The 54,233-nt window shown below is 62.7% G+C and carries 62 protein-coding genes and 1 tRNA gene (1 of these 63 running past the window's edge); 22 read left to right on the forward strand and 41 right to left on the reverse strand.

From position 1 onward, the window contains the following. The 4 genes from B7G53_RS15185 to B7G53_RS15200 form a co-directional block, all read right to left on the reverse strand. The coding region (locus tag B7G53_RS15185; RefSeq protein WP_141396350.1) for a retention module-containing protein at nucleotides 1-1,463 on the reverse strand (1,463 nt) is incomplete at its 3' end. Nucleotides 1,464-1,540: 77 nt separating this feature from the next. Beyond that, entirely contained in the window at nucleotides 1,541-2,080 is a 540-nt protein-coding gene (locus tag B7G53_RS15190; protein WP_176491375.1) for a response regulator transcription factor, read from the reverse strand. A gap of 144 nt (nucleotides 2,081-2,224) precedes the next feature. After that, the gene (locus B7G53_RS15195) at nucleotides 2,225-3,640 is read right to left on the reverse strand and encodes an HlyD family type I secretion periplasmic adaptor subunit (RefSeq protein ID WP_096669176.1); all 1,416 of its coding nucleotides are present in this window, start codon (nucleotides 3,638-3,640) and stop codon (nucleotides 2,225-2,227) included. Continuing rightward, the gene (locus B7G53_RS15200) at nucleotides 3,637-5,826 is read right to left on the reverse strand and encodes a type I secretion system permease/ATPase (protein WP_096669178.1); all 2,190 of its coding nucleotides are present in this window, start codon (nucleotides 5,824-5,826) and stop codon (nucleotides 3,637-3,639) included. Before B7G53_RS15200 ends, B7G53_RS15195 begins: the two co-directional genes overlap by 4 nt. A 168-nt stretch (nucleotides 5,827-5,994) precedes the next feature. Between B7G53_RS15200 and B7G53_RS22535 the strand changes: the two genes are divergently transcribed. Continuing rightward, a complete protein-coding gene (locus tag B7G53_RS22535) occupies nucleotides 5,995-6,351 on the forward strand; it encodes a hypothetical protein (RefSeq protein WP_141396351.1) in 357 nt (118 codons plus the stop codon). Here the strand turns inward: B7G53_RS22535 and B7G53_RS15205 are convergent. From B7G53_RS15205 to B7G53_RS15300, 20 genes are all read right to left on the reverse strand, one after another. Then, a tRNA-Met gene (locus tag B7G53_RS15205) sits at nucleotides 6,330-6,406 on the reverse strand. The genes B7G53_RS22535 and B7G53_RS15205 overlap by 22 nt on opposite strands. A gap of 18 nt (nucleotides 6,407-6,424) precedes the next feature. Next, the gene (gene rplQ / locus B7G53_RS15210; protein ID WP_096669180.1) at nucleotides 6,425-6,826 is read right to left on the reverse strand and encodes a 50S ribosomal protein L17; all 402 of its coding nucleotides are present in this window, start codon (nucleotides 6,824-6,826) and stop codon (nucleotides 6,425-6,427) included. A gap of 83 nt (nucleotides 6,827-6,909) precedes the next feature. After that, complete coding sequence (locus B7G53_RS15215; protein ID WP_096669182.1) at nucleotides 6,910-7,899, reverse strand: DNA-directed RNA polymerase subunit alpha; 990 nt, start codon at nucleotides 7,897-7,899, stop codon at nucleotides 6,910-6,912. A gap of 95 nt (nucleotides 7,900-7,994) precedes the next feature. Beyond that, nucleotides 7,995-8,618, reverse strand: a complete 624-nt coding sequence (gene rpsD / locus B7G53_RS15220) for a 30S ribosomal protein S4 (protein WP_096669184.1) — start codon at nucleotides 8,616-8,618, stop codon at nucleotides 7,995-7,997. Between the two features lie 135 nt (nucleotides 8,619-8,753). Next, a complete protein-coding gene (gene rpsK / locus B7G53_RS15225; protein ID WP_077592475.1) occupies nucleotides 8,754-9,158 on the reverse strand; it encodes a 30S ribosomal protein S11 in 405 nt (134 codons plus the stop codon). A gap of 17 nt (nucleotides 9,159-9,175) precedes the next feature. After that, nucleotides 9,176-9,541, reverse strand: a complete 366-nt coding sequence (gene rpsM, locus B7G53_RS15230; RefSeq protein WP_096669186.1) for a 30S ribosomal protein S13 — start codon at nucleotides 9,539-9,541, stop codon at nucleotides 9,176-9,178. Nucleotides 9,542-9,565: 24 nt separating this feature from the next. Further along, a complete protein-coding gene (gene rpmJ / locus B7G53_RS15235) occupies nucleotides 9,566-9,679 on the reverse strand; it encodes a 50S ribosomal protein L36 (RefSeq protein WP_011481465.1) in 114 nt (37 codons plus the stop codon). Between the two features lie 28 nt (nucleotides 9,680-9,707). Next, a complete protein-coding gene (infA, locus tag B7G53_RS15240; protein ID WP_010804116.1) occupies nucleotides 9,708-9,926 on the reverse strand; it encodes a translation initiation factor IF-1 in 219 nt (72 codons plus the stop codon). Nucleotides 9,927-9,931: 5 nt separating this feature from the next. Then, nucleotides 9,932-11,251: a preprotein translocase subunit SecY gene (secY, locus tag B7G53_RS15245; RefSeq protein WP_096669188.1), complete on the reverse strand. Its 1,320-nt coding sequence runs from the start codon at nucleotides 11,249-11,251 to the stop codon at nucleotides 9,932-9,934. 23 nt (nucleotides 11,252-11,274) lie between these two features. Continuing rightward, complete coding sequence (rplO, locus tag B7G53_RS15250) at nucleotides 11,275-11,706, reverse strand: 50S ribosomal protein L15 (protein ID WP_096669321.1); 432 nt, start codon at nucleotides 11,704-11,706, stop codon at nucleotides 11,275-11,277. A 12-nt stretch (nucleotides 11,707-11,718) separates the two neighbouring features. Then, nucleotides 11,719-11,901: a 50S ribosomal protein L30 gene (gene rpmD, locus B7G53_RS15255; protein WP_077592479.1), complete on the reverse strand. Its 183-nt coding sequence runs from the start codon at nucleotides 11,899-11,901 to the stop codon at nucleotides 11,719-11,721. Between the two features lie 11 nt (nucleotides 11,902-11,912). After that, nucleotides 11,913-12,431, reverse strand: coding sequence for a 30S ribosomal protein S5 (rpsE, locus tag B7G53_RS15260; RefSeq protein WP_096669190.1), 519 nt, complete (start codon nucleotides 12,429-12,431; stop codon nucleotides 11,913-11,915). 17 nt (nucleotides 12,432-12,448) lie between these two features. After that, on the reverse strand, nucleotides 12,449-12,814 hold the full coding sequence (gene rplR, locus B7G53_RS15265; RefSeq protein ID WP_077592481.1) for a 50S ribosomal protein L18: 366 nt from the start codon (nucleotides 12,812-12,814) through the stop codon (nucleotides 12,449-12,451). Nucleotides 12,815-12,825: 11 nt separating this feature from the next. Continuing rightward, the gene (rplF, locus tag B7G53_RS15270) at nucleotides 12,826-13,359 is read right to left on the reverse strand and encodes a 50S ribosomal protein L6 (protein WP_096669192.1); all 534 of its coding nucleotides are present in this window, start codon (nucleotides 13,357-13,359) and stop codon (nucleotides 12,826-12,828) included. Nucleotides 13,360-13,381: 22 nt separating this feature from the next. After that, complete coding sequence (rpsH, locus tag B7G53_RS15275) at nucleotides 13,382-13,777, reverse strand: 30S ribosomal protein S8 (protein WP_096669194.1); 396 nt, start codon at nucleotides 13,775-13,777, stop codon at nucleotides 13,382-13,384. Nucleotides 13,778-13,795: 18 nt separating this feature from the next. Beyond that, nucleotides 13,796-14,101 carry a 30S ribosomal protein S14 gene (rpsN, locus tag B7G53_RS15280; RefSeq protein WP_077592484.1) on the reverse strand — a complete coding sequence of 102 codons (306 nt, stop codon included), beginning with the start codon at nucleotides 14,099-14,101 and terminating at the stop codon, nucleotides 13,796-13,798. Between the two features lie 7 nt (nucleotides 14,102-14,108). Then, on the reverse strand, nucleotides 14,109-14,684 hold the full coding sequence (rplE, locus tag B7G53_RS15285) for a 50S ribosomal protein L5 (protein WP_096669196.1): 576 nt from the start codon (nucleotides 14,682-14,684) through the stop codon (nucleotides 14,109-14,111). Between the two features lie 2 nt (nucleotides 14,685-14,686). Then, nucleotides 14,687-15,007: a 50S ribosomal protein L24 gene (rplX, locus tag B7G53_RS15290; protein ID WP_096669198.1), complete on the reverse strand. Its 321-nt coding sequence runs from the start codon at nucleotides 15,005-15,007 to the stop codon at nucleotides 14,687-14,689. 9 nt (nucleotides 15,008-15,016) lie between these two features. After that, nucleotides 15,017-15,385 (reverse strand): 50S ribosomal protein L14, encoded by a 369-nt coding sequence (gene rplN / locus B7G53_RS15295; RefSeq protein ID WP_007869247.1) that lies wholly within the window; start codon nucleotides 15,383-15,385, stop codon nucleotides 15,017-15,019. A gap of 322 nt (nucleotides 15,386-15,707) precedes the next feature. Then, nucleotides 15,708-17,294, reverse strand: coding sequence for an FAD-dependent oxidoreductase (locus B7G53_RS15300; RefSeq protein ID WP_441338987.1), 1,587 nt, complete (start codon nucleotides 17,292-17,294; stop codon nucleotides 15,708-15,710). Nucleotides 17,295-17,573: 279 nt separating this feature from the next. Here B7G53_RS15300 and glpK point away from each other — a divergent pair, with 279 nt between their 5' ends. The 3 genes from glpK to proC all read left to right on the forward strand — a co-directional run bounded on the left by glpK (nucleotide 17,574) and on the right by proC (nucleotide 21,169). Then, nucleotides 17,574-19,067, forward strand: a complete 1,494-nt coding sequence (gene glpK / locus B7G53_RS15305; protein WP_096669202.1) for a glycerol kinase GlpK — start codon at nucleotides 17,574-17,576, stop codon at nucleotides 19,065-19,067. 65 nt (nucleotides 19,068-19,132) lie between these two features. Beyond that, entirely contained in the window at nucleotides 19,133-20,326 is a 1,194-nt protein-coding gene (locus B7G53_RS15310; RefSeq protein WP_096669204.1) for an esterase-like activity of phytase family protein, read from the forward strand. A 6-nt stretch (nucleotides 20,327-20,332) separates the two neighbouring features. Beyond that, entirely contained in the window at nucleotides 20,333-21,169 is an 837-nt protein-coding gene (proC, locus tag B7G53_RS15315) for a pyrroline-5-carboxylate reductase (protein ID WP_096669206.1), read from the forward strand. Nucleotides 21,170-21,253: 84 nt separating this feature from the next. Here the strand turns inward: proC and ubiA are convergent, their stop codons facing one another. The 5 genes from ubiA to B7G53_RS15340 all read right to left on the reverse strand — a co-directional run bounded on the left by ubiA (nucleotide 21,254) and on the right by B7G53_RS15340 (nucleotide 24,681). Further along, nucleotides 21,254-22,117, reverse strand: coding sequence for a 4-hydroxybenzoate octaprenyltransferase (ubiA, locus tag B7G53_RS15320; protein WP_096669208.1), 864 nt, complete (start codon nucleotides 22,115-22,117; stop codon nucleotides 21,254-21,256). A gap of 25 nt (nucleotides 22,118-22,142) precedes the next feature. Continuing rightward, nucleotides 22,143-22,661 carry a Dps family protein gene (locus tag B7G53_RS15325; RefSeq protein ID WP_096669210.1) on the reverse strand — a complete coding sequence of 173 codons (519 nt, stop codon included), beginning with the start codon at nucleotides 22,659-22,661 and terminating at the stop codon, nucleotides 22,143-22,145. Between the two features lie 122 nt (nucleotides 22,662-22,783). After that, complete coding sequence (locus B7G53_RS15330) at nucleotides 22,784-23,770, reverse strand: LysR substrate-binding domain-containing protein (RefSeq protein WP_096669212.1); 987 nt, start codon at nucleotides 23,768-23,770, stop codon at nucleotides 22,784-22,786. A gap of 208 nt (nucleotides 23,771-23,978) precedes the next feature. After that, nucleotides 23,979-24,314, reverse strand: coding sequence for a helix-turn-helix domain-containing protein (locus tag B7G53_RS15335; RefSeq protein WP_096669214.1), 336 nt, complete (start codon nucleotides 24,312-24,314; stop codon nucleotides 23,979-23,981). Further along, complete coding sequence (locus tag B7G53_RS15340) at nucleotides 24,304-24,681, reverse strand: type II toxin-antitoxin system RelE/ParE family toxin (RefSeq protein ID WP_096669216.1); 378 nt, start codon at nucleotides 24,679-24,681, stop codon at nucleotides 24,304-24,306. The genes B7G53_RS15335 and B7G53_RS15340 overlap by 11 nt, the downstream gene beginning before the upstream one ends. A gap of 254 nt (nucleotides 24,682-24,935) precedes the next feature. On the opposite strand from B7G53_RS15340, the gene B7G53_RS22540 reads away from it, so the two are divergent. Continuing rightward, nucleotides 24,936-25,517, forward strand: coding sequence for a hypothetical protein (locus B7G53_RS22540; protein WP_141396352.1), 582 nt, complete (start codon nucleotides 24,936-24,938; stop codon nucleotides 25,515-25,517). 20 nt (nucleotides 25,518-25,537) lie between these two features. Then, nucleotides 25,538-25,735, forward strand: coding sequence for a hypothetical protein (locus B7G53_RS22545; protein ID WP_217992623.1), 198 nt, complete (start codon nucleotides 25,538-25,540; stop codon nucleotides 25,733-25,735). A gap of 60 nt (nucleotides 25,736-25,795) precedes the next feature. On the opposite strand, the gene recG is transcribed toward B7G53_RS22545, so the two are convergent. Next, nucleotides 25,796-27,925 carry an ATP-dependent DNA helicase RecG gene (recG, locus tag B7G53_RS15345; RefSeq protein ID WP_096669218.1) on the reverse strand — a complete coding sequence of 710 codons (2,130 nt, stop codon included), beginning with the start codon at nucleotides 27,923-27,925 and terminating at the stop codon, nucleotides 25,796-25,798. A 256-nt stretch (nucleotides 27,926-28,181) separates the two neighbouring features. On the opposite strand from recG, the gene queA reads away from it, so the two are divergent. From queA to B7G53_RS15360, 3 genes are read left to right on the forward strand one after another with little or no spacing between them, the layout of a single operon-like run. Continuing rightward, nucleotides 28,182-29,228 (forward strand): tRNA preQ1(34) S-adenosylmethionine ribosyltransferase-isomerase QueA, encoded by a 1,047-nt coding sequence (gene queA, locus B7G53_RS15350; protein ID WP_096669220.1) that lies wholly within the window; start codon nucleotides 28,182-28,184, stop codon nucleotides 29,226-29,228. 12 nt (nucleotides 29,229-29,240) lie between these two features. After that, nucleotides 29,241-30,404 carry a tRNA guanosine(34) transglycosylase Tgt gene (gene tgt / locus B7G53_RS15355; protein ID WP_096669222.1) on the forward strand — a complete coding sequence of 388 codons (1,164 nt, stop codon included), beginning with the start codon at nucleotides 29,241-29,243 and terminating at the stop codon, nucleotides 30,402-30,404. 34 nt (nucleotides 30,405-30,438) lie between these two features. Then, the gene (locus B7G53_RS15360) at nucleotides 30,439-31,440 is read left to right on the forward strand and encodes an aldo/keto reductase (RefSeq protein ID WP_096669224.1); all 1,002 of its coding nucleotides are present in this window, start codon (nucleotides 30,439-30,441) and stop codon (nucleotides 31,438-31,440) included. Between the two features lie 80 nt (nucleotides 31,441-31,520). Here B7G53_RS15360 and B7G53_RS15365 read toward each other — a convergent pair whose 3' ends face one another. The 7 genes from B7G53_RS15365 to B7G53_RS15395 all read right to left on the reverse strand — a co-directional run bounded on the left by B7G53_RS15365 (nucleotide 31,521) and on the right by B7G53_RS15395 (nucleotide 40,194). Continuing rightward, a complete protein-coding gene (locus tag B7G53_RS15365) occupies nucleotides 31,521-32,864 on the reverse strand; it encodes an Ig-like domain-containing protein (protein ID WP_096669226.1) in 1,344 nt (447 codons plus the stop codon). A 119-nt stretch (nucleotides 32,865-32,983) separates the two neighbouring features. Beyond that, on the reverse strand, nucleotides 32,984-34,084 hold the full coding sequence (locus tag B7G53_RS15370) for a zinc ribbon domain-containing protein (protein ID WP_096669228.1): 1,101 nt from the start codon (nucleotides 34,082-34,084) through the stop codon (nucleotides 32,984-32,986). 71 nt (nucleotides 34,085-34,155) lie between these two features. Then, entirely contained in the window at nucleotides 34,156-36,105 is a 1,950-nt protein-coding gene (locus B7G53_RS15375) for an MFS transporter (protein WP_096669230.1), read from the reverse strand. Nucleotides 36,106-36,277: 172 nt separating this feature from the next. Next, nucleotides 36,278-37,558 carry an FIST signal transduction protein gene (locus tag B7G53_RS15380; protein WP_096669232.1) on the reverse strand — a complete coding sequence of 427 codons (1,281 nt, stop codon included), beginning with the start codon at nucleotides 37,556-37,558 and terminating at the stop codon, nucleotides 36,278-36,280. Nucleotides 37,559-37,594: 36 nt separating this feature from the next. Further along, the gene (locus tag B7G53_RS15385; RefSeq protein ID WP_096669234.1) at nucleotides 37,595-38,236 is read right to left on the reverse strand and encodes a glutathione S-transferase family protein; all 642 of its coding nucleotides are present in this window, start codon (nucleotides 38,234-38,236) and stop codon (nucleotides 37,595-37,597) included. 52 nt (nucleotides 38,237-38,288) lie between these two features. Beyond that, a complete protein-coding gene (locus B7G53_RS15390; RefSeq protein WP_096669236.1) occupies nucleotides 38,289-39,128 on the reverse strand; it encodes a PhaM family polyhydroxyalkanoate granule multifunctional regulatory protein in 840 nt (279 codons plus the stop codon). Between the two features lie 244 nt (nucleotides 39,129-39,372). After that, nucleotides 39,373-40,194: an enoyl-CoA hydratase/isomerase family protein gene (locus tag B7G53_RS15395; protein WP_441338988.1), complete on the reverse strand. Its 822-nt coding sequence runs from the start codon at nucleotides 40,192-40,194 to the stop codon at nucleotides 39,373-39,375. A 134-nt stretch (nucleotides 40,195-40,328) separates the two neighbouring features. Here B7G53_RS15395 and B7G53_RS15400 point away from each other — a divergent pair, with 134 nt between their 5' ends. The 4 genes from B7G53_RS15400 (at nucleotide 40,329) to B7G53_RS15415 (ending at nucleotide 42,381) form a co-directional block, all read left to right on the forward strand. Then, on the forward strand, nucleotides 40,329-40,697 hold the full coding sequence (locus B7G53_RS15400; protein ID WP_096669323.1) for a TraR/DksA family transcriptional regulator: 369 nt from the start codon (nucleotides 40,329-40,331) through the stop codon (nucleotides 40,695-40,697). A 77-nt stretch (nucleotides 40,698-40,774) separates the two neighbouring features. Next, nucleotides 40,775-41,149 carry a hypothetical protein gene (locus B7G53_RS15405; protein WP_096669240.1) on the forward strand — a complete coding sequence of 125 codons (375 nt, stop codon included), beginning with the start codon at nucleotides 40,775-40,777 and terminating at the stop codon, nucleotides 41,147-41,149. 60 nt (nucleotides 41,150-41,209) lie between these two features. Then, the gene (locus B7G53_RS15410) at nucleotides 41,210-41,623 is read left to right on the forward strand and encodes a VOC family protein (protein ID WP_096669242.1); all 414 of its coding nucleotides are present in this window, start codon (nucleotides 41,210-41,212) and stop codon (nucleotides 41,621-41,623) included. Nucleotides 41,624-41,775: 152 nt separating this feature from the next. Continuing rightward, entirely contained in the window at nucleotides 41,776-42,381 is a 606-nt protein-coding gene (locus B7G53_RS15415) for a MarC family protein (RefSeq protein ID WP_096669244.1), read from the forward strand. Nucleotides 42,382-42,401: 20 nt separating this feature from the next. Here B7G53_RS15415 and B7G53_RS15420 read toward each other — a convergent pair whose 3' ends face one another. Beyond that, on the reverse strand, nucleotides 42,402-43,418 hold the full coding sequence (locus tag B7G53_RS15420) for a fumarylacetoacetate hydrolase family protein (protein WP_096669246.1): 1,017 nt from the start codon (nucleotides 43,416-43,418) through the stop codon (nucleotides 42,402-42,404). A 175-nt stretch (nucleotides 43,419-43,593) separates the two neighbouring features. On the opposite strand from B7G53_RS15420, the gene B7G53_RS15425 reads away from it, so the two are divergent. From B7G53_RS15425 to B7G53_RS15435, 3 genes are all read left to right on the forward strand, one after another. Beyond that, nucleotides 43,594-44,427, forward strand: coding sequence for an IclR family transcriptional regulator (locus tag B7G53_RS15425; protein ID WP_096669325.1), 834 nt, complete (start codon nucleotides 43,594-43,596; stop codon nucleotides 44,425-44,427). Next, a complete protein-coding gene (locus tag B7G53_RS15430) occupies nucleotides 44,424-45,494 on the forward strand; it encodes a DUF3108 domain-containing protein (RefSeq protein WP_255250028.1) in 1,071 nt (356 codons plus the stop codon). Before B7G53_RS15425 ends, B7G53_RS15430 begins: the two co-directional genes overlap by 4 nt. 138 nt (nucleotides 45,495-45,632) lie before the next feature. Continuing rightward, nucleotides 45,633-45,914: a BTH_I0359 family protein gene (locus B7G53_RS15435; RefSeq protein WP_096669248.1), complete on the forward strand. Its 282-nt coding sequence runs from the start codon at nucleotides 45,633-45,635 to the stop codon at nucleotides 45,912-45,914. Between the two features lie 98 nt (nucleotides 45,915-46,012). Here B7G53_RS15435 and B7G53_RS15440 read toward each other — a convergent pair whose 3' ends face one another. Next, the gene (locus B7G53_RS15440) at nucleotides 46,013-47,071 is read right to left on the reverse strand and encodes an AbrB family transcriptional regulator (protein WP_096669250.1); all 1,059 of its coding nucleotides are present in this window, start codon (nucleotides 47,069-47,071) and stop codon (nucleotides 46,013-46,015) included. 109 nt (nucleotides 47,072-47,180) lie between these two features. On the opposite strand from B7G53_RS15440, the gene B7G53_RS15445 reads away from it, so the two are divergent. After that, the gene (locus tag B7G53_RS15445) at nucleotides 47,181-48,065 is read left to right on the forward strand and encodes a ChaN family lipoprotein (RefSeq protein ID WP_096669252.1); all 885 of its coding nucleotides are present in this window, start codon (nucleotides 47,181-47,183) and stop codon (nucleotides 48,063-48,065) included. A 20-nt stretch (nucleotides 48,066-48,085) separates the two neighbouring features. On the opposite strand, the gene B7G53_RS15450 is transcribed toward B7G53_RS15445, so the two are convergent. Further along, the gene (locus B7G53_RS15450; protein ID WP_096669254.1) at nucleotides 48,086-49,426 is read right to left on the reverse strand and encodes an aminotransferase class III-fold pyridoxal phosphate-dependent enzyme; all 1,341 of its coding nucleotides are present in this window, start codon (nucleotides 49,424-49,426) and stop codon (nucleotides 48,086-48,088) included. Between the two features lie 129 nt (nucleotides 49,427-49,555). On the opposite strand from B7G53_RS15450, the gene purU reads away from it, so the two are divergent. The 5 genes from purU (at nucleotide 49,556) to B7G53_RS15475 (ending at nucleotide 54,059) form a co-directional block, all read left to right on the forward strand. Beyond that, nucleotides 49,556-50,428, forward strand: a complete 873-nt coding sequence (purU, locus tag B7G53_RS15455) for a formyltetrahydrofolate deformylase (RefSeq protein WP_096669256.1) — start codon at nucleotides 49,556-49,558, stop codon at nucleotides 50,426-50,428. Next, on the forward strand, nucleotides 50,425-51,306 hold the full coding sequence (locus B7G53_RS15460) for a LysR substrate-binding domain-containing protein (protein WP_096669258.1): 882 nt from the start codon (nucleotides 50,425-50,427) through the stop codon (nucleotides 51,304-51,306). The genes purU and B7G53_RS15460 overlap by 4 nt, the downstream gene beginning before the upstream one ends. Before the next feature lie 185 nt (nucleotides 51,307-51,491). Next, nucleotides 51,492-52,994, forward strand: coding sequence for an FAD-linked oxidase C-terminal domain-containing protein (locus tag B7G53_RS15465; RefSeq protein WP_096669260.1), 1,503 nt, complete (start codon nucleotides 51,492-51,494; stop codon nucleotides 52,992-52,994). Nucleotides 52,995-52,996: 2 nt separating this feature from the next. Continuing rightward, nucleotides 52,997-53,350 (forward strand): CidA/LrgA family protein, encoded by a 354-nt coding sequence (locus B7G53_RS15470; protein WP_096669262.1) that lies wholly within the window; start codon nucleotides 52,997-52,999, stop codon nucleotides 53,348-53,350. After that, on the forward strand, nucleotides 53,334-54,059 hold the full coding sequence (locus B7G53_RS15475; RefSeq protein WP_096669264.1) for an LrgB family protein: 726 nt from the start codon (nucleotides 53,334-53,336) through the stop codon (nucleotides 54,057-54,059). The genes B7G53_RS15470 and B7G53_RS15475 overlap by 17 nt, the downstream gene beginning before the upstream one ends. 4 nt (nucleotides 54,060-54,063) lie before the next feature. On the opposite strand, the gene B7G53_RS15480 is transcribed toward B7G53_RS15475, so the two are convergent. Next, nucleotides 54,064-54,233 carry the 3' end of a carboxyl transferase domain-containing protein gene (locus B7G53_RS15480; RefSeq protein ID WP_255250029.1) on the reverse strand. Its footprint extends 1,657 nt past the window's final position, so only the last 170 of its 1,827 coding nucleotides appear in the window; the start codon falls outside the window, past its right edge; its stop codon occupies nucleotides 54,064-54,066.

Consider the following 54,233-nt stretch of genomic DNA (forward strand, 5'->3'; position numbering starts at 1 on the left):
TTCAAGGTCAAGCTGCCGTAGGTTCCCGCCAGGGCGCTGCCCACGTTGCCGGCCACGCCGGCTACTGCGCTCACCGTCTTGGTGTCGCCGCTATCCACATCCGTATCGTTGCTCAAGACGTTGCCGGTGGCGTTGGAGCCCACCGCCGTCCCCGCTTCGACTGCCGTGCCCGCATCGACCAAAGCCACCGGGCCGTCGTTGCTGCCCTGGATGGTCACCGTCACCACTTTGGGCGTACCGTCGACCGTCGTCACCGTGAAGGCGTCGCTCAGGTTTGCACCCACATTGAGCGCCTGCACCGCCGCGTTGCTGTTGTTCAGCGTGTAGGTCCACACTCCGCCTGCCGTCATCGTGTACGTGCCGTAGCCACCGGTGCTGCCCGTGGCGGTGCCTACTGCCGTGAAGGCGTTGGGCGTGTTGTCAACATCGGTGTCCGTCAGCGTGCCTGTCGCCGTCGGCGTGCCGGTCGTGCCGTTGGCCACGCCCCCAGCTTCGACCACCGCGCCCGTGCTCGTGCCGCTGATCACTGCCGCATCGTTGGTGCCGTTGATGGTGATCTTCACCGAGCTGGCCGTGCCGTCGGCGCTGGCCACCGCAAAGGTCTCGTTGACGTTCTGGCCGACGTTCAGGCTGTCAAAGGCGCTGTTGGCGGTGAAGGTCCAGGCGCCCGCCGCGTCGATCGCAAAGGTGCCGGTCGTGCCGACGATGGTCGCTGCCGTGAAGGTGTTGGCCGTGTTGTCCACATCGCTGGCGGTCAAGGTGCCGCTGGTCGTCACGGCGGCGTTGCTCTCTGTCAGCGCCACATTGGCGCTGCTGACCGTCGTCAGGTTCGCCGTCGGGGCCGCCACTACGGTGTCTTTCGTCGCCCCAACCGCCGAGGCTACAGAAAGAACGCTGGCGATATTCGCATTGTTGTCCGGAAAAGCAGAAGTAACAGCCTCGTCGACAGATTGCCCCCCGCCCGAAGGCAAATACCCCAAAGATTGCCTGCCAAGCGAGGCGTATTCATAGGTTAACGGTGCAAGCTCCTCGGCCGTTCTTAACAGCTGAACAAAGCTGCTCCCATCGTCCGCCCTGATACTGGTGCCGCCGACGTCGGAAGCCGAACTCACCCCTGATGATGTTTCCTGCAATAGCCGGTCGAGGCTACTACCTTCGCTGATGGCATTAAGAATGCTTGTGAGCTCTCCGACACGCGGCAAAAGGGCGCCGCTGTTGTCATCGGGCAAAAAGTTGCCAAAAACCGTTGAATCAAGTGTTACGGTTTCTCTGGAACGGAGAAGAAACTTTCCACCCTGATCGAAGGCGAGTTCCACACGGCCTCCGGCAGCCGTGACAATCACTTCCCCCTCAAAAACAGGATCGCCAAACTTGAGAGGGCGCTGCTCACCATCGCTGTTTTGAGCGAAAGCTATGCCTTCAATCAAAACGACATTGCCGACGACGTTGGCTTCTTTTGCCATAGCGAATTCCAGACGGAGTTATTACATTGGGTTTCAATGTAGTCCGTTTGCCTGGCCGGGGGAACTGTACTGAGGTACTAGGTCGAGCCCGGACTTTCGGGGCGTCCAGGCACCTGCCCGTTCACGACCAGCGACAACTGGAGGCGATCCCGTACATGGAGTTTTTCAAGAATGGCCCCCACATGCGCCTTGACGGTGCGCTCTGTAATGCCGAGTGCCCGGGCAATTTCCTTGTTGCTGGCACCGGCAGCCAGCGTGGCGGCAACCTCCTTCTCCCGATCCGTGAGGTCCTTGGACCAGCTCGGCCTCACCTCGGCAGCAGCCCCGCTGGCCTGTGCCTGGATGCGGCTGGTGGCGCTGACCAGCCTCTGCATCAATGACTCGCCGATCCAGAGCCCCCCCTGCAATACGACTGCAGCTACCTGAATCAGAACCTGGGCAACGGCGTGCGTATTGCAGTACCCCCGTGCACCCGCAGAAAAAGCGGCAATCGCCTCCTCATCTGTTGGCAAATCACTTAACACCACGCATGGGACCAGCCTCAAACGCGGGGCAAGACGTTCTATCTGCATGGCCACCGACACGCCCTGCTCCAGCCGCAGCCACACGAGGTCCACCCCGCCCGCCCCTGAACCGGGTCTCGCAGTGTGGATTTTGCTGGCTCTTCCTGTATTGAAAGCCTCAGTCCAGCGAGGAAGCATGCGTCCGTGCGGGCAAAGAAATAGATGTCCGGAGTCCTGAATTCCCACTGCTGCCTCGATCTAACGCTCGGTAAAGGCGGCTTGTTTTGCCTTCAAAACAGGCTTGAGAAGATAGGACAGGATGGATTTTTGGCCAGTAATAATATCCACTTCAGCAACCATCCCCGGAATGATGGGCAAGCCCTCACCCAGTTTGGATTTTTGCGTACGCACGCGAACGGTATAAAAAGTATTGCCACGCTCATCGGTAACCGAATCGGCGCCAATGAATTCCAGCTTGGCCTCGAGACCGCCATAAATGGAAAAATCATAGGCGGTGAATTTCACCAGCGCCCGATCTCCCGGCCGCAAGAACGCGATGTCTTTTGGCAGCACCTTGGCTTCGAGCAGCAGGTTTTCCTCGAGTGGCACAATTTCAATGATGTCCCTGCCCGGCTGGACCACCCCACCCACCGTATTGACAAGAAGACGCTTGACCGTGCCTTTGACCGGCGAACGCAAAGAGGATTTATCGACCTTGTCCGCCAGCCCGACACCGCCGGCTGAACTCACGTTTAGTTTGGCCAGGATATCGGACAACTCCTTGCGGGCTTCGCTCTGAAAATTCAGGGTGATTTCCTGAATCTTGCGTGAGGCCTCTTCGATCGCCGACTGTGTTTTTGAAATTTGGGCAGAGGCCATTTCACGCTCACCAAGAAAACGTCCGGTTTCCCGCTCCAGCCGCAGCAATTCGACTTCTGATACAGCGCCATCCTTGAGCAAGGGCTTGGTGTACCCCAGTTCCCTGGCGGTCAACTCGTACGCCCGCGACGCCTGCTCCCGCTTCGCGCGCACTTCAACCAGCTCCTGCTGACGTTGAGCCAATTGCTGCCGGGCGATGGCCAGCTGCGCATTCAATGTTGATGTGCTGGCCTCGTAGGCTTGGAGCTCTTCTCCGACTGTTTTCGGCGCCTCGGCAACAGCTTCAGGGGGGGGTACAAAAGGCACCCCTTCGGCAAGGGCACGGAGTCGGGCCGCCTTGGCCAGCAGGGCCAGGTACTGGACGCGGTTTTCCTTTACGGAAGAATCGAAACGCGTCGTATCGATGTTCACCAACACCTGCCCAGGTTCGACCACCTGCCCCTCCTGCACAAGAATCTCGGAAACGACACCGCCATCCAGACTTTGCAGGATCTGCAATTGCCTGGAGGGAATGACTTTGCCTTCGCCTTTGGTAATTTCATCGACTTCAGAAAGTCCGGCCCACAAAACCGCCAGAACGAAAACCACGCCGAGGCTATTCACGAGCATCCTGGCTCGCAGGGGCTCCTGGGCAAGCATGGCGCGGTCTGCGTCACCACCAAATCCAGCGTCCATGCGACGATCGTCTTCCCGCCAGGACGAAAGTGTGCGATCAAGACCAGGCTGCAACATGCGCCGGACAGACTCCAGGCCCGCAATCAAGGGTCGAGCCCACGCTATCCATCGCGGCTTCATGAAGCTTTCCCAATGCGGCCGGCCTTCAGCGCCTCGATAACCTGCTCATAGGGACCATCGGCAACGATGCGGCCCTCGTCGATAACAATAATGCGGTCGGCAAGATCCAACAATGTGTTTCTATGGGTCACCACAACCATCGTCTTGTGTTTGGCATAGCTGCGCAAGCGTTCCTTGAATTGCGCTTCTGAAGAAAAATCCATGGCGCCCGTCGGCTCGTCCAGCAACAACACGGGCGGTTCCAGTAACGCGGCACGGGCAATTGCCACGCCTTGTCGCTGGCCGCCGGAAAGCGACTCGCCCCGCTCACCAATGATCATGTCAAAGCCCTGGGGATGGCGATTGGCAAACTCGATCAAACCGCCCACCTCGGCGGCCGCCAGAATGGCGCCGTCGTCAGCATAGGGGGCAGCGATCGCAATGTTGTCGCGCAAGGTGCCGTAAAAGAGCATGGCATCCTGCTCAACATAACCGACGTTGCGACGCAAATCTGCGGGATCGAGCTGCCGAAGGTCGATGCCATCCATGGTGATCGCGCCTTCAGAAGGGGTGTAAAGACCCAGAATCAATCGCTGCAGGGTCGTCTTGCCCGAGCCGACCCGACCAATCACGACCACATTTTCCCCCGGCTTGATCCGGAAGGAAACTCCACGCAACGCTTCCTGCGTACGCCCGGGATAGCTGAAGTGCACATTGTCAAATACGATTTCCCCTGCGATGTCGGGTCGGTGCACGAAGTTTATTTCATCGGAACGCTCGCCCGGCTTTTTCATCGTGTCTTCAAGCGAGGCCAAGGCCGTTCTGGCATTCTGGTATTGCATCAACAGTGCCACAATTTGCCCCAGCGGCGCCATGGCGCGCCCGGACAACATCGTAGCCGCGATCAGCCCCCCCATGGTCAGCTTGCCTTCATGAATCAGGTAAACGCCAGCCACGATCATCACGATATTGATCAGCTGCTGCAGGCTCGAGACGACGTTGATCACAGAAGACGACAACAACCGCAGCTGGGCACTCACACGCGCCAGAAACGCTGCGGTGTCCTCGAGCTTGGCCTGCATCTGGCTTTCTGCCCCGTGGGCCTTGATGGCCTCCATGGCTGTTAGTGTCTCCACTAACGTGGCATTGCGCATAGCAGAAGCCCTGAAAGTGGTCTCGGACAGCAGGTGCATCTTGTGCTGAACGATGTAGCTGTAGATGACAACCACCATGACGCCAACAAGGGGGGGGATGACCAGCGGCCAGGATATCCAGCCAAGCACCAGAAAAAAGAGCAGGGCAAACGGGAGGTCAACCACAGCAGTGACTGTGGCCGACGCAATGAAGTCGCGCACCGATTCGAAGGAACGCAGTGTCGCGGCATAGGAACCCACTGAAGCCGGCCGCTCGGAAAGACGCATCCCGAGCACCCGCTCCATGATCAGCGTGGAGAGCTTGATGTCTATACGCGAACCCGCGAGATCCACAAAATAACCCCGCATGACACGAAGGAAATAATCAATGACCAGCACCAGCACCAGGCCGAAAGCCAGCATCCAGAGTGTCTCAACCGCGAAGTTGGGTACAACGCGGTCATAGACATTCATCGAGAAAAGCGGCAATGCAAGCGCAAACAAGTTGATGAGGAGCGCCGCCGCCAGGATATCCCGGTAAAGCGGAAACTGGTCGCGAAAAGCGCCCCAAAACCAATGGCGCTGTGGAACGTCAGCCAGTTCAGGCGCACGCTGATCGAAGCGAAAGTTCGGCCGCGAAAAAATCGCGATGCCGACATATCGGCCAAGCAGTTGTTCACGTGACAGCTGCACCACACCCTGCCCGGCCTCCGGGAACAGCAGGTTCGCCGTTTGCCCCTGGTCATCCCAGCCCAGCAAAAGACAGGCGCCATCTCCCTCAAGGAGCAGGACAACAGGCAACAGCGCTGAATCGATTTTTTCCAGGGGGCGCCGCAATATCTTGCATGACAGACCCGCACGCGCTGCTGCGCGGGAAAAGAGGGAAGGAGGAAGACCCGCCTTGGGCAGGGGAAGGCCCGCAGACAAAGCGGCACGGGTGCTTGGGCGGCCGTGTATGCGCGTCAACTCCACCAGGCAATCGAGCAAGGGATCGTGATGCAGCAAGTCTTCGCGCAAGCCTTGGCCCAAGTGGCTAGCCTCGCTCGTAGGACTGGTCTGCAATGGCACGTTCATGTCACTCATTTCTCGATCTTTAAGGCCTAGCCCATTCAAAATTGAAGTCGATACCCAAAGTAACCAATTGTAATAAAATCAAGCACTTGCCGCTACATCTGCAAGTCAGATTTTGTGAGTTGGTGCCCTTTTGGTGACATTGCCCGCGCAGTGTGGTGGCTTGACCCCATGACCACCAGCCCATCCGGCCCGCTGCTCCCCAGTTTGGGAACATACGAGGAGTTTACGCGACACAGGGACGCACAGATTCGCCAATTACGTCGTTCGACGATAGAAGCATTGTTGCTTGAATATGCTACCCCGCCAAGGGTAACCAAGCAGCGTCACAAGACACCCTTTTCTCATGGAAATCCCCAAGCGAACCATGAGAAACAGCGAATCAAGATCCTGAGCCCAATGACCCACCCGCAACAAGGAAATACCCCACGCGCTCAAAAAAATGGCGGAAAGCAAAACGCCCACATGAAGTGGGCGTTTGCTACCAGCCTTGACGGCTTGGGTGTTGGTTGCGCGGGCAAGATTTGAACTTACGACCTTTGGGTTATGAGCCCAACGAGCTACCAGGCTGCTCCACCGCGCGATAAGTAATTATTATACCCTATTCTGACTTGGCAATGTCAGAAGTAGTGTCTTCGGCAAGGTCAGGGCGATCCACCAACTCAACCAATGCCATGGGCGCGTTGTCACCTACGCGAAAACCCATCTTCAGGATACGTGTGTAGCCACCAGGGCGGGCCTTGTAGCGAGGGCCAAGCTCGGCAAAAAGCTTGACGACCATGTCGCGGTCACGCAGACGGTCAAACGCAAGGCGCTTGTTCGCGAGCGTAGGCTCTTTTGCCAGCGTGATCATGGGCTCGACGACGCGGCGAAGTTCCTTGGCCTTGGGCAAGGTCGTTTTGATCGCTTCATGCTGAATAAGGGAATTCATCATGTTGCGTAACATGGCCAGCCGATGTGAGCTGGTGCGATTGAGTTTACGAAGTCCGTGTCCGTGACGCATGGTGCTGTCCTTTCATTTTTTAATTCAGATAGCCGTATCAGGTACTACCTGTGCACTGCCTCCCGAAGGAGGCCAATTTTCAATTAGCGCTTGTCAAGACCAGCGGGAGGCCAGCTTTCCAGGCGCATGCCAAGTGTCAGCCCCCGGGATGCCAACACTTCCTTGATTTCATTAAGCGACTTGCGGCCCAGATTCGGCGTCTTGAGAAGCTCGTTCTCCGTACGCTGAATCAGGTCACCGATGTAATAAATGTTCTCCGCCTTGAGGCAATTGGCAGAACGCACCGTCAATTCGAGTTCGTCGACGGGTCGCAACAAAATCGGATCAAATTGCTGGGAGCTGCGCTGTACTGGAGCATCAAAAGCAGCCAGTTCGTTGCCTTCAAGCTGTGCAAATACAGCAAGCTGCTCAACGAGGATTTTAGCCGAGGCACGGACAGCGTCTTCCGCAGTCACCGCACCGTTGGTCTCGATTTCCAGAACAAGCTTGTCGAGGTCGGTACGCTGCTCGACGCGGGCGCTTTCGACGGTATAGCTCACCCGCTTGACAGGAGAAAACGATGCATCCAGGACAATCCGGCCAATCGATTTGGTGGATTCATCGCCATAGCGACGCATGGTGCCGGGAACATAACCGCGGCCGTTTTCGACCTTGATCTGCATGTCGATCTTGCCGCCGTGCGACAAATTGACGATGACGTGCTCTGGATTGATGATTTCGACGTCATGGGGCGTCTGAATGTCGGCAGCGGTTACGGGGCCTTCACCCTCCTTGCGCAAGCTCAGCGTAACTTCATCGCGATTGTGCAGCTTGAAAACCACGCCTTTGAGGTTCAGAAGGATATTGACAACATCTTCCTGGACACCATCAATGGACGAGTACTCGTGCAACACACCGGCGATCGTGACTTCAGTTGCGGCGTGACCCACCATGGACGAAAGCAAAACGCGGCGCAGGGCGTTGCCGAGCGTGTGGCCATAGCCACGCTCGAACGGCTCCAGAGTCACCTTGGCGCGATTGGCGGCAAGCTGCTCAACGTTAATAGTTTTTGGTTTCAGTAAATTAGTTTGCATGCATTCTTCCTCTCAATACCCTCGGCTCGTTACACCGATAAGGCCGGGTGAAGCGACCCTGCGCATACAGTGCCCCGTACGCGCAGGAACGAAAATTAACGTGAATACAGTTCGACGATCAACGACTCGTTGACGTCCGCAGCAAACTCATCGCGATCCGGCACTTTCTTGAAAATGCCCTCGCCTTTGTCTATGCTGACATCCACCCACGCTGGCATGCCGACTTGCTGCGCCAACTGCAGAGCTTCCGCCACACGGGTCTGCTTCTTGGACTTGTCACGAACGGCGATCACGTCACCCGTTTTAACCATGTAAGACGGGATGTTGACCGAACTGCCGTTGACGGTGATCGCCTTGTGCGACACCAACTGGCGCGCTTCGGCACGGGTAGAACCGAAACCCATCCGGTAAACCACGTTATCCAGGCGCGATTCCAGGATAAACAGCAGATTGGCACCGGTGTTTCCCTTGCGGCGATCAGCTTCTTCGAAATAACGGCGGAACTGCTTCTCCAGCACACCGTACATACGCTTGACCTTCTGCTTCTCACGAAGCTGCAGACCGAAGTCTGAGGTCCGGGTACCGGAGGTGCGGCCATGCTGGCCGGGCTTGGAGTCGAATTTGGCCTTGTCACCGATGGCTCTGCGAGCGCTCTTCAGGAACAGGTCGGTGCCTTCACGGCGGGATAGTTTGGCCTTGGGGCCGAGGTAACGTGCCACTTGAATTCCTTATGTCATCTGCTGCAGAAACTGCAGGAGCCGCAGGTAGCAACCTGACGGCGGTGGGCTTGATAAAAACTCGCCCGGTTGGCCTGCGTGAAAGCGAGGACCAAACCGGGAAAGCAGAACTTAAACTTAAATACGGCGGCGTTTCTGGGGACGGCAGCCGTTGTGCGGCACTGGCGTGACGTCAGCAATCGAATTGATGCGGATGCCAAGCGCTGCCAGCGCGCGAACCGATGATTCACGTCCTGGACCAGGGCCTTTGATTTCGACATCAAGATTCTTGATGCCCTGCTCAATGGCAGCGCGACCAGCCACCTCAGAAGCAACCTGAGCTGCAAAGGGAGTCGACTTGCGCGAACCTTTAAAGCCCTGACCGCCAGAAGAGGCCCACGACAAGGCATTGCCCTGACGATCTGTGATCGTGATGATGGTGTTGTTGAAAGACGCGTGAACGTGAGCGACGCCGTCGGCGACGTTCTTGCGTACTTTCTTGCGAACGCGTTGTGCTGCGTTACTGCTGGGGGCTTTTGCCATAACTACCTCTTACTCAATTATTTCTTCAAGGACTGTGCCGCCTTGCGCGGACCCTTGCGGGTGCGCGCATTGGTGCGTGTGCGCTGACCGCGCATGGGCAACCCGCGACGATGGCGAAAGCCACGGTAGCAGCCGATATCCATCAAACGCTTGATGTTCATCGTGGTTTCACGACGCAGATCACCTTCAATGGTGAATTGCGCGATCTGGTCACGAATTTTTTCCAAGTCACCGTCTGTGAGATCTTTGACTTTTTTGGAATACGCAATATCACATGCTTCGCAAATTTTGCGAGCACGAGTGCGGCCGATGCCGAAAATAGCAGTCAAGCCGATTTCGGCGTGCTGCTGCGGCGGAATATTGATACCAGCGATACGAGCCATATGCGTCCTCTAAAACTCTTGAAATCAGCCTTGACGCTGTTTGTGGCGTGGGTCTGTGCAAATCACACGCACAACGCCCTTGCGGCGGATGATCTTACAGTTGCGGCAAATTTTCTTGACCGAAGCTGAAACTCTCATGTCTTTCTCCTAAACTTCTGAACAGTACTTACTTGGCGCGAAACACGATGCGTGCTCGCGACAAATCATAAGGCGTTAACTCAACCGTCACCTTGTCACCAGGAAGAATGCGGATGTAGTGCATTCGCATTTTTCCCGAGATGTGACCCAAAACAACATGACCATTTTCCAGCTTTACGCGAAACGTCGCGTTGGGCAAGTTCTCCAAGACCTCACCCTGCATCTGGATAACATCATCCTTCGACATCCCAATCAACCACCTGGTGACGTTTTAAAATTCGCTTTCTTCAGCAGGGATTCATATTGCTGGGACATCATGTAGTTTTGTACCTGTGCCATGAAATCCATGGTGACAACCACAATAATCAGCAACGAGGTTCCACCGAAATAAAACGGCACGTTGTATTTCAAAATCAGAAATTCAGGCAGCAAACACACAAAAGTGATGTAAATGGCGCCAGCCAGCGTCAAGCGCACCAGAATCTTGTCAATGTACCGCGCCGTCTGGTCACCGGGGCGAATACCAGGAATGAACGCGCCGCTCTTTTTCAGGTTGTCAGCCGTTTCGCGGCTGTTGAAAACCAGGGCCGTGTAAAAGAAGCAGAAAAAGATGATCGCACTGGCATACAGCAACACATAGATCGGCTGGCCCGGCGTCAATGTAGCGGCGATATCCTTGAGCCAACGCGTACCTTCGCCCGTGCTGAACCAGCCAACCACGGTTGCCGGCAACAGAATGATCGACGATGCAAAAATCGGAGGAATCACACCGGCCATGTTCAGCTTCAAGGGCAGATGGGAGGATTGACCGCCATAGACCTTGTTGCCCACCTGCCGCCTGGCGTAATTCACCAGAATCTTTCGCTGCCCACGCTCGACAAACACAACAAAATACGTCACCAGCACCACAACGGCAACAATCACGATGGCCACCAAAATACTCATGGCACCGGTGCGAACAAGTTCGAGCAAACCGCCAAGCGCATTGGGCAGCCCTGCTGCGATGCCGGCAAAAATCAGAATCGAGATGCCGTTACCCAGACCACGCTCGGTGATCTGCTCGCCGAGCCACATCAAGAACATCGTGCCGGCAGTCAAGCTGACCACCGCCGTCATGCGAAATCCAAAGCCAGGAGCCAACACCAAACCCGGGGAGCTCTCCAGCGCAATCGCGATACCCATGGACTGAAACAGCGCCAGGCCCAAGGTGCCGTAACGGGTGTACTGCGTGATCTTCCTGCGACCAGCTTCGCCTTCTTTTTTCATCTGCTCGAATGTCGGAACGACATAGGTGAGCAGTTGCATGATGATGGAAGCCGAGATGTAGGGCATGATGCCCAGCGCAAACACCGTGAATCGCGACAGGGCTCCGCCGGAAAACATATTGAACAAACTCAATATGCCGCCTTGCTGCCCCTTGAACAGCTGCTGCAGCTGCCCAGGGTCAATTCCGGGAACCGGAATGTGAGCCCCAACCCGATACACCACCAGCGCAAGCAGCAAAAACACAAGCCTGTTGCGCAGATCACCGAACTTGCCGGTTTTTGCAATTTGTGCAGAGCTGGTTGCCACTGGTCGTTATCCGTGTTTGAGTATTAAGCGATCACGCCGCCGGCGGCTTCGATCACGGCTTTTGCACCCGCAGTCGCACCGATACCATTGAGCTTGACAGCCTTGGTCAACGCACCCGACTTGATGACCTTGACATTCTTTGCCAGCTGACCCACGAGGCCAGCTGTTTTGAGCGCCAACAGATCCACTTCGGCCAGGCCGAGCTGCTCAAGAGCAGCCAAGGTCACTTCCGCATTGAACTTGAGGTTGTGCGACTTGAAGCCGCGCTTGGGCAAGCGACGCTGCAAAGGCATCTGACCACCCTCAAAGCCCACCTTGTGGTAGCCACCGGCGCGGGATTTCTGGCCTTTATGACCACGACCGGCTGTTTTGCCGATGCCCGAGCCGATACCGCGACCAACGCGACGTTTGGCATGTTTTGCGCCTGCGGCAGGCTTGATTCCGTTTAGTTCCATCATAAGCTCCGCTTACAGCACCTTGACCAGGTAGCTGATCTTGTTGATCATGCCGCGCACAGCGGGCGTGTCCTGCAGTTCGCTCTTGCTGTTGATACCGCGCAGGCCCAGACCGCGCACCGTGGCGCGATGGGATTCCTTGGTGCCAATCGGGCTGCGAACCAGCGTCACCGTGAGTTTTTTCTCTGTCGTCATTGGGTATCGCCTTAGCCGAAGATTTCTTCGACGGATTTGCCACGTTTGGCTGCGATGTCCGAAGCCGTCGTGGAGTTGTTCAGGGCGTCCATCGTTGCACGCACCATGTTGTACGGATTGCTGGAACCATGGCTTTTCGCGACGATATCGGTGATACCCATCACTTCAAACACCGCACGCATCGGGCCGCCGGCAATGATGCCGGTACCTTTGGCGGCTGGCATCATCATGACGCTGGCAGCACCCCAATGGCCGAACACGTTGTGGTGAAGCGTGCCGTTTTTCAGAGACACTTTCGTCATGTTGCGACGTGCTTCTTCCATGGCTTTCTGCACGGCCGCAGGCACTTCTTTCGACTTGCCCTTGCCCATACCGACACGACCGTCGCCATCGCCAACCACGGTCAGGGCGGCAAAACCCAAAATCCGGCCGCCTTTGACAACTTTGGTCACGCGGTTCACCGCGATCATTTTTTCCTTCAGACCATCGTCTGGAGCGTCGTTTTGTTGTTTTGCTTGAAACTTAGCCATACTTAATTCCAGTCTGCTTAGAACTGCAAGCCAGCTTCGCGAGCTGCCTCGGCCAGCGCTTTAACGCGGCCGTGGTACGCAAAACCAGCGCGGTCAAACGCTACTTTTTCCACACCTGCTGCTTTTGCCTTTTCGGCAATACGCTTGCCAATGGCCTGCGCAGCAGCAACGTTGGCACCCTTGCCCGAAGCGCCGAGATCCTTGCGAACTTCGACTTCCGCGGTCGAGGCAGATGCCAGGATCTTGGTGCCGTCGCCAGAGATGACGCTGGCGTAAATATGCAAATTGGTGCGGTTCACCGTCAGACGGGCAACACCTTGCGTGGCAATGCGGATGCGGGTCTGGCGTGAACGACGAAGGCGCTGCTCTTTTTTGGTCAACATGGTGCAGCTCCTTATTTCTTCTTGGTTTCTTTGATCGTGATCTTCTCATCCGAATAACGGATGCCCTTGCCCTTGTAAGGCTCGGGAGGACGAACCGCACGAACTTCGGCAGCAATCTGGCCGACGCGCTGACGATCCGCACCCTTGATCACCACTTCGGTGGGCGTAGGTGTTGCAACCTGAATACCAGCCGGCATATCCATCACCACAGGGTGCGAATAACCCACCGTCAAATTCAGCTTGGCACCTTGCGCCTGGGCCTTGTAACCCACACCAACCAGGTTCAACTTTTTCTCGAAGCCCTTGGTGACGCCCGTCACCATGTTGTTAACCAGCTGACGCATGGTTCCACTCATGGCATTGGCTTCACGCGACTCGTTGGCCGGCGCAAAAGTCAGCTGACCAGCATCATTCTTGATGGTCACCAGGGCATTTTGCGTCAACGCCAGGGCGCCGAGGGCACCCTTGACATTGATCTGGTCGTCTTTCATCGCCACGTCCACACCCTGGGGCAAGACGACTGGCATTTTTCCTACACGAGACATTTCAGTTACTCCTCAATGCCCGTTAGGCCACATAGCAAAGCACTTCACCACCGATACCGGTAGCGCGCGCCTTACGATCAGTCATGACACCCTGGGGAGTCGTGACAATGGCGACGCCCAGGCCGTTCATGACCTGGGGGATGGCGCCGTGGCCTTTGTAGACGCGGAGGCCGGGGCGGCTGACGCGCTCAATGCGCTCAATCACCGGGCGTCCTGCGTAATACTTCAGGGCGATTTCCAGTTGGGGCTTGCCATCGTTGGCGCTGACGGAAAAGCCATCAATGTAGCCCTCATCCTTCAACACCTGCGCAATGGCGACTTTGACTTTTGAAGACGGCACCAGCACAACAGCTTTTTCAACCATTTGTGCATTGCGGATGCGTGTCAGCATGTCGGCAATAGGATCACTCATACTCATTTGCGGTTCTCCTATTGCTTACCAGCTTGCCTTGGTGATACCAGGGATATCACCAGCAAAAGCCAACTCGCGGATCTTGGCGCGAGCCAAGCCAAATTGACGGAATGTGCCACGCGGACGACCCGTGATCGCACAGCGGTTGCGCTGGCGTGTCGGATTCGCATTGCGGGGCAACTTTTGCAACTCCAGACGGGCCAGTGCGCGCTCTTCATCGGAGCGCTTGGCGTCGTTGGACGTTGCCTTGAGTTCAGCGTGTTTCTTGGCGAACTTGGCCACGAGTTTGTCGCGCTTCAGTTCACGTTGCAATAAAGCCTGTTTTGCCATGCCCGCCTCAGTTCTTGAACGGAAAACGGAAGCCTGTGAGGAGTGCCTTGCACTCTTCGTCGGTCTTAGCCGTGGTGGTGATGCTGATGTTGAGACCACGCAAGGCGTCAACCTTGTCGTACTCAATCTCAGGGAAAATGATCTGCTCTTTCACGCCGATGTTGTAGTTGCCGCGGCCATCGAAAGCCCGACCGGAGATACCACGGAAGTCGCGAACACGGGGCAGTGCCACCGTGACAAAACGATCCAGGAACTCATACATCTGGACGCCACGCAGCGTGACCATGCAGCCAATCGGCAGATCTTCGCGGATCTTGAAACCGGCGATAGCTTTCTTGGCCTTGGTCACCACCGGCTTCTGGCCGGCAATCTTGGTCATGTCGCTGACAGCATGCTCCATGACCTTCTTGTCGGCCACAGCCTCACTCACACCCATGTTGAGGGTGATCTTGGTGATGCGGGGAACCTGCATCGGCGATTTGTAGCCGAATTTCTCCATCAGCGCCGGCGCGATTTTCTCGCGGAACTGGGCCTGCAGGCGAGCCTGGGCAGGTGCAGCTTGGGTAGGTGCGGTCTTTGCCATATTTATGCAGCCTTGATTTCTTCGCCGCTGGACTTGAAGACGCGCACTTTTTTGCCGTCAGCCAACAACTTGATGCCCACCCGATCCGCCTTGCCCGTCGCGGCATTGAAAATGGCGACATTGGACTGGTGAATCGGCATGCTTTTTTCGACGATGCCGCCAGTGGCCCCCTTGAGAGGGTTGGGCTTGGTGTGTTTTTTCACCAGGTTGATCCCGTCCACCAGCACATAGCTGTCGTCCTTGCGCAGCGAAATCGTGCCGCGCTTACCCTTGTCACGACCTGCGATCACAATGATCTCGTCGCCTTTGCGAATCTTGTTCATGGCGCGTCCTTACAGAACTTCAGGAGCCAGGGACACGATCTTCATGAACTTCTCAGTGCGCAACTCGCGCGTGACCGGTCCGAAGATGCGGGTGCCGATAGGCTCCAGCTTGGCGTTAAGCAACACAGCTGCGTTGCCATCGAATTTGACGAGTGAACCATCGCCGCGACGAATGCCCTTGGCAGTACGAACCACCACAGCACTGTAAACCTCGCCTTTTTTGACGCGGCCACGCGGAGCGGCTTCTTTGATACTCACCTTGATGACATCACCGACGCTGGCATAGCGGCGCTTGGACCCGCCCAGCACCTTGATGCACATCACAGATTTGGCACCCGTGTTGTCAGCAACATCGAGTTTGGATTGCGTTTGAATCATTTAAATTAGTCCCAACTTGCACCAGCGCCTTTTCCCAGAGGGAAGACTTGCCAGTCAGTCTTGGGCCCGTCGTCCACACCACAAACCACTTGCGATGCTTCCGTTAGGCAGAATTCTCAGCTTTTTACAGCGAAGCCCACGATTATTAACAAATTCCCCCCGGCTGTCAACACCTTACGCTGTAAATTGTTCGCCAAGTACGCCGCCTCACCAGAGTCATTTGCAAAAACAGCTTCAACCCCCTGAGGGTCGGGCACAAGCAGCTATCAAAAATGAAGCATGGACAGCCAGTTCTCCGACGCTGGGCAGCGACGGGATGGCGTCAGGCCGGCAAAGTCAGGTACTGATCGGCCAAGGCCAGGAAATCAGCGAGCCGGGGATCCACCCCGGTTTCCTGCGCCAGCAACTCCGCCACGCTCGCCGCGAGGGTCCTGGCGAGCGCGGCGTCCAGAAACAGGAGCCGGGAGCGGCGCGCCAGTACATCCTCCACTGTGCGGGCGTACTCGTGCCGCGCCGCAAAGCGCACCATCGCCTCCGTCAGGCCGCCGCCCAGCAGCCTCTCCGCCCCCGGCAGGTCCTGGACGACAGCCGCTTCGCTCCCATATAAATGCATCCCCGGTGCGTCGCTGATCTTGTGGACCGATGGCTGGGCTCCCACCAGCTGCAGGCTGGCCGTGACGCCACCCGGGCGTTTTGCCAGCAACTCAGCGTCAAAACAGCTGTCCAGCACGTCTTCGGCCATGGCGCGATAGGTCGTCCACTTGCCGCCAGTCACGGTCACCAGACCGCTTTTGCTGACCAGGACCGTGTGTTCACGCGACAGCGCCTGAGTGCTGTCGCCCTCGTCTTGCGGGGGTTTGACCAGCGGACGCAACCCGACCCAGATGCTCTTGATATCGGCCGGGCCGGGCGCCCGGCTCAGGTAGCGCGCCGACTCACCGAGGATGAAGTCGACCTCTTCGCGAAAGGCCAGGGGTTCGCGCGCCAGATCGTTGCGCGGCGTGTCGGTGGTCCCCAGGATGGTCTTACCCAGCCACGGCACGGCAAACAGTACCCGCCCGTCCGCGGTTTTCGGCACCAGCAGCGCGTGGTCAGTGGGCAAAAATGATCGATCCACGACGATGTGAACACCCTGGCTGGGCGCGACCATGGGTTTGGCCTCGCGGCCTATGGCCTGGCCGTCGAGCAGTCGCAACTGATCGACCCAAACTCCCGCCGCATTCACAATACATTTAGCCCGCAGCGTAAGTGCTTGCCCACTTTCACGATCAGCCACATGCAGCCCCACCAGCTTGCCACCCTCATGAACAAGACCGGTCGCAGCACAATAATTGACCAGCAAGGCGCCGGCGCGCGCGGCGCTGCGCGCCAGCGCCAGTGCCAGCCGCGCATCGTCGAACTGGCCGTCCCAGTACTTGACCCCGCCCCGGAGCCCGGCCTGGCGGGCCGTCGGCTGGAGCTGCAATGTTTCAGCGCGATTGAGGAATTCGGTGGGACCCAGGCCGGCCTTGCCGGCCAGCGCGTCATACATCTTGAGTCCGACGCCGTAAAACGGCGCCTCCCAGAACTTGTAGGAAGGCATCACAAAAGGCAGGGGCTGGGCCAGATGCGGTGCATTGGCCAGCAGGCGCGTCCGTTCGTGCAGGGCCTCGCGCACCAGGGAGATATTGCCCTGCGCCAGATAACGGACCCCGCCATGGACCAGCTTGGTCGCACGGGAAGAGGTTCCCTTGGCAAAGTCGTGCGATTCGACCACCACGACGGAGAATCCGCGTGCCGCGGCATCCAGCGCCACACCGAGGCCGGTGGCCCCGCCACCGATAATGGCAATGTCGTAGGTATGGGGCACCTTCAGCCGTTCTATCAGGTCTGCGCGTCGCGTCGGCAACGGTGGGGGATCAAAAGTCATGGGCTGCATTGTCCATCGGCATTGATTCGCACGAAACCCCTGCGTAGCTTCGCCTGCCTGGCTCTTTCTTGCAGGCAAACGCAGGTGCCCCAAGTGAGCCAGGGAATGGCGCGCAGATCCGATGGGGCCGTCGGACCACCTCTGTTTTTTTCCGTATCTCCTGTCACCTGCAAGCCCGCCAGCATCCCCGGAATTTCCGTCGCTGCAGGCCGCGATCGGGGTAAGCTGCAGGGCCACCGCCCTCCTGAAACCTCCCACCCGCATCCTGCGATCATCGCCATGACCTACCTGCTTGCCCTGGACCAGGGCACCTCCAGCTCCCGCAGCATCGTGTTTGACGCGCAAGGCCACATCGTGGCGCTCGCGCAGCAGGAACTGCCGCAGATCTACCCCCGGCCGGGCTGGGTCGAACACGACCCGATGGAGATCTGGCGCACCCAGCTCGCCACGGCGCGTGAGGCCCTGGCCAAAGCTGGACTCAAGGCCACCGACATCCGCGCGCTGGGCATCACCAACCAGCGCGAAACCACCGTGGTCTGGAACCGCAAGACCGGCCAGCCCCTTCACCACGCCATCGTCTGGCAGGACAGGCGCGCCGAAGCCACGTGCGCCCGACTGCGCGAGGACGGCAAGGCCGACCTGATCCAGGCCAAAACCGGGCTGCTGGTCGATGCCTACTTTTCCGGCACCAAACTGAAGTGGCTGCTCGACAACGTGCCGCAAGCCCGGCAACAGGCGGCGCGCGGCGAACTCGCTTTCGGCACCATCGACAGCTGGCTGATGTGGCAACTCACCGGCGGCGCCGTGCATGCCACCGACGTGACCAATGCCTCGCGCACCATGCTGTTCAATGTGCATGCCAACACCTGGGATGCCGACCTGCTGGCGCTGCTGGACATTCCCGAGAGCCTGATGCCACGGGTGTTGCCGTCGAGCACGCACTATGGCGATGTGCTGCCGGACCTGCTGGGCGGGGCCATCCCGATTGGCGGCGTGGCGGGCGACCAGCAAAGCGCCTTGTTCGGCCAGGCCTGCTTCCGGGAGGGCATGGCCAAAAACACCTACGGCACGGGCTGTTTCATGCTGGTGCACACCGGTCACAAATTCCAGACCTCGCACAACGGCCTGCTCACCACCAGCGCGGCGCAGGTCACGCCGCAAACCGAATACGCGCTGGAAGGCAGCGTGTTTGTCGGCGGCGCCGTGGTGCAGTGGCTGCGCGACGGCCTGCACGCGATCCAGGGCAGCGGCGAGGTGCAGGCGCTGGCGCAAAGCGTTCCCGATTCCGGCGGCGTCATGATGGTGCCAGCCTTCACCGGCCTGGGCGCACCCTACTGGAAGCCCGACGCGCGCGGCACCATCACCGGCCTGACCCGCGGCACCACCGTGGCCCACATTGCGCGGGCCGCGCTGGAAAGCATTGCCTACCAGAGCGCGGCCCTGCTGCAGGCCATGAGCCGCGATGCGGTGGCGGCCGGCGCCGCGCCGGTGGGCGAACTCCGGGTGGACGGCGGCGCCTGCATCAACGACCTCCTGATGCAGTTCCAGGCCGACCTGCTGGGCATTCCGGTGGTCCGGCCGGCCGTGACCGAAACCACGGCGCTGGGCGCGGCCTACCTGGCCGGGCTGTCCAGCGGCGTCTATGCCAGCACCGCGGAACTCTCGGCCATGTGGCGCGCAGAGCGCACCTTTTTGCCCACCTTGAGCGCCGACCGCGCGGCCGGCCTGATGGCGCAGTGGGAACACGCGGTGCGGCAGACTGTGGCCTTGTAGACCGGGGCCGGCGGACGTCCGCGTCCTGTCACAACGCGTACAGATGGGAAAGCTAGACTCGCCTCATGCCCCGCCACCCCCCGCTCGCCACAGCCGCGTTTGAACTGACACGGCGCCGGGTGCTCGGCTACAGCGCGGCCGCTGCACTGGGTCTGGCGGGCTTGTCGCACGCCAAGCCAGCTCGGGCATCGCTGGCGCCACCCCGCTTGCGGCTGATCGGCGAGGCCCGTCTGCCACACCGGCTCCAGTTTCAGGGCACCACCGTCGGCGGCTTGTCGGGTGTGGATTACGACGCGGCCAGCGGCCTGTATTACCTGCTCAGTGATGATGGCTCGAACATCAGCCCGGCGCGGTTTTACACGGCACGCCTTCCTCTGGAAACAGACAGGCTGGGCGAGCCCGTCCTGACGGGCGTGACCAGCCTGCGCCAAGCCGATGGCAGCACCTACCCAGCAGCATTGCGAGGCATCCAGGTTCCCGACCCGGAGGCGATCCGCTGGCGCCCGGCCAGCCAGACCCTGCTGTGGACCAGCGAGGGCCATGCCCTGACAGGCGCGGCCCCCACGCTGCGCGAAAGCCGCACCGACGGCACGCTGGTGCGCGAATTGGCGCTGCCGGCCATGTTCGACTTTCAGCTGACACGGGGGCCGCGTAGCAATCTGACGCTGGAGGGCCTGGCCCTGAGCCCGGATGGCCGCCAAGCCTGGATCGCCATGGAAGGCGCGCTGCGCCAGGACGGCCCCCTGCCCACCGTGCAGGCGCCGGGCGGGCCCTGCCGCTTCACCCAGCTGGACCTGGCCAGCGGGCAGGTCGTGCGGCAAATCGCCTACATCCCCGACGCGATTCCACGCGCACCGGTTCCGCCGGCCACCCAGGCCGACAACGGCGTCACTGAAATTCTGATGCTGGACGCCGACCGCATGCTGGTGCTGGAGCGGGCCTACATGGCGGGGCATGACGCCGTCTCGGGCAATTCGCTGCGCCTTTACCTGGTCGACCTGCGCGAGGGGACGGACACGCTGAATCTGGCCACACTGCAGCCTGGCGCTTACCAGCCGGTCGCCAAGAGGCTGCTGGCCGATTTTTCCACCTTCACCGGCGCCGGCCCGGGGCCCCGGCTGGCCCGCCTCGACAACACCGAGGGCATGTGCTGGGGACCGCGGCTTCCGAATGGCAACCGGAGCCTGCATTTCATTAGCGACGACAATTTCAATTCGCGGCAAATCACCCAATGGCTGGCTTTTGAATTTTTTGACTGAACCTTCATGACTTCACCCCTTTCCCCAGACAGCAGCGCCATCGCCTTCATAGGCGGCGGCAACATGGCCAGCGCCATCATTGGCGGCCTGCTGCAACAAGGCACACCCGCGGCCCGGATCCAGATCGTCGAGCCCTGGGCCGAGCAGCGCGCCAAGCTCCAGGCGCAGTTCGGCATCGCCGCCGAGGCGGCACCCGGCGCGGCGCTGGCCTCGGCCGGGCTGGTGGTCTGGGCCGTCAAGCCCCAGACCTTCCGGGAAGCCGCCCTGCAGGCCGGCCCGTACACCGGCCAGGCCCTGCACCTGAGCGTCGCGGCCGGCATCCGCTCGGACAGCATGGCCGCCTGGCTGGCGACCGAACGCATCGTGCGCGCCATGCCCAACACGCCGGCCCTCGTCGGCCAAGGCATGACGGCCCTCTTCGCCCGTCCCGCCGTCAGCGCCGCCGAGCGCCAGGCGGTCGAGCGTGTGATCCGGACCACCGGCGAACACCTGTGGCTGGCGCAGGAAGCGCAGCTGGACGCCGTGACCGCCCTGTCCGGGTCCGGCCCGGCCTATGTGTTTTATTTCATCGAAGCCATGGTGCAGGCCGGCACCGAGATGGGGCTGAGCCGCGAACAGGCGCAGCAGCTGGCGGTGCAGACTTTTGTCGGCGCCTCCGCCCTGGCCAAAGCCTCCAGCGAGCCACCGGAGACCCTGCGTGAACGCGTGACCTCCAAAGGGGGAACCACCTACGCAGCGCTCACGTCCCTGGAGCAGGCCGGCGTCAAGCAGCAGTTCATCCGCGCCATGCACGCTGCCCGGCAGCGCGCTGCAGAGCTCGGTGACGAGTTCGGCGCGGCCTGATATTTTGAACAAAAAAGGCCCGTAGCCCTTATTTTGCAGGCGCCAACAGCTCCTGTTTTAATAGCACATCAACGACCTGTGTGATCACCACCCGGCAAAGGCGTAGGACAGCGCAATACCGGCGAACACCGTGAAGCCCAGCCAGTGATTCAGGCGAAACGCCCTGAAGCAGTCGTCGCGCTCACGCCGGCGGATCAGCCAGCCATGCCACAGCGCCTGCCCCAGCGCCACCACAATCGCTATGAAATAAATAGCTGGTTGCGCAATATCCATCAGGGCCCAGGCCCAAATAGACAGGTAAATCAGGTAACTCGCCAAAACCGCCGCCACGTCGAAACGGCCCAGCGTGATCGCCGAGGTTTTCATGCCGATCTTGAGGTCGTCGTCGCGGTCCACCATGGCGTATTCGGTGTCGTAGGCAATCACCCAGAAGAGATTGCCCAGCAACAGCAGCCAGGCCAGCGCCGGCACCCGCGACTGCACCGCGGCAAACGCCACGGGAATGCCGAAGCTGAAGGCCACGCCCAGCACCGCCTGCGGCATGGACACAAAACGCTTGGCATAGGGATAGACCACGGCCACCGCCAGTGCGGCAAAGGACCAGGCGATGGTGGCGGTGTTGGTGGTCAGCACCAGGCCAAACGCCAGCAGCGCCAGCACCGCCCCCACGACCAGCGCCTCCTTGACGGACACCGCGCCGCGTGTCACCGGGCGCTGCGCCGTGCGTTTGACATGCCGGTCAAACTCGCGGTCGGCGACGTCGTTGAGGCAGCAGCCGGCACTGCGCATGAGGATGGTGCCCAGCGTGAACACCGTCAGCAGGTGCCAGCCCGGGAAACCGTGCGCCGCGACCCACAGCGCCGACAGCGTGGGCCAGAGCAGCAGCAGCCAGCCGGCGGGGCGGTCCCAGCGGATCAGTTCAAGGTAGAGGCGTAATTTGTGCGTCACGCAGCGATGTTAGTCGCTACCCGGATCACTCTTCGAGAAGCGAACGCAGCATCCAGGCAGTCTGTTCGTGCACGGTCAGGCGCTGGGTCAGCAGGTCGGCGGTCGGCTGGTCGTCGGCCTTGTCGGCCACCGGGAACAGCTCCCTGGCCGTGCGCGCGACCGCCTCATGGCCTTTCACCAGAATGCGCACCATCTCCAGCGCCTTGGGCGGCGTGGTCGGCACGTCGGGGACCGAGGCCAGCTTGCTGAACTGCGCATACGATCCCGGCGCCGGGTGGCCCAGCGAGCGGATGCGTTCGGCGATCGGGTCCACCGCCGCCCACAGCTCGGTGTACTGCGTCATGAACATGGCATGCAGGGTGTTGAACATCGGCCCGGTCACGTTCCAGTGAAAGTTGTGCGTGGTCAGGTACAGCGTGTAGGTGTCCGCCAGCAAGCGGCTCAGGCCCTGGGCAATCGCGGCGCGGTCTTTTTCGCCGATGCCGATGTTGATGGGCGGCGCGCCAGTACTGCCGGCAGAAGCCTTGGAAGATGTTTTGGCCATGGTGTGTCCTTGATTGACTTTGATGAAAGAGTCTGGACATCACTCTAAGCAATCGGCAAGCCCAAGGCAACAGTCAAACTTTATCGCCTTGATAGGCGTCATGACATGCCCGCTGGCACCGCTCAGGACAGGCGCGTCACGCCCGGCAGCTCGCAGGCGTAAATCGCGTTGCGCAAGGCGGCGATCGCTTCGTAACGGGTGAAACTGCGGCGCCAGGCCAGCACCACACGCCGCGTCGGCACATGGCCCTCAAACGGCAGGTAGCGGATGTAGGAGGGCAACTCCGGCACTTCCCGGTTTTTGGCTTTTGAAACGGCTTTGGCAGGCGCCGGCGGCAGCAGCAGTGCCTCCTTGGGCACGCTCAGCCGCGGCACCAGCGTCACCCCCATGCCGGCCGCGACCATATGTTTGATGGTCTCCAGCGACGAGCCTTCAAAACTTTTGCGTATGCCCTCGGCATTGCTCGAAAACCGGGCGAACTCGGGGCAGACCTCAAGGACATGGTCGCGAAAGCAGTGCCCGGTGCCGAGCAGCAGCATGGTTTCTTTTTTCAGTTCTTCGGCGGTGATATTGCTGCGCGCGGCCAAGGGGTGGTTGCTCGGCACGGCCGCCATGAACGGTTCGTCATACAGCGGCGCAATCGCCAGGTTGGTGTCGGGAAAAGGTTCGGCCAGGATGGCACAGTCGATCTCGCCGGTGCGCAGCTCTTCGAGCAGCTTGACGGTGAAGTTTTCCTGCAGCATCAGCGGCATCTGCGGCGTGAGCGCAATCGCCTGGCGCACCAGGTCGGGCAGCAGGTAGGGGCCGATGGTGTAGATCACGCCCAGCCGCAAGGCGCCGGCCAGCGGGTCCTTGCCGCGCTTGGCAATCTCGCGGATGCTGTCGGCCTGCTCCAGCACGCTTTGCGCCTGGCGCACGATCTCTTCGCCCAGCGGCGTCACCGTGATCTCGTTGGCGTTGCGCTCGAACAGCTTGACCTGCAACTCTTCCTCGAGCTTCTTGATCGCAACGCTCAAGGTCGGCTGCGACACATGGCAGGCCTCGGCGCCCCTGCCGAAGTGTTTCTCGCGGGCGACGGCCACGATGTACTTAAGCTCTGTGAGAGTCATCCAGGTTCACCATTTCTGCAAGCGCCTGCGGCCATCGCCAACGATCTTGTCCGGGGGTCGACCCCCACAAGCGGGGCCCCTCGCCCTGTCCCTCCCAAGATCACGGCAACAATGTATTTGAGTTCGGTGAGCGTCATGGGCTTGATTGTCTGCTTTTTGCTTGGAGGGAAGCGGTGCCAGGTTTGCGATGAGCGCAGCGCGACCCTATTCAAGCAACGATGGATTCCAGGCCCTTTTTGTCAATGAGCTGAAGCAGTTTGGCCGCTGCGCCACTGGGGTGCTTGCCTGAACTGGGTGACTCCCACTTTTGAACGGCTGAAACGCTCACGTTCAAGATGGACGCCAGCACCGATTGGCTGACCTTTGCCCTTCCCACGCGAATGGCCGTGACTTTTTCGGCGGTGTATTCGGGTGGACGCTGGCAGATGAGATTCATTTTTGCCATGTCTTGTTTCGAGATCAGTTCGTGCCCTTGCAGGGCCTGCGCCATCTCCATCATCTCGTCCAGAACGCGGTTCTTTTCAGTTGGTTTTTTATTTGCCATTACAAATCTCCTTCAGGATTTCAGCCGCAAGCAATTCATCAAGTTTTTGAGCGTCTGCAGCCTGCAGTCCAGACGCGATGATTTTCGTGGCTTCCACTTCCTTGTCCGAAAAATCAGACCCCGGCTGGCTCTTCTCACGCCCGGCCAGAAAGAAAATGGCGTCCTTGTGCTTCTTGGCCACCAGGGTACGGGTCGATCCACTTTTGCCCTGTCCGGGCACCGCCACGCGCTTCTTGCAAACCCCGCCACCCAAATCCGCTTCAAACAAACCCTGCTCTATCTCGCTGGCGGCCTGGCAAAGCAGTAGATCGCTCACCACCTTGCGCGCCCAGCGGTCAAACGTCTTGGTTTTGAAGACACGTTTCATTGACGAATTTTAATCGCTTATAGCACCTGGTGCAATAGCCATTAAAAAATGTCATTGAGAACGGATGTTTCTGAATCAGAGCAGCCAGAAGGAGTGGGGAATCTGGCCAGACTAGAAACGACCTCGATAAGCTCAACCAGAGTTCTGGAAACGCTAGAAACTCAGTAGCAAATTACGCCCGCATCTAAAGGGCTAACAGCCGTTTTACGCCAAAACCCAAGGCTCCACTCAAATTCGGCCCGCCGCTACGGGCCATGTCAATTCACGCCATTGGTCATGGGTCGCAGCAATCAGTGCAAAAATCCGGTCACAATTTGCTCGGGCGGAAGGATGAAAATGACAAACCTGTGCCACCACTATCGGCCATCCCGGCCAACGCTTCAGTCCAACAAGGTTTATCTGCATCAGGAGCTGCTCCTGGTTTTTGTCAGCTTGGCCTCGCAATGGCTAAACAATATTTTTATACCTTTTACCCAACACGGAACACCATCATGAACTTCAAAGGACTCGCGGCCTGCGCAACGATCTTGATCTCGGTAGCATCAACCGCTCATAGTCAATCGATCTTGGAACAGTGCAGGGCATACGCTCGAGCGATTGAAGCAGTTGCGGAGGCACGTGACAATCTTGATGACCCGTCATGGGAGAAACTTGTTGATCGTCATCCAACTTTGAAGAAAAATGGGAAGAATGATCGAGCGGTTCTATACGCCCAGTTGATCAACCTTCGGGCCATCAACAAGAACGCTACACCTCTCGCTCTGAAGATGAATGCGTTTGAAAGCTGTCCAACAACATATATGTGCGCGCATCTCGGCGAAGGCTGTCCGAAATGAACGCTCTGAATGAATCACCGATGACTACCATTCAAGCTGAAATTCCCGAGATTCCCCATGGGCATGGCCTGTCTTTTAAGAAGGGCGTTGCTGACGGACTACTGGAATGCCGTAACCACGAAGGAGCGCATCACGAAACTCATGCTGCAAGTTATCAACGTGGCCTTGCCGTGGGCGCCGAACTCATGCGCGAAATCGCTCGGGTAGTAAAGGCATGAACCGCTCCCTCCAATGGATCACCTTCGGTTCCACGGGGCTTTAAAGTTAGCAATCCCAACTCAAGCCTTCAAAAACTCCGCCTTCCCCCCCAGCCACCGCAAAATATGCCGATGCGCCAGCTCAGGGTATTTGTCCAACATCCCCGGCGCCAATGCCCGCGCCCAGGCCAGCAGCTCGGTATCCGTCGCCAGGTCCGCAAACCGCAGCAGCGGCGCGCCGGACTGCCGCGCACCCAGAAACTCCCCCGGCCCGCGGATCTCGAGATCGCGCCGGGCAATCTCGAAGCCGTCCTGCGTCTCCACCATGGCCTTGAGCCGGGCGCGCGCGGTTTCACCGAGGCGTGGCGCGTCCCCGGTCGAATACAGCAGCACACAGGCCGAGGCCGCAGCGCCGCGCCCGACCCGGCCGCGCAGCTGGTGCAGCTGGCTCAGACCAAAACGTTCGGCGTGTTCAATCACCATCAGCGAGGCATTGGGCACGTCCACGCCGACCTCGATGACCGTGGTGCTGACCAGCACGCCGAGCTGGCCGCTGGTGAACTGCGCCATCACCGCCTTTTTTTCGGCCGGCGGCATGCGTGAATGCAGCAGGCCGACCTGGGTGCCGGGCAAGGCGGCGCTCAGGGCTTCGTGCGTCTGCGTGGCGTTGATCAGGTCGACCGACTCGCTCTCTTCGATCAGCGGGCAGACCCAGTAGACCTGCCGGCCCTCGGCGAGCTGGCTGCGTATGCGCTCCACCACCTCGTCGCGCCGCACCTCGCTGACGACCTTGGTCACGATGGGCGTGCGGCCCGGTGGCAGTTCATCAATGGTGGAAACGTCGAGGTCGGCGTAATAACTCATGGCCAAGGTGCGCGGGATCGGTGTCGCCGTCATCATCAAGAGGTGCGGTTCTTCTCCGCCCTCGGTCATCTTGCTGCGCAGGGCCAGCCGCTGGGCGACGCCAAAGCGGTGCTGCTCGTCGATGATGGCCAGCGCCAGGTTTTTGAAAATCACCTTGTCCTGGATCACCGCATGGGTGCCGACCACCAGGCCGGCCGCGCCGCTTTCAATCATGGCCAGGGCTTCGCGCCGCTCTTTCGCCTTCCGGCTGCCGGTGAGCCAGGCGGTCTGGATGCCCAGCGGTTCGAGCCAGCCGATCAGCTTGCGAAAGTGCTGCTCGGCCAGGATTTCGGTGGGCGCCATCAGCGCGCACTGCCAGCCGGCGTCCATGCAGCGCGCCGCGGACAGCGCCGCCACCACGGTTTTGCCGGAGCCCACGTCGCCCTGCAGCAGGCGGTGCATGGGCACATGCCTGGTCAAATCGGCCGCGATCTCGCTGCCGACGCGCTGCTGCGCGGCCGTCAGGCGAAACGGCAGGCGCTCCAACAACTGCTCCTGCAGCGTGCACTGCGGGCCATGCACAGGCGACCGCAACGGCGGCGCGCGCATGGCGGCGCGCACACGCCGCGCCTGCAACTGCGACAGCTGCTGGGCCAGCAGCTCCTCGGCCTTCAGGCGCTGCCAGGCCGGGTGGCTGCGGTCTTCCAGCGTGGCCAGCATCACGTCCGGCGTCGGGTGGTGCAAAAACTGTAGCGCCTCGCGCAGGCTGGACAAGGGCTGAGGCAGGTTTTTGCTTAAAAATTCGGCCGGCAGCGTTTCCGCCAGGTCGGCCCGGGCCAGCCCGCCGAGCACGGCCTTGCGCAAATAGGTCTGCGGCAAACCGGCCACCGTGGGGTACACCGGTGTCAGCGCGGTGGCGAGTTCGCCGCCGGCGGCGCGAAAACTCGGGTGCACCATCTCGCGGCCCACAAACCCGCCGCGGATCTCGCCGCGCACCCGCACGCGTGCACCGACGCTGAGGGTTTTCTGGTGCGCCGGGTAAAAGTTGATGAAGCGCAGCACGCAGGTGTCGCTGCCGTCGTCCACCGTCACGCGCAGCTGCCGGCGCGGGCGGAAGGCAATTTCGCTGTGCGTGACCTGGGCCTCGATCTGCACCATGTCACCGTCGCGCGCATCGGCCAGCCGGGTGATGCGGGTTTCGTCCTCGTAGCGCAGGGGCAGGTGCAGCGCCAAATCAATGTCGCGGCGCAGGCCCAGCTTTTCCAGCGCTTTCTGCGGCTGGGACTTGGGCGCTACCGCCGCGCCGGCGCCTGCCGCAGCAGCCGGCGCCTTGGGTGGAGAAGCAGCGGGGACAGACCGGGTCGGCATGGGACAATTGTGCCGTCAACCCGGAAACCACAGTTGACCGCTTCCAAATTTCGAAAAAGCCGCTTGAATACCGTCATTCACCTTTTCGCTGACACTCATCTTGTGGATGACAGCGCTATGCACCCGATTGCGCCACCCGCACAGCGCCATGCGGCGTTGCTCCGCCTTGTGGGCAATAGCCCACTGCGTTGTCGCGTCTTGCCTGGCACCGCGCGGGCAGCACACTCGGGCGCATCCAACCGCGGTTTCTAGGTTTATGAAGACGCATTTCAGCCTCAGTGATTTTGATTTCACACTCCCCGACGAACTGATCGCCCAGCACCCGGCCGCCGAACGCAGCGCCTCGCGCCTGCTGGACGGGCGCAGCGACACCCCCGTGGACCGCCGTTTTACCGAGCTGCCCGACCTGCTGCAACCCGGCGACCTGCTGGTGCTCAATGACACCCAGGTCGTCAAGGCGCGGCTGTTCGGGCAGAAAAGCAGCGGCGGCCGGCTGGAACTGCTGATCGAGCGGGTGCTCTCGCCCACGCCGCAGGCCGGCCATGAAGTCGCCGCCCACATGAAGGTCAGCAAGAAGCCGTTGCCGGGCGCGGTGCTGCAGATGGACGGTGGCTTCACCGCCACGCTGCTGGGCCGCTGGCCCCACGAGGACGGACCGCTGTACCACTTCGCCCTGAGCAGCGATCCGTATGCGCTGATGGCCAGCCACGGCCATGTGCCGCTGCCGCCCTACATCACCCACACCGACTCGGCCGTGGACGAGCAGCGCTACCAGACGGTGTTTGCCAAAAATCCGGGCGCGGTCGCCGCACCAACGGCCGCGCTGCATTTCGATGACGCGGTGCTGGCCCGGCTGGAAGCCCGCGGCATCCAGCGCGTCAGCGTCACGCTGCATGTAGGCGCCGGTACTTTCCAGCCGGTCAAGACCGAAAACATCGCCGACCACCAGATGCATTTCGAGCGCTTCGAGGTGCCGCCAGCGACGCTGCAGGCGATCCGGGACTGCAAGGCGCGCGGCGGCCGCGTGGTTGCGGTCGGCACCACCAGCGTGCGCGCCCTCGAGTCGGCAGCCAGATTCGGCCCCGGGTGCAAGGACACCAACATCTTCATCACGCCGGGCTTCGAGTTCCAGGTGGTGGACCTGCTGCTGACCAATTTTCACCTGCCCAAAAGCACCTTGATGATGCTGGTCAGCGCCTTTGCCGGCTATGAACACATCATGGCGCTGTACCGCCACGCCATCGCCCAGCGTTACCGCTTTTTCAGCTACGGCGACGCCATGCTGCTGCAACGACGCCCCTGAGACAATCACCCCATGCTGAAATTTGAAGTCCTGACCACCGACACCGCCACCACCGGCCCCGCGGGCGCCTACCTCGGCTCCTTCGCCCGCCGCGGCACGCTCACCCTGAACCACGGCGTGGTGCAGACGCCGATCTTCATGCCGGTCGGCACCTACGGCACGGTCAAGGGCGTGATGCCGCAGTCCCTGCATGACATGGGTGCGCAAATCATCCTGGGCAACACCTTTCACCTGTGGATGCGCCCGGGGCTGGACGTGTTGGCCCAATTCGGCGGCCTGCACAAGTTCGAGAACTGGCACAAGCCCATCCTGACCGACAGCGGCGGCTTCCAGGTCTGGTCGCTCGGCGAGATGCGCAAGATCTCCGAGGAAGGCGTGAAGTTCGCCTCGCCGGTCAACGGCGACAAGCTGTTCCTGACGCCCGAGATCTCGATGCAGATCCAGACCGTGCTCAACAGCGACATCGTGATGCAGTTCGACGAATGCACGCCTTACGACACCAAGGGCCACATCACGACCGAGGACGAGGCGCGCTTTTCGATGGAACTGAGCCGGCGCTGGGCCCAACGCTGCGAGGACGAATTCGCCCGCCTGGAGAACCCCAACGCGCTGTTCGGCATCGTGCAGGGCGGCATGTTTGAAAACCTGCGCCAGGAATCGCTCGACGCGCTGGTCGAGATGGACTTTCCCGGCTACGCCGTCGGCGGCGTCAGCGTCGGCGAGCCCAAAGAGGAAATGCAGCGCATCATGGCGCACACGCCGCACCGCCTGCCTGCGCACAAGCCGCGTTACCTGATGGGTGTAGGCACGCCGGAAGACCTGGTCGAAGGCGTGAGCGCCGGCGTCGACATGTTCGACTGCGTGATGCCGACGCGCAATGCGCGCAACGGCCACATGTTCACGCGTTTCGGCGACCTGAAGATACGCAACGCCCGCTACAAGACCGACGAGCAGCCGGTGGACAGCACCTGCAGCTGCTACACCTGCCAAAATTTCAGCCGTGCCTACATGCACCACCTGGACCGCTGCGGCGAGATGCTGGGCCCCATGCTCAGCAGCATCCACAACCTGCACTACTACCTGAACCTGATGCAGGAGGTGCGCGACGCGCTCGACGCCGGTCGCTTCGGCGCCTTTGTGCGGCAATTCAAACAGGACCGGCAACGCGGCGTCTAGACATTAACTGCAACACCACCACAAGGAAACCGTCATGAAATACCGCCGCCTTGGAAACAGCAACCTGAAGGTGTCCGTCCTGTGCCTGGGCACCATGATGTTCGGCGAGCAGACGCCGGACGACGAGGCGGCGCGCATCGTCGCCTCGGCCAACGACCATGGCATCAATTTCATCGACACGGCCGACGTCTACAACGAAGGCAAGTCCGAAACCCTGCTCGGCAAACTGCTGGCCGGACAGCGCCCGCACTGGGTGCTGGCCAGCAAGCTGGGCAACCAGGCCGGCCCGGGCGTGAACCAGGGCCACTGCTCGCGCAGCTGGATCCTGCAGCAGACCGATGCCATCCTGGCGCGGCTGGGCACCGACTACCTCGACATCCTGTACCTGCACCGCGACTTCCACGGCGAAAACCTCGAGGAAGCGGTACGCGCGCTGGGCGACCTGATACGCAGCGGGAAAATTCGCAGCTTTGGCCTGTCCAACTTCCGCGGCTGGCGCATTGCCGAGATCATGCGCATCTGCGCGAGCACCGGCGTGCCGCAGCCAGTGGTCTGCCAGCCCTATTACAACCTGCTCAACCGTGGCCCCGAAGTCGAAATCCTGCCGGCCTGCGGCCACTACGGCCTGGGCGTCGTGCCCTACAGCCCGCTGGCGCGCGGCGTGCTCACCGGCAAGTACCCACCGGGCCAGCCGCCGGCCGAGGGCACACGCGCCGGCAGCGGCGACAAACGCATCCTGGAAACCGAGTTTCGCGAAGAGTCACTGGTGATCGCCCAGAAGATCAAGGCACGCTGCGAAGCCAAAGGCTGGGTGCCGGGGCAGTTTGCCGCCGCCTGGGTGCTGGCCAACCCGCTGGTCAGTTCGGTGATTGCCGGGCCACGCCTGCTCTCGCATCTGGAAGACGTCTATGGCGCGACCGACTTGGTGCTGGACAGCGACGACGAGGCCTTCATCGATGAGCTGGTGATTCCGGGCCACGCCTCCAGCCACGGCTACAACGACCCGAGCTACCCCTTTTACGGCCGCCCGGTCTGAGCCGAAAGACCGCTATTGAATCAGTAGCTGCCTGCGCCCGTTGTATCAGGGCTGCAGGCAGTTTTTACTGAAAATTCCGGTTAACCCTGCTTCTGGAACAGCACCAGCTTGGTCTGGGTGGCGACCATGCCGTCCTTGCCGGCCGTCATCGACACCTCGTAACGTGTTCCGGGCAGCGGAAACTGCGGCGAGAAGCTGAACGAGAAGTTGCCGTTGCCGTCGGCCTGAACCCGCTGCGTCAGCAAATCCTGGTTCATGCCAAACAGGCCGGCGAGCGTTCCGACGGCGCTGACCTTGACATCCACCACCGCGCCTGGGGCGGTGCGGCCGCGCACCACCACCGGGCTGCCTTCCACCGAAGCATTGTTGGCGTGGCTGGTCACCTGCAACAGCACGGTGGCAGGCGCGGCGCTCACGGCCGAGGCCACGTCGAAGGTCCAGGTCTGGCGCACGGCATTGCCAACCATGTCCTTGGCCGTCACGTCCACCGCGTAGCGGCCAGCGGGCAGGTCTGCGCGGTAGGTGAAGAACTGCGGCGTGATCTGGGTGGCGGCGGTGACATCGCGCCCCGCCAGCATGATGCGCACGCTTTTCGGGTCCACGCCCACGCCGCCCGCATCGTCAAAGGTGCCGGACACGGAGGTGTTGGCGCTGCGCGTGATCGACTCACCGTCGCGTGGCGACAGGTTGCGGATCACCGGCGGCTTCGCATCGGCCATCAGCGGCTGGGTCAGGGTCGAGGTGACCGCGCGGTCGCCGACACGCAGGGTGGCGACGACAGGCCGTGACGGCGCCAGGTTGTCCAGGCGGCGAATGGTGTAGGCGCCCTCATACACACCGGGGCTCACCTCGCGCATCGCGACATTGTTGATGACACCGGGAATGTCGAACTCGGCCTTGCCGCCCGGCGCGCCGTTTAGCGTGAAGCGCAGTTCAGCACCAGGCTCGAGCTTGTCGACCGGCGCCACCGAGAAGCGGTCGATTTTCAGGCCGGGGGGCGGGGCGACAGCCACCGGCGGAGCCACGGGAGCGTTCGAGCCTGCAATGCCGGCCGGGAAACTGTAGTTGGCGGCGACGCTGCGGTTGCGCACGCGCAGCGTGGCACGGATGGGACTGTTTTCGGCAATCCGGTCCTGGCGCCGGATGGTGTAGCTTCCCGTGTAGACCCCACGTTCGGTTTCCTTGAGCATGATGTTGCGGGGCACGCCGCGCACGCTGACACTGACTTTCCCACGCGGCGTTGCTTCCACAGTGAACTCCAGATCGGCCCCGGCGGTGAGGCCACCATCAGAGCCCACCTGCAGCGATCGCAACTCGGGCGCGGCTGGTTGCGCCATGGCGGTGCCCGGCAGGGCGATCAGCGCTGTGGCGGCGGGAAGCAGCAGGAAAAAGGCTGCCACCTGGTTGCGTATCTGTTTTTTCATGATGTTCAAACCTTGTAAATTGGTTTGCCCACTGTGATGGCAGCGCATCGCGAAACCTGTAGGCGCCGGGGCTCGCCGGCCGTAGGCGGCCAGCGGGAAGCACCAAGGACAAGACGCCGTCAGCCCAAGGGTATCGGGCCTGCCTGCGCGGCAGCGCCGGGGGCAGGCTCGGGAAGCCGCCTCGGTCGCTTGCCGTCGGCACCGCAGGCATGGCAGAACTTGGCAAACGCACTCTTGCGCGCGGTGCAGGGCAGGCAATGGTCGAACAGGCCGATGCCGCAGTGCGGGCAGAAGTCGATCTCCGGGTTTTTCAGGTCCACCGTCCGCTCGCAACCGGGGCACACCCCCTTGGACAGGCGGGTGAGCGCCGTGTCATAGCTCAGCTCCTCGCGGCGCTGCGCATCGGGTAGCTGCTCGGCGAGTTTCTGCCTTTCCAGGTAGCGGTTCAGTGAAACAATCGCCTGCCGTCCGACCAGCACCGTGATGAGAATGCCGACGATGTAGCGCACATAACCGCCGTAACTGGGCAGGTAGGGCACGAGTTCGACAAAGAAGGCGAACAGTGCAAAAAAGATGAAGCCCCAGACAAAGGGCCAGTAGGTGCTTTTGCGCTTTTTGGCAAACAGCCAGCCGGCCGCCACCAGCAGCGGCAGGGTCAGCGCCAGCCGGTACCCAAACACGCGCAGCTCCTGGGCGCGCCGCGCGCTTTGCCACTTGTCCTGCGCCGCACGCTCCAGCTCAGCGATGCGTTCACGCGTGCGCGTGGCGCCCTGGCTGGCGTCCAGTGCCTTCTGCTGCTCGGCCTCCATTGCGGCGAGCGCCTGACGCTCGGCCGTCTTCAGGCCATCCAGCGCACGTGTCCGTTCGAGTAGTTCCGGATCCTGCTCGGCCCGTTCGGTCGCGCGCCGCGTCGCCAGCCAGTTGTTGAAGGTCTCGCTGGCCGAGCGCGAATTGGCCTGCGCCACGCGCAGCTTGAGCCGGGCCTGCTCCAGCGCTTCCTGCGCCTGGCGACCCTGGCGCTCGGCCGTCTTGAGGTTCTCGCGCGCCTGGGTGGCGGCGGGCTGCTCGATGAAATCGTCCAGGGCCAGGGCTTTCTCGACCTGCGGCAGGTCGCCCACGACCGTGCTGCCCAAGCCGATGAGGAAGGCGGCAAACACAAAGGCCACCAGCCAGAGGCCGCGCTGAAACCATTTTTCGGACAGTCGTAATGCTTTGCTCACGGAGGCTCCATTTCCTGGAAAAAAGTAAGTGACGGGGGTGGTGACAATCGGACGAGAGCAGGCCGGCGGCTTCAGGTTTTCTGCAGCGCCAGGACCCGGGCCCGCAGGAGGTCGGGCTGCACTTGGGCGGCTGCCATGGCCGGCCCGGCGTTCAGGCCCACGCGGCTCAGCAGGCCGCGCCGGAACGGCCGCACCATGGCGCCGCCTTGTTCAATCCGGCTGAAAAAGGAGCCCCAGAGATTCGTCAACGCCATCGGAACCACCGGCACGCTGAGGCCATCACGTTCGGCGTTCTCCAGGATCTTCATGATGCCGCCCCTGAAGGGCTGGAGCTCGCCATCCCGGGTGATGCCGCCCTCCGGAAAGATCGCCAGCAGGTCGCCGTTGCGCAGCACCCTGGCGGCGGCTGCAAAAGCCGCTTCATAAGCCACCGGGTCTTCGGCGCGCGGCGCGATCGGGATCGCCCTGGCGAGCCTGAACAGCCAGCCGAGCACCGGCATTTTGAAAATGCGGTGGTCCATCACGAAATAAATCGGCCGCGGGCTGGCCGCCATCAGCAGAAGGGGGTCGATGAAACTCACGTGGTTGCAGGCCAGCACGGCCGCCCCTTGCGCTGGAATGTTGTCGTCACCCTGGACCCTGAAGCGGTAAATGCAGCGCGAGGCAATCAGTGCGATAAAACGCAGCAGGTACTCCGGCACCAGCATGAAGATGTAAAAGGCGACCACCGCATTGGCCAGGCCGACGAACAGAAAGACCTGCGGAATGCTGAAGTCGGCCTTGAGCAGGGCGCCCGCCAGGAGGGCGCTGACGATCATGAACAGCGCGTTGAGGATGTTGTTCGCCGCAATGATGCGGGCGCGGTGGGTGGGCTGGCTGCGCAGCTGGATCAGCGCATACATGGGCACGCTGTACAGGCCGGCAAACAGGCTCAGCAGCGCCAGGTCGGCCATCACGCGCCAATGGGCGGGCTGCGCCAAAAAACTGGCCAGGCTCATGACGGGCGCCGGCGGCAGTCCGCGCGAGGAGAAATACAGGTCGATCGCAAACACGCTCATGCCGATGGCGCCCAGCGGCACCAGGCCAATCTCGACATGGCGCCGGCTCAGCACCTCGCACAGCAGAGAACCGGTGGCAATGCCGATCGAAAAAACCACCAGCAGCAGGGAGGCCACCTGCTCGTTGCCGTGCATCACCTCCTTGGCAAAACTGGGAAACTGGCTCAGGAAGACCGCACCGAAAAACCACATCCAGCTGATGCCCAGCATGGAGCGGAACACCACGATGTTGCCGTACGCGAGCCGCAGGTTGTGCCAGGTTTCCGTGACCGGGTTCCAGTTGATCCTCAGGCCAGGATCGGTGGCCGGCGCCGAGGGAATGAATTGCGCCACCACCCGCCCCGCCACGGCCAGCAACACGCAGGACAGCGCCACATACAGCGGACCGACACCCGGCACGGCCACCATCAGCCCGCCGACGATGTTGCCCAGCAGGATCGCGACAAACGTGCCCATCTCGACCATGCCATTGCCACCGGTCAGCTCGCGCTCGTTCAGGGCCTGCGGCAGGTAGGCGAACTTGACCGGGCCGAACAGCGTGGAATGCAGCCCCATCAAAAAGGTGCAGGCCAGCAGCAGCGGCACCTGCAGGTTCACGTCGCTGCTGAGAAAGCCGGCGGCCGCCACGGCCATGATCCCGATTTCCAGGTTCTTCACGAAGCGGATCACGCGCGTCTTTTCGTATTTGTCGGTGAGCTGCCCGCTGGTCGCCGAAAACAGCAAAAAGGGCAGGATGAACAGCGCGCCTATGACCAGCCCCGCCAGGGCGGGCGGCAACCAGCTCACGCTGAGCTGGTAGGTCACCATCACGGTGAAGGCGAACTTGAACAGGTTGTCGTTGGCAGCCCCCGAGAACTGCGTCCAGAAAAAGGGGGCGAAGCGGCGCTGCCTCAGGAGGGCGAACTGGTTCGGATGCCCGTGCACGGTCGGCGGGGGCAGCGGAACAACTGTTTCGGCACGCATGATGAACTCCTCCTGTTTTCAGCTGGTGATGCGACCCGCGCGCGATTGCCGGCCTGCGCCCGCAAGGTGATGCGGATTCTGCCCTGCTTTTCATGACAGTCCCGCGGCAGCGCTGGGCCGGGCCCGGGCCGCCGGCAGGGAATGCGCGGGTTGTCCGGCGAAGGCTGGTCGATTAGCCGGCCGCTGCGGTAAACACCGTCAGCACGCCGGTGTAGCCATAGAGGTTGTGGCGGGCGATTTCGCCGCCGGCAAAAAACCCGACCAGCGGCACGTCGCCGAGGGCACGCCGCACAATCTGCAGCTCCGCGCTGGGCGCACCGAAGTGCGGGCCACCGCGCCCGGCGCAGCTGATGTAGATTGCGCCGGCGATGCGCCGGGCCGGGTGTGGGGCCGATTCGGCCTCGGACGCGCTCAGCGCACTGGCGACTTCCAGCGTCAGCTCCTCCGGCTCCAGCTCCTCGCGGATTTCAGCGCAGACACGCACCAGGTCGGCGCGCGCCGCCTCGGCATTCCGCTCGCAAAACGCCAGGGTCATACCCGGGCTGGGCAGCTCGGCAATGGCCACGCCCTGGCGTGCCGGGTCCAGGCCGATGATGTGTCGCACCAGCACATCGGCCCCGAACTGGCCCGGACGCCGGATCCGGCCGTCCTGCAGGGCCTCGGCGCTGCGCAGGCCGACCAGCGTGGTGCGTACTTTCTCGAGCGCCTCACGCGGCGCATCGAGCGACACGCCGAGGTCGGCCAGCATCACGTCGAGCGCGCTCTGGCCGTCCAGCTCCGTCACCACATTGGCGTCGCAGGCGGTGATCTCGTGCTCCCGCGAGACCGGCCGGCAGCCTTGCGTCACGCGCGACATCAAGCCGGCGCCCTGGGCAAAAGCCACCCCGCTCAGGCCGCCGCTGAACACCCCGCCGGCGGCGCCCTGCCCCTTGACATTGCCGCTGCCGCTGAGCGCGAACTGGACCGCCTTGCTGCGGCTCGACGCCAGCCCGCCAAACACATAACCGCTGCTGGTGCGCTGGGCCATCTCGGCGATCAACTCGGCCACGTCGGGCGTGCCGGCGTCGGCATGCACCAGCGCGGTGTGCGCCTGAAAATGGCTGGCACCGGGCGGCGGCAGGGGCGACACGCCGGAAAATACGCGGTACTGGTCCGACGGCAGCTCGCACAACATCACCGCCAGCGCGGGCTCGTCGAAATACTCGACATTGTTCGACGCGATGCCGATGCCGACCGTGCCCGCCCAGTCAGTGATTTCAGGCAGTTCGGCGCCGAGGAAATCCAGGATGTCCTGCGCCTGCGCGGTGTAGTGGTCAGTGATGTAAAGCAGGCCCAGGCCTGGCGCACTGGCGTAACCGTGCAGGGCCATCTGCGCGCGCAGCTGGGCCAGCACCAGGCCGGCGGCCATGCGCCATTGCGGGTGGGTGGCGTGGCCGTAGGGGAAAAGTTTCATGGGCTTGTCAGGATAGGTTGGCGCTGACACACTGCCTCACCACTTGGGCAGCAATCGCTCTCCGGGAAGCACATCGTACGGCGAGGCCCAGCCGGGCAAGCTGCGCAGGCGCGCAAGCCACGCCTCGATGTGGGGGTATCGCCCGGCGACCTCGTAGCCGCTTTCCTCCAGCGGGTAAAACAGGTAACCAGACAGCGAGAAGTCGGCAATGGTGGCCGCCCCGCCGACCATCCACTCGCGAGTCGCCAGGTGTTTGTCGACGATGGCAAACGCGGCATCCATGCGCGCGCGCAGCCAGGCCATCACGGCCTGGTCGGGCGTGGCGGGGCCGAAGGCCTTCATGAAGCGGTAGGTGGCAAAGTAGCTGGTGAACTTGTGGTTGTCGAAAAGCAGCCAGCGCAGCACCTCCAGCCGGTCGTCTTCCGTGGCCCCTTCATACGCGCCGTGTTTCTTCGCGAGGTAGCCCAGGATGACGCCCGACTGCGTGAGGCGGCGCGTGCCGTCTTCCAGCACCGGCGCCTCGCCCATCTCGTTGGTCTGCTCGCGCCAGGATTCGGTACGCGTGACACCTTGCATGAAGTCCACGAAGACGGGCTCCCAGGGCTGACCCAGGGCGCGCAGCAGAAAGGCCACCTTGAAGGTGTTGCCCGACTGGCAGAAACCATGAAGACGGTACATGGGGACATTTTCTTTCAGGTGACCGCCAGCCGGCCACCGGCACGGCAGGGTTTCAACGCGTGGTCTTGCGCGCCGTCTTGCGCACCGGCGCCTTGGCTTTCGGCTTCGGTTTGGCCCGTGCCGCGGTTTTGGCCGCCGCCGGGGTGGGCCAGGCCTGGCTGCTGCGCAGGGCGCTGTCCATCGCCGAGCGGGCGCCCCGGGCCACGGTCTTGCCGGCGGAGTTGGCCAGGTCCGTGGCCATGCCGGTGGCGGTGTTCATCGCGTCCTTGGCCAGCCCGGCGGCCATGTTTTTGGTCGTGCTCATGGCGGTTTTTTTGGCGGCGTCCTGCATGGCCGTGGTGGCGATGTTCTGGAACTGCTGCGTCAGCGCACCCCACCACTGCATGGGGTCAACGACGCCGGGCGCAGCTTCGGCGGCTTTTTCAGCCTTGGGCTTGGTGGTTTTGGCCTTCGCGGGCGTCTCGCTGTTCTGGTAACTGGTGGGCGGCACCTCCAGCCCCGAAAACGTCTTGGCCTTGTCGGCCACTTTCTGCACGCCGCCCGCCACCGTGTCGGCGACCTTGAGCTTGAACGCGTTGGCGACGTCGCCCATGTTGAAATTCATGCCCTTGAGCGTGGCCAGGGTCATCTTCTGGACTTCCAGCGCCTGGATGGTGGCCTTGAGCGCCATGGCGTTCTGGTCCAGCCAGAACTGGACGGCCTTGAGCTCCTCGATGCGTTTGTCGAGCTCCTCGACATTGAGCGTCGGGGCGACCCAGTTGCCCAGGTTGGGCAGTTGGGGAATGCTTTGCGACGCGCTGCCGGCGGCCTGCTTGGCGAGGTTCTGCAAAAAGTCAAAGCCCGGGACCAGTTTGCCGAACCCGGCAAAAGAGGGGTTGTCTGCGTCGCTCATGCTGTCTCCTGGTGTTGTAGGAAGTGTCCGAAGCCCGGGTGCACTGCACTCATCTGCGGTTCACGGTGCTTTCATTGTGCAGGGTCGTGGCGGCACGTCAACCCGTTTTTTTGCGCCCGCCCGGCGCAGCGCACCCGCCCAGGCCGCCCACCAGCCGCAGCGCCCCTCACCAGAAAATTTCCAAGAGAAATCAGCCGCCAACCGTTGATTGACAAGCGCCACCAGCTATTGATTCAATAGCAAATCAGACTTGAGGACCGTAGAAAGGCGGTCGGCGCTCGCGCAGGCTGGCCACACCTTCGCGCACGTCGGGGCCGGCAAAACCCATGAACTCCAGCGCCAGCGAGGCGTCGAAGGCCGGCCCGGCCTGGCGCAGCCAGTTGTTGAGCGCGTACTTGGTCCAGCTGATGGCGGTTTTCGAGCCGGCGGCCAGGCGGTCGGCCACCTCGTAGGCTTTGGACAGCAGCTCTTCATCGTTGACGGCCAGCGACACCAGGCCGATGCGCTCCGCTTCCTCGCCGCTGATCGGTTCGCACAGCATCAGGTAGTACTTGGCTTTCGCCATGCCGCACAGCAGCGGCCAGACGATGGCCGCGTGGTCGCCGGCCGCCACGCCCAGGCGCGTGTGACCGTCCACAATCTTGGCGCTTTTGGCGGCAATCGAGATATCGGCCAGCAGGCCCGCCACCAGCCCGGCGCCGACTGCCGGCCCGTGCAGGGCGCTGACAATCGGCTTGTCGCAGTTGATCACGTTGTAGACCAGGTCGCGCGCTTCCTTCCAGACGCGGGTGCGCGTCTCAAAATCCTCAGCCATGTCCTGCACCAGCGCCAGGTCGCCGCCGCCGGAAAAACCCTGGCCTTCGCCGCGCAACACGGCGCAGCGCACCGAGTCGTCGCTGCCCACGTCGCGCCAGATCTGCGCGAGCTCGCGGTGGCCGGCGTGCCCGGCCGTTGGCAACTTGCCGTTGAGGGCCTTCATCTGGATGTCCAATACCGCCCCACCGATACCGCGGCGCGTGATGTTCAAGGTCTGGTAGGCGCTGTAGTCCATAGTCTGGGCAGTCATGGTGTCTCCGTCAGGTGGCAAGGGAATGCCCGAATTGTGCCCTGCACAGGTCAGGGGTCCACCGCTTGACCTTCATCAACCGTGGGCATGACGGCCTGGCGCATGATGAAGGCGAACACAAGAAGGAACGCCCCATGGACAAACAACACAGCGCACCCTACCAACAGCAATTGCTGGCCATGCGCACCGCGCTGCTCGCACAGATCTCGGCGCAGCGTGGCGGAACCGTCAGCCGCGCTGACGCCGCCGCCGACCATTTTGGCCAGCCCGAGGACCCGCGGGCCCAGATGGCCACCGAACGCGAGCTCGAGTTTGCCTTGGGCGAGCGCGAAACGGCCGAACTCGCCGCGATCGACGCGGCACTGGCCCGCATCGAAGCCGGAACCTACGGCTTGTGCACCGACTGCGGCGTCACCATCCCCGCCGCCAGGCTGCAGGCCAGCCCCGAGGCGGGGCGCTGCATCCCTTGCCAGGAAAAAGCCGAGCAAAAACGTCCTGTCTGAGCCGCTTTTTTTTCTCTTCTTTCTCTTCTTTCTCTTCTTTCTCTTCTTCTTTTTTCACAGTTTCTACAAAGGATTTCATGAGCACTTTTCACGCCGTTGTCTGGATTGACCAGTCCGAAGCCCATGTGGTGATGTTTGACCACGAACACATGGACGCGCAGCGCATCAAGTCGCGCACACACCACAAGCACCAGGGCAAGGTTGACGACAGCGCCGCCTTTTTTGCCGACGTCGCCCGGGCACTGAACGGCACCCATGAAGTCCTGCTCACCGGCCCCGGCCTGGTGCGCAACCAGTTCCGCGACTGGTGCAGCAGCCACCTGCCGGCCGTGGCCGACAGCGTGGTGGACTCGGTGGTCACCGACCATCCGAGCGACGCCCAGCTGGTCGCCCTGGCTCGCCAGTACTTCAAGAAGTTCGACAACATGGCGGCCGATCCTTCGACCGTCTGAGCGCCGGATTTTTTCGCCGGGGCAGCACCCGGCCACGCACAGGCTGCTATCCTTGACCGGATGCGCAGCCTGTTTCATTTCGCCTTCAATGTCACCAATCTCGACGAGGCCCGCCGCTTCTACGGCGGCGTGCTCGGTTGCGGCGAAGGCCGCAGCACCGAGCACTGGGTTGATTTCGACTTCATGGGCCACCAGCTCTCGCTGCACCTGGGCCCGCCGTTCAAGACCGAACGCACCGGCCATGTCGGCGACACGCTGGTGCCCATGCCGCATTTCGGGCTGGTCCTGGCACTGCCCGACTGGCAGGCCATGGCCGAGCGCCTGCAGGCCGCCGGCACCGACTTCCTGTTTGCGCCGCAGGTGCGTTTTGAAGGCCAGCCGGGCGAGCAGTGGACCATGTTTTTCTGCGACCCCTTTGGCAACCCGCTGGAGATCAAGGGCTTCCGCGACCTGAACGCTGTTTACGCCGCCTGAGGATGGGCCGGTGAACATGCCAGCGCGGGAGCTCTTCAATCAAGCAGGGGCCGCGGGACCGGCTTTGCCGGACCGCAGGCGCAGCGCCCCTCTTCCCGTGCAAGGGGCAGCGAGCTGCCGCAGGCTCGCAGTGAGTGAGCGTGGGGGCTGACATGAATTACACCTTCGCTTCGGCCACCATCCTGCTGCTGCTGATCACCGATCCGCTCGGCAACATCCCGATTTTTGCCAATGCGCTGCGCCACGTCGCGCCCGAGCGGCGTGCCTTCGTGATCCTGCGCGAGGTGCTGATCGCCTTTTTGCTGCTGCTGGCCTTCATGTTCGTCGGCGACCGCTTCCTGCGCGTGATGAACCTCAGCGAGCTGTCGCTGCAGATCGCCGGCGCGGTCATCCTGTTTTTGATCGCCTTGCGCATGATCTTCCCGGATGAGCGCCCGGTGACCGAGCCCCTGCAGGGCGAACCCCTGATCGTGCCGCTGGCCATCCCGGCGCTGGCCGGGCCTTCAGCGCTGGCCACGGTGCTGCTGCTGGTGTCGCAGGCACCGGCCCGGCGCATGGAGTGGGTGGCCGCGCTGTGCGTCACCATGGCCGTGTGCGCCGTGGTGCTGGTGCTGGCCGAACGCATCCAGCGGGTGCTGGGCGACCGTCTGGTGACGGCCTTCGAACGCCTGATGGGCCTGATCCTGGTGGCGATTTCGGTCGAGATGCTGCTGCGCGGCATCCAGCTGTTTATCGTCCAGACGCGCGCCGCAGGCTGACGCGCGCGGCGCGCCGCCCCTTATTTGGCCGGTGCGGCCGGAACGATCTTCTGTTCGATCGCGCCGAAAATCAGCTCGCCGTCCTTGCCCTTCATTTCGATGCGGATGGTGTCGCCGTATTTCATGAAGGCCGTTGAAGGCTTGCCGTCCTGGATAGTCTCGATCGCGCGCTTTTCCGCGATGCAGCTGTAACCCTTGGGCCAGTCGGTTTTGCCCTTGACCTCGACACCCTTGTTGCTGACGGTGCCGGAGCCGATGATGGAGCCGGCGCGCACATTGCGGGTCTTGCAGATGTGGGCGATCAGCTGGCCGAAGTGAAAAGTCATCTCCGGCCCGGCGTCACACATGCCGACCTTGCGGCCGTTCCAGGTGCTTTGCAGGGTCAGGTTCAGGCGGCCGTGGTCCCAGGCGTCGCCGAGTTCGTCCAGCGTCACCGCGACCGGGCTGAAGGCCGTGGCCGGCTTGCTCTGGAAAAAACCAAAACCCTTGGCCAGCTCGTTGGGGATCAGGTTGCGCAGGCTCACGTCGTTGGCCAGCATCACCAGGCGGATGCCTTCGAGCGCCTGCTCGGGCGTGCTGGTCATGGGCACGTCGCCGGTGATGACCGCGACTTCGGCTTCGAAGTCGATGCCGTAGTCCTCACTGGGGCAGACCACGTCGTCGCAGGGGCCGATGAAGTCGTCGCTGCCGCCCTGGTACATCAGCGGGTCCTTGTAGAAGCTGTCGGGCACCTCGGAGTCGCGCGCCTTGCGCACCAGCTCCACATGGTTGATGTAGGCCGAACCGTCGGCCCACTGGTAGGCGCGCGGCAATGGGGCCATGCAGCGTGCCGGCTCAAACGGAAAGGCGTGGCGCGCCTTGCCGTTGTTCAGCGTCTCGTACAGGTCCTGCAATTGCGGGGCAAGGAAGTTCCAGTCGTCGAGTACCTGCTGCAATTTGGTGGCAATGCCCGTCGCATAATGGGCCGTCGACAGGTCGCGCGAGACAACCACGAGCTGGCCGTCACGTGAGCCGTCTTTGTAGGTAGCAAGTTTCATCAGTTTCCTCTGTTCTGGGGGCGGCTGGGTCGCCTGATGGCACACGACGTGCACACGGCGTACCCACGGCAATACAGTTACGATAAGTGAAATCAGTTTACCTAAATGTAATTTTCAATTTTAATCGAATTCCATGAAAGAGCGAAAACACCTTCTGGCGGACGACCTGCCCGCACTGCCCACGCAACGCGCGGGCATCCAGTCGGTGGAAGTGGGCTTCAGCCTGCTGCAGGTGCTCAGCGCCTCGCCGGGCGCGCTGATGCTGCGCGACCTGGCTGCCGCTGCCGGCATGAGTGCCGCCAAGGCGCACCGCTACCTCGTGAGTTTCCAGCGGCTGGAGCTGGTGACCCAGGACCCGGGCACCACGCGTTACGACCTCGGCCCGGCGGCGCTCAAGCTGGGCCTGGCCTCGCTGTCGCGGCTGGACAGCGTCAAGCTCGCGCGCCAGCGCCTGGGGCCGCTGATGGAGCAGATCGGCCAGACCCTGGCGCTGGCGGTGTGGGGCAACCAGGGGCCGACCATCGTGCATTGGGAAGAGTCGCCGCAGGCCGTGACCGTCAATTTGCGCCTCGGTGATGTCATGCCCCTGCTGTCCTCGGCCACCGGCCTGTGTTTCTCCGCCTTCATGGCGCAGCCGGCCGGCAGCCGCGGCGAAAAAAGCCCGACCACCCGGCCGCCCGCGCAGGATCGCCTGACGCCGCTGCTCCGGGACGAACTCGCGCGCATGCACAAGCTCGCCCGCAAGGACGTGCCCAAGACCATGGCCGAGGTCACCGCGCTGCTGGAAGAGGTGCGCCGGCGCGGCCTGGCCCGCGTGGTGGACACCCTGCTGCCCGGCGTGGCCGGCTTTTGCGCGCCGGTGTTCGACGCCGACGGCCACCTGGTGCTGGGCATGGTGGCGATGGGCTCACTGGCCAACTTCGACCCTGCCTGGGACGGCGCCGTGGCCCGGCCGCTGGCGGCGGCGGCACGGCAACTTTCCGCCGATCTGGGATTCACAGGGGCATGAACACCCCGACCGCCCGGCAAGCCCCAGCGCTGCCGGCGCGACCCCTGATCGCCCTGACCTCGCTGGTGGTGCTGGCCCATGTCCTGCTGCTGCAGGCGGCGCCGCTGGCGTGGGGGCCGGTGCCCGACCCGCAGGCGACGGCGCCGCGCCCCTTCATCACGCGAACGCTGGAGATCAAGCCAGAACCGGTCGTGGCCAGCGCGCCCGCCGCCCCACCGGTGCGCCCGCGCCCGGTCCGGCGTCGCGCCCCTGTTTCACAGGAAAATCGGGCACCAGCCCCCGATCTGCAAGCGCCGACAGCTATCGAATCCATAGCATCTCCAGCCGCTGGCAGCACGGCCCCGGTCGACCCGCCGAGCCCGCCGCCAGAGGCCACCGCGACCACTCCCGTGGAAGCGGCGCCTCCCCTGCCCGGCGCCAGCACGGCCCTGACCATCCCCGGCTCGGTGCGGCTGAAATACGCGATGACGGGCCGCTCAAAAAACATGGACTACAGCGCCTTTGCCCAACTCGACTGGCTGCAGGACGGCCAGACCTATGACGCCAAGATGGTGGTCAGCGCCCTGTTCCTGGGATCGCGCAGCATGACCAGCAGCGGCCGCATCACTGCCGACGGCCTGGCGCCGACGCGTTTTCTGGACAAGGCGCGCAGCGAACGCGCCGCCCATTTCCAGGCCGACCAGGGCAAGATCAGCTTCAGTGCCAACACGCCCGATGCTCCCTGGCTGCGCGGCGCACAGGACCGCCTGAGTGTTTTCCTGCAACTGGGCAGCCTGCTCGCCGGCGCCCCGGCCAGTTACCCGGTCGGCGCCAGCGTGTCGCTGTACACCGCCGGCCCGCGCGAGGCCGACACCTGGACCTTCACGGTCGAGGCCGAGGAAACCCTCAGGCTGCCCGCCGGCGAAGCCGCCACGCTCAAGCTCACGCGCAAGCCGCAGCGCGACTACGACCAGACCGTCGAAATCTGGTTCGCGCCCGCCATGGACTACCTGCCGGTGCGCAGCCGCATCACCCAGCAGAACGGCGACTTCATCGACCAGCAACTGCGCGTGGTCGAAAAACCCTGACCTCCGCCGGCGCCACCGCGTCTCTTTCCTTCACGACGTGATTTTTTTGGCATTTCGGGGCATTTCAGGGATTAACCCTGTGGCTCTTGAACTCCGCCCGGCCGTTGATATATATGAACACAAGAAGGAAACCACACCATGCAAATGCTCTACGACTCCGAATCCTTTGCGGTGGTACAGATTCACGCCAACGCCCCAGAGGAGTCTGCCCCCGCCTTGGCCGTGCCCCAGCTGGCCCGCAACGGCTTTGAAATTGTCGACAAACGCTCCGGCAAGGAGGTCTACCTGGACGGCTCCTGGGCCGAGCTGTTCCAGCAGCGCCTGAACGTCTGGCAAAAAAACACGCCGACGCAGGAAGAAGTCGAGGACATGCTCGAAAGTTATGCCGAACTGGCGCACACGCCGGTGGGGCTGCACTGAAACGACCCGAGGTGCCATGCCGCGCTTGTCGTGGCGCGGCATGCCCGCACCACGCCGGCACATGCCAGCCGTGAAGGCGCGGACTCAGTCCGCCGGAATCAATCGGCCTTGTAAAGCCAGCGGTACAGCGGTGCCACCAAAATAAGCACGGCCACAAGCCGGCACACCTGAAACGCCGTGACCACCGGCACACCGAGCTGCAGCACCTTGGCGGTGATGGCCATCTCGGCGATACCGCCCGGTGAGGTCCCCAGAATCAGCGTGGCCAGCGGCAAGCCGGTGGCCCATGCCAGCAGCGCGGCGAAACCGCTGCAGAGCACCAGCATGACCAGGGTGCCCAGCACCACCGACGCCATCCAGCGCGGCGCGGCGTGCAGAAAGGTCGGTGAAAACCGCACGCCCAGACCCACGGCGATCAGCAGTTGCGCGGTGTTGGTCAGCCAGGGCGGAATGCCCGACAGGTGCAGGCTGGCCATGGTCAGGCCCATGGTCACCAGCAGCGGCCCCATGAACCACGGGTTGGCCCGGCCCAGCCGAAGCATCAGCCAGGCGCCTGCAGCAGTGGCCAGGGCCAGCGCGGCCAGCCCCGGTCCGCTCACCGCGCGCAGCACCGGCGGGTTCAGGTCCAGGCCATGCAGTCCGCTGAACTGCATTGCAAACGGAATCGTCACCGTGACCAGCAGCAGCCGCAGGCTGTGCGAGGCCGCCACCAGGTCAGTGCGTGCATGGGCACGTTCGGCCAGCAGGGTCATCTCGGAAGCACCGCCTATGGCCCCCGCGAAATAACTGGTGGCACGCATCGCCGGCGCCGGCACGCCGGGCATGCGCGGCGCGTTGACACGGTGCAACCAGCCGCCAAAGGCCAGGCCCAGCCCCAGCGCCCAGACAATCGCCAGCGCGATGGCCCACCACAGGCTGCCCACCAGCGCGGTCACCTGCGGCGTGAAGTACAGGCCCAGCGCCGTGCCGATCACCCACTGGCCGGTGTTGTTCAGCGGCCGCCAGTTGGCGGTCGGCGCACCGGCGATCGCGGCGCAGGCCGTGGCCAGCAGCGGACCAATCATCCACGGCAGGGGCGTCCCGATCCAGACGCAGAGCCAGGCGCCGGCCAGCGCCAGCAGCAGGGAGAAAACAACATGAAACGGCTTGAGACGCATCCGGGGCAAAAAGGAGGTGAGGGGCAAGAAGGGCAGGGCATTGGCCGGCAGGCAGCCACCGGATTTCAGATGGGGCTAGTATCGCCCTGAGAGTCTCTCCGAGAATGCCATGAACACCGCCCCACCCACCCTTCAACACACACGCCGGCGCCTTGCCGCCCTGGTCCCGCTGCTGCTCGTGCTGCTGGCCGCCTGCGCCAAGGCGCCCGAGCCGCGGCTGTTTCCGCATGCGCCGAATGACATCACGGCACGCACCGAGGCCCTGCTGCCTGCCGACGTGATCCTGCTCGGCGAGCAGCACGATGCGGCCGAGCACCAGGACATCCAGCGTCAGGTCATCGAGTACCTGGCGGTGCGCGGCCAGCTGGCCGCCGTGGCGCTGGAGATGGCCGAGGCCGGCACCAGCACTGCGGCCCTGAAATCGAACAGCACCCAGCTGCAGGTGCAGGCCGCCCTGGGCTGGAACCACAAGAACTGGCCCTGGGCGGCGTACGGCCCGGCCGTGATGGCTGCCGTCAAGGCCGGCGTGCCGGTGCTGGGCGCCAACCTGCCGGCGGCGCAGATGCGCGAAGCCATGGCCGACGGCCGGCTGGACCAGCCCCTGCCCGGCCCCGCGCTCAAGGCCCAGCAGCAGCTGATACGCATCGGCCACTGCGGCTTGTTGCCGGAGGACCGGATCTCCCCGATGACACGCATCCAGATCGCGCGCGACATCCGCATGGCGAACACGCTGCAGCAGGCGGCCCTGCCCGGGAAAACCGTGGTGTTGCTGGCCGGCAGCGGCCATGTCAACCGCACGCTGGGCGTGCCCCAGCACCTGCCGCCCGGCCTCCAGGCCAAGGCCATACAGCTACGCGCCGGTCCGGCCACAAGCGCGCCGGATGCGCGCCGGGAGGCCGACAGCAGGCCGGCGTTTGATGCCGTCTGGCCGACACCGGCTGTACCCGCGCAGGACTACTGCGCAACGCTGAAAGACAAATTCAGCGGGCAGTAGCCCCGGCCACGCTCAGGCGTTCAGGCGTTCTTCTTGATGGAGTCCGCCACCACACTGACGATGCGCTCGATGTGCTCTTTTTCCACGATGTAAGGCGGGCAGATCACGATATTGTCGGCCGCCGGGCGCACCAGCACGCCGTGTTTGAAGCAGTCCATGAAGATGTCGTAAGCGCGTTTGCCCGGTGCACCGGCGATGGACGTCAGCTCCACCGCACCGGCCAGGCCCAGGCTGCGGATGCCGACCACATTGGGCAGGCCCTTGAAGCCGCTGTGCATGGCGTCGCCGAGCACGGTGCCCATCTGTCCGGCGCGTTCAAACAGCTTTTCTTCCTTGAACAGGCCCAGCGTGGCAATCGCCGCGGCGCAGGCCACCGGATGGCCCGAGTAGGTGTAGCCGTGGAAAAACTCCACCGCATGGGCCGGGCTGTCGGCATTGGCGTCCATCATGGTGTTGTAGATGCGGTCGGAACAGATCACGCCGCCCAGCGGGATCACGCCGTTGGTCACGCATTTGGCGAAGTTCAGCATGTCGGGCACCACGCCGTAATAGTCGGCGCCGAAGTTGGTGCCCATGCGGCCGAAACCGGTGATGACCTCGTCAAAAATCAGCAGGATGCCGTGTTTGTCGCAGATCTCGCGCAGGCGCTTGAGGTAACCCTTGGGCGGCAGGTACCAGCCGGCGCTGCCGGCCACCGGCTCGACGATCACGGCCGCGATGTTGCTGGCGTCGTGCAGCGGCAAAATGCGCTGCTCGAGTTCCAGCAGGATGTCCTCTTCCCAGACCGGCTCGGCGCCGTGGATGTAAGCGTGTTTGACCGGGTCGTGGATGAAACGCATGTGGTCCACGCGCGGCAGGAAGGCCGAGCCGTAGACCTTGCGGTTGGCCGGAATGCCGCCCACACTCATGCCGCCGAAACCAACGCCGTGGTAGCCTTTTTCGCGGCCGATGAAGACATTGCGGTGGCCCTCGCCGCGCGCGCGGTGGTAGGCCAGCGCCACCTTGAGCGAGGTGTCGGCCGCTTCCGAGCCGGAATTGCAGAACAGCACCTGGTTCAGGTCACCGGGTGCCATGCCGGCAATCAGGTCGGCGGCCTTGAAGGCCTGGTCGTTGCTGGCCTGGAAGGCGGTCGCGTAGTCCAGTGTGTCGAGCTGCTTCTTGATGGCTTCGTTGATCGGCTTGCGGTTGTGGCCGGCGCCCACGCACCACAGGCTGGAAATGCCGTCGAGCACCTGCTTGCCGTCGTGCGTCGTGAAAAACATGCCATCGGCTTTCACAAAAACCCGCGGGTCCTTCTTGAAGCTGCGGTTCGGTGTGAAGGGCAACCACTGGTGGTCCATGTTGAAGTCTTGATAGGCCATGGCGAAATCTCCTGCTAAAAAATGGGGCAGCCGGGTATTGGCGGTAGATCATGCATTCTGGCACTCCCGGCGACAATGTGCTTTCCGGCAAGCACCTGGTGGCCGGCCACCTGCGACAATTCATCCCCCATGAGTCCTACTTATATCCTCACCCTGTCCTGCCCCGACCGCCCGGGCATTGTTCATGCGGTTTCCGGTTTTTTGTTCGAACGCGGCGGCAACATCCTGGAAGCGGCGCAGTTCAGCGACGACAAGCGCGACGACCCGGCGGCCGACGCCACCGGCCTGTTTTTCATGCGTGTCAGTTTTGCCTGTGACCAGCTCTCCTATGAAAATCTCAAGGAACAGGTCGGCACGCTGGGTGTGCTGTTCGACATGCGCTGGGGCCTGCACCAGACCGCCGAGCCGATGCGCACGGTGCTCATGGTCAGCAAGGAAGGGCATTGCCTGAACGACCTGCTGTTTCGCTGGAAGTCGGGGCTGCTGCCGCTGGACATCCGCGCCATCGTCTCCAACCACCGCGATTTTTACCAGCTGGCGGCCAGCTACAACGTGCCCTTCCACCACATTCCGGTCACGGCCGCGACCAAGGACAAGGCCGAAAAGAAGCAGTACGACATCATCGAGGCCGAAGGCGCCGAACTGGTGGTGCTGGCGCGTTACATGCAGATCCTGAGCAACGACCTGTGCAAAAAGCTGGCCGGCCGGGCCATTAACATCCACCACTCGTTTCTGCCCAGCTTCAAGGGCGCCAAACCTTATTACCAGGCCCACGCCCGCGGCGTGAAACTGATAGGCGCGACCGCGCACTACGTGACGGCCGACCTCGACGAAGGCCCGATCATCGAGCAGGATGTGGCCCGGGCCGACCACAGCAAGACCGTGGAAGCCCTGACCGCCATGGGCCGGGACACCGAAAGCCAGGTGCTGGCGCGTGCCGTGTTGTGGCACAGCGAACACCGGGTTTTACTGAACGGCCACAAGACAGTCATCTTCAAGTGACCGCTGCCCGCATCCCGCCCATCCAGTGCCTGCTGACCTTTGAGGCGCTGGCGCGGCTGCGCAGCGTCACCCAAACCGCGGAAGAGCTGAACGTGACGCCCAGCGCGGTGAGCCACCGCGTCAAGCAGCTCGAACAGATCATCGGCACCAAGCTGTTCGGCCGGGCTGACTTTTCGCTGACCACCGAGGGCAGCGAATACCTGGCCCATGTGCGCGAGGGCCTGGCGACGCTGCAGAAATTTCCGGGCACGGCCGGCCAGAGCGGCAGCCCCGGCAAGCGCAAGCTGCGCCTGGCCGTCACGCCGACTTTTGCCCGCTCCATCCTGATCCCGCGCCTGCGCCAGTTCACCGATGCCTACCCCGAGATCGACCTGACGCTGCAGGTGTCCATCCCCCTGCTGGACGTGGTGGCCGAGGACGCCGACCTGATCGTGCGTTTCGGCACCGGCCGTTATGCCGACCTCGAGCACGTCTGCCTCATGAAGGACGAAGTCACGCCGCTGGCCTCGCCGGCCTATGTGCGGGAGCACGGGCCTTTTGAAGTTCCCGAGGATCTGGACGGGGAAGCGCTGCTGCGCTCGCCGCTGGAGCCCTGGCGCACGTGGTTTGCGGCCCACAGCCTGGACTGGGCCGAGCCGGTCGATGGCTCGCAGTTCAATGACATCGGCCTGATGTGCGACGCCGCCGCCGCCGGCATGGGTGTGGCACTGGTGCGCCTCAAGCTGGGCGCACCGTGGCTGGAACATGGCTCCCTGGTACGTTTGTACGAGCGCAACGTGCCCAGCCCGCACGCCCACTACCTGTGCTGGCGCACCGGCATGATGGACCGCTGGGAATGTGCCGCCTTTGCCGACTGGCTGAAAAAATCGGTCGCCTAGCTGTCCTGCCGATTTTGATGCGTTTTAGGTCTCCAGCCCTTGAAAGGCGGACGCAGGTAGCTACCAAAATGATAGCATCTCGGTTTTCACAAAAAACCGCCATTTTCTTCACGCCGCCCGCGCGCGCTTTGCATTAAAGTGCTTTCATCCCGGCGCCAAGCCGTGTTTCCTCCTGAAGGCCGCCCATGAATGCTCCTCTTGACTCCCGGCAGCAGCAGCTGCTGAAACGCTCCGAACGCCAGGCCCAGGTCGTCGCGGCGCTGCAAGCGGTGCTGCCGGCGCATGCGCTGCTCTGGAACAGCGAAGACACCACGCCTTATGAATGCGACGGCCTGACCGCCTACCGCGAACGGCCGCTGGTGGTCGCCCTGCCCGAAACCTATGACCAGGTGCAGGCCGTGCTGAAAACCTGCCATGCGCTGGAAGTCCCCGTGGTGGCACGCGGCGCCGGCACCGGCCTGTCCGGCGGCGCCATGCCGCACAAGCTGGGCGTGACCCTGTCGCTGGCCAAGTTCAACAAAATTCTGAAGATGGACGCGGCCAGCCGCACCGCGGTGGTCCAGGGCGGTGTGCGCAACCTCGCCATCAGCGAAGCCGCCGCCCCGCTGGGCCTGTATTACGCGCCCGACCCGTCCAGCCAGATCGCCTGCACCATAGGCGGCAACGTGGCCGAAAACTCGGGCGGCGTGCATTGCCTCAAGTACGGCCTGACCCTGCACAACGTGCTCAAGGTCAGGGGCTTCACGATCGAAGGCGAGGCGGTGGAATTCGGCAGCGACGCGCTGGACTGCGCCGGTTACGACCTGCTGTCGGTGGTCATCGGCAGCGAAGGCATGCTGGCCGTCACCACCGAGGTCACCGTCAAGCTGGTGCCCAGGCCGGTGCTGGCGCGCTGCATCATGGCCAGCTTCGACGACCTGCGCAAGGCCGGCGACGCGGTGGCGGCGGTGATTGCCGCCGGCATCATTCCGGCCGGGCTGGAGATGATGGACAAACCCATGACCGCGGCGGTCGAGGACTTCGTGCACGCCGGTTACGACCTGACGGCCGAGGCGATCTTGCTGTGCGAGAGCGACGGCACGCCGGAAGAGGTCGAGGAAGAAATCGGCCGCATGAGCGCCGTGTTGCGCAACCACGGCGCCACGGCGATTGCGGTCAGCCAGAACGAGGCCGAACGCCTGCGCTTCTGGAGCGGGCGCAAGAACGCCTTTCCGGCCAGCGGCCGCATCAGCCCCGACTACATGTGCATGGACTCGACGATTCCGCGCAAGCGCCTGGCCGACATCCTGCTGGCCATCCAGCAGATGGAGATCAAGTACGGCCTGCGCTGTGCCAATGTGTTCCACGCCGGCGACGGCAACCTGCACCCACTGATTCTGTTCGACGCCAACGACGCCGACCAGTTGCACCGCTGCGAGCTGTTCGGCGCCGACATCCTGGAAACCAGTGTGGCCATGGGCGGCACGGTGACCGGCGAACACGGCGTGGGCGTGGAAAAACTCAATTCCATGTGTGTGCAGTTCTCGGCCGCGGAAAACGAGCAGATGTTCGGCGTCAAGCGCGCGTTTGACCCGTTGGGCCTGCTCAACCCCGGCAAGGTGATCCCGACGCTGCAGCGCTGCGCCGAGTACGGAAAAATGCTGGTGCGCGGCGGCAAGATCTCGCACCCCGACCTCCCGAGGTTCTAGCCATGCTGGGCTTACGCGGCCTGGCCTGGCTGCTGCTGTTGCAGTCCATCGGCGAACTGCTCTCGCGCGGCCTGTCCCTGCCCTTTCCCGGCCCGGTCATCGGCATGCTGCTGTTGCTGGTCGCGCTGCGCTGGCCGGTGGTGCGCGAGCCGGTGGCGGCCTGCGCCGACTTTCTGCTGGCGCACCTGTCGCTGCTGTTTGTGCCGGTCGGTGTCGGTGTCATGACCCATCTGAGCCTGGTCAGCCAGTACGGCGGCCGCATGTTGCTGGTGATTGTCCTGTCGACGCTGATCGGGCTGGCCGTGACGGTGCTGACCCTGCATGTCCTGTGGCGCAAACATGCCGAAATTCGTTGAACTCTGGGTCTACCTTTCCGCCACGCCGCTGTTCGGCCTGACGGCCACGCTGGTGGTGTACGTCGTGGCCCAGGCCATCTACGCGCGCCTGCAGCAGGCGCCCTGGGCCAACCCGGTGCTCTGGACCGTGCTGGTGATTGCCGCGGTGCTGCTGGCTACCGGCGTGTCCTACCCGACCTATTTCGCCGGCGCGCAGTTCATCCACTTCCTGCTGGGACCGGCCGTGGTGGCGCTGGCCTGGCCGCTGTGGCAGCGCCGTGCCGAGCTGCGGCTGCGCTGGGGCCGCCTGCTGCTGGCCGCGCTGGCCGGCGGTTTTGCCGCCAGCGGCTCGGCGCTGGCGCTGGGCTGGGCCGTCGGTTTGCCCCTGGAGGTGGTGCTGTCGCTGGCGCCCAAGTCCGTCACCGCGCCGGTGGCCATGGGCATTGCCGACAAGATAGGCGGCATCCCGGCGCTGGCGGCCGTGTTTGCGGTCATCACCGGACTGGTCGGTGCGCTGAGTGGCAAATACCTGTTTGACGCCTTCGGGATTCCGCTGGATGCGGCCGGCTGGACGGCGCGCGGCTTTGCACTCGGCACCGCCTCGCATGGCATAGGCGCAGCGCGCGCGCTGCAGGTCAACGCCGATGCCGGCGCCTACGCCGGCCTGGCGCTGGGCCTGCAGGTGGTGCTGGCGTCCTTGCTGATGCCGCTGCTGTTCCGCATTTTTTAAGGAGTCACCAGGTATCGATGGCCAGTGCGCCATCCGCGGGCCGGATGGGTGACGACTGCAGGCCGCGCACCAGCCAGTCGCGCGTTTGCGCCGGGTCGATCACCGCGTCGATTTCCAGCGTGGTCGCCATGTTGAGCGCACTGCCTTTGTCATACTGCTGCGCCACCAGGGTCT

This window comes from Polaromonas sp. AET17H-212 (genome assembly GCF_002379085.1).
GTDB lineage: Bacteria > Pseudomonadota > Gammaproteobacteria > Burkholderiales > Burkholderiaceae_C > Polaromonas.

Coding starts and splice junctions, on each gene's coding strand:
- B7G53_RS15195 (WP_096669176.1), bottom strand. CDS start 3,640: ATGAAGCCGCGATGGATAGCGTGGGCTCGACCCTTGATTGCGGGCCTG.
- B7G53_RS15200 (WP_096669178.1), bottom strand. CDS start 5,826: ATGAACGTGCCATTGCAGACCAGTCCTACGAGCGAGGCTAGCCACTTG.
- B7G53_RS22535 (WP_141396351.1), top strand. CDS start 5,995: ATGACCACCAGCCCATCCGGCCCGCTGCTCCCCAGTTTGGGAACATAC.
- rplQ (WP_096669180.1), bottom strand. CDS start 6,826: ATGCGTCACGGACACGGACTTCGTAAACTCAATCGCACCAGCTCACAT.
- B7G53_RS15215 (WP_096669182.1), bottom strand. CDS start 7,899: ATGCAAACTAATTTACTGAAACCAAAAACTATTAACGTTGAGCAGCTT.
- rpsK (WP_077592475.1), bottom strand. CDS start 9,158: ATGGCAAAAGCCCCCAGCAGTAACGCAGCACAACGCGTTCGCAAGAAA.
- rpsM (WP_096669186.1), bottom strand. CDS start 9,541: ATGGCTCGTATCGCTGGTATCAATATTCCGCCGCAGCAGCACGCCGAA.
- rpmJ (WP_011481465.1), bottom strand. CDS start 9,679: ATGAGAGTTTCAGCTTCGGTCAAGAAAATTTGCCGCAACTGTAAGATC.
- infA (WP_010804116.1), bottom strand. CDS start 9,926: ATGTCGAAGGATGATGTTATCCAGATGCAGGGTGAGGTCTTGGAGAAC.
- rplO (WP_096669321.1), bottom strand. CDS start 11,706: ATGGAACTAAACGGAATCAAGCCTGCCGCAGGCGCAAAACATGCCAAA.
- rpmD (WP_077592479.1), bottom strand. CDS start 11,901: ATGACGACAGAGAAAAAACTCACGGTGACGCTGGTTCGCAGCCCGATT.
- rpsE (WP_096669190.1), bottom strand. CDS start 12,431: ATGGCTAAGTTTCAAGCAAAACAACAAAACGACGCTCCAGACGATGGT.
- rplR (WP_077592481.1), bottom strand. CDS start 12,814: ATGTTGACCAAAAAAGAGCAGCGCCTTCGTCGTTCACGCCAGACCCGC.
- rplF (WP_096669192.1), bottom strand. CDS start 13,359: ATGTCTCGTGTAGGAAAAATGCCAGTCGTCTTGCCCCAGGGTGTGGAC.
- rpsH (WP_096669194.1), bottom strand. CDS start 13,777: ATGAGTATGAGTGATCCTATTGCCGACATGCTGACACGCATCCGCAAT.
- rpsN (WP_077592484.1), bottom strand. CDS start 14,101: ATGGCAAAACAGGCTTTATTGCAACGTGAACTGAAGCGCGACAAACTC.
- rplE (WP_096669196.1), bottom strand. CDS start 14,684: ATGGCAAAGACCGCACCTACCCAAGCTGCACCTGCCCAGGCTCGCCTG.
- rplX (WP_096669198.1), bottom strand. CDS start 15,007: ATGAACAAGATTCGCAAAGGCGACGAGATCATTGTGATCGCAGGTCGT.
- rplN (WP_007869247.1), bottom strand. CDS start 15,385: ATGATTCAAACGCAATCCAAACTCGATGTTGCTGACAACACGGGTGCC.
- B7G53_RS15300 (WP_441338987.1), bottom strand. CDS start 17,294: ATGACTTTTGATCCCCCACCGTTGCCGACGCGACGCGCAGACCTGATA.
- glpK (WP_096669202.1), top strand. CDS start 17,574: ATGACCTACCTGCTTGCCCTGGACCAGGGCACCTCCAGCTCCCGCAGC.
- B7G53_RS15310 (WP_096669204.1), top strand. CDS start 19,133: ATGCCCCGCCACCCCCCGCTCGCCACAGCCGCGTTTGAACTGACACGG.
- proC (WP_096669206.1), top strand. CDS start 20,333: ATGACTTCACCCCTTTCCCCAGACAGCAGCGCCATCGCCTTCATAGGC.
- B7G53_RS15325 (WP_096669210.1), bottom strand. CDS start 22,661: ATGGCCAAAACATCTTCCAAGGCTTCTGCCGGCAGTACTGGCGCGCCG.
- B7G53_RS15330 (WP_096669212.1), bottom strand. CDS start 23,770: ATGACTCTCACAGAGCTTAAGTACATCGTGGCCGTCGCCCGCGAGAAA.
- B7G53_RS15335 (WP_096669214.1), bottom strand. CDS start 24,314: ATGGCAAATAAAAAACCAACTGAAAAGAACCGCGTTCTGGACGAGATG.
- B7G53_RS15340 (WP_096669216.1), bottom strand. CDS start 24,681: ATGAAACGTGTCTTCAAAACCAAGACGTTTGACCGCTGGGCGCGCAAG.
- B7G53_RS22540 (WP_141396352.1), top strand. CDS start 24,936: ATGTCAATTCACGCCATTGGTCATGGGTCGCAGCAATCAGTGCAAAAA.
- B7G53_RS22545 (WP_217992623.1), top strand. CDS start 25,538: ATGACTACCATTCAAGCTGAAATTCCCGAGATTCCCCATGGGCATGGC.
- recG (WP_096669218.1), bottom strand. CDS start 27,925: ATGCCGACCCGGTCTGTCCCCGCTGCTTCTCCACCCAAGGCGCCGGCT.
- queA (WP_096669220.1), top strand. CDS start 28,182: ATGAAGACGCATTTCAGCCTCAGTGATTTTGATTTCACACTCCCCGAC.
- tgt (WP_096669222.1), top strand. CDS start 29,241: ATGCTGAAATTTGAAGTCCTGACCACCGACACCGCCACCACCGGCCCC.
- B7G53_RS15360 (WP_096669224.1), top strand. CDS start 30,439: ATGAAATACCGCCGCCTTGGAAACAGCAACCTGAAGGTGTCCGTCCTG.
- B7G53_RS15365 (WP_096669226.1), bottom strand. CDS start 32,864: ATGAAAAAACAGATACGCAACCAGGTGGCAGCCTTTTTCCTGCTGCTT.
- B7G53_RS15375 (WP_096669230.1), bottom strand. CDS start 36,105: ATGCGTGCCGAAACAGTTGTTCCGCTGCCCCCGCCGACCGTGCACGGG.
- B7G53_RS15380 (WP_096669232.1), bottom strand. CDS start 37,558: ATGAAACTTTTCCCCTACGGCCACGCCACCCACCCGCAATGGCGCATG.
- B7G53_RS15385 (WP_096669234.1), bottom strand. CDS start 38,236: ATGTACCGTCTTCATGGTTTCTGCCAGTCGGGCAACACCTTCAAGGTG.
- B7G53_RS15390 (WP_096669236.1), bottom strand. CDS start 39,128: ATGAGCGACGCAGACAACCCCTCTTTTGCCGGGTTCGGCAAACTGGTC.
- B7G53_RS15395 (WP_441338988.1), bottom strand. CDS start 40,194: ATGACTGCCCAGACTATGGACTACAGCGCCTACCAGACCTTGAACATC.
- B7G53_RS15400 (WP_096669323.1), top strand. CDS start 40,329: ATGGACAAACAACACAGCGCACCCTACCAACAGCAATTGCTGGCCATG.
- B7G53_RS15405 (WP_096669240.1), top strand. CDS start 40,775: ATGAGCACTTTTCACGCCGTTGTCTGGATTGACCAGTCCGAAGCCCAT.
- B7G53_RS15410 (WP_096669242.1), top strand. CDS start 41,210: ATGCGCAGCCTGTTTCATTTCGCCTTCAATGTCACCAATCTCGACGAG.
- B7G53_RS15415 (WP_096669244.1), top strand. CDS start 41,776: ATGAATTACACCTTCGCTTCGGCCACCATCCTGCTGCTGCTGATCACC.
- B7G53_RS15420 (WP_096669246.1), bottom strand. CDS start 43,418: ATGAAACTTGCTACCTACAAAGACGGCTCACGTGACGGCCAGCTCGTG.
- B7G53_RS15430 (WP_255250028.1), top strand. CDS start 44,424: ATGAACACCCCGACCGCCCGGCAAGCCCCAGCGCTGCCGGCGCGACCC.
- B7G53_RS15435 (WP_096669248.1), top strand. CDS start 45,633: ATGCAAATGCTCTACGACTCCGAATCCTTTGCGGTGGTACAGATTCAC.
- B7G53_RS15440 (WP_096669250.1), bottom strand. CDS start 47,071: ATGCGTCTCAAGCCGTTTCATGTTGTTTTCTCCCTGCTGCTGGCGCTG.
- B7G53_RS15445 (WP_096669252.1), top strand. CDS start 47,181: ATGAACACCGCCCCACCCACCCTTCAACACACACGCCGGCGCCTTGCC.
- B7G53_RS15450 (WP_096669254.1), bottom strand. CDS start 49,426: ATGGCCTATCAAGACTTCAACATGGACCACCAGTGGTTGCCCTTCACA.
- purU (WP_096669256.1), top strand. CDS start 49,556: ATGAGTCCTACTTATATCCTCACCCTGTCCTGCCCCGACCGCCCGGGC.
- B7G53_RS15465 (WP_096669260.1), top strand. CDS start 51,492: ATGAATGCTCCTCTTGACTCCCGGCAGCAGCAGCTGCTGAAACGCTCC.
- B7G53_RS15470 (WP_096669262.1), top strand. CDS start 52,997: ATGCTGGGCTTACGCGGCCTGGCCTGGCTGCTGCTGTTGCAGTCCATC.
- B7G53_RS15475 (WP_096669264.1), top strand. CDS start 53,334: ATGCCGAAATTCGTTGAACTCTGGGTCTACCTTTCCGCCACGCCGCTG.